The sequence below is a fragment of the Bacteroidia bacterium genome (genome assembly GCA_040880525.1).
Lineage (GTDB): Bacteria > Bacteroidota > Bacteroidia > CAILMK01 > JBBDIG01 > JBBDIG01.
The window spans coordinates 1-57,474 of record JBBDIG010000038.1; the positions used below are offsets into that span (position 1 = coordinate 1).

Annotated in this window: 46 protein-coding genes; 26 read left to right on the forward strand and 20 right to left on the reverse strand. The window is 45.4% G+C overall.

The genetic code is table 11. From position 1 onward, the window contains the following. Nucleotides 1-5,986 (reverse strand): SBBP repeat-containing protein (locus WD077_10970; protein ID MEX0967750.1); only part of this gene is annotated, 5,986 nt, incomplete at its 3' end. Nucleotides 5,987-6,306: 320 nt separating this feature from the next. Next, entirely contained in the window at nucleotides 6,307-8,439 is a 2,133-nt protein-coding gene (locus WD077_10975) for an elongation factor G (protein MEX0967751.1), read from the reverse strand. A 66-nt stretch (nucleotides 8,440-8,505) separates the two neighbouring features. Between WD077_10975 and WD077_10980 the strand changes: the two genes are divergently transcribed. The 7 genes from WD077_10980 to WD077_11010 all read left to right on the forward strand — a co-directional run bounded on the left by WD077_10980 (nucleotide 8,506) and on the right by WD077_11010 (nucleotide 16,847). Continuing rightward, the gene (locus WD077_10980) at nucleotides 8,506-9,663 is read left to right on the forward strand and encodes a chorismate-binding protein (GenBank protein ID MEX0967752.1); all 1,158 of its coding nucleotides are present in this window, start codon (nucleotides 8,506-8,508) and stop codon (nucleotides 9,661-9,663) included. Further along, nucleotides 9,653-11,365, forward strand: a complete 1,713-nt coding sequence (gene menD / locus WD077_10985; protein MEX0967753.1) for a 2-succinyl-5-enolpyruvyl-6-hydroxy-3-cyclohexene-1-carboxylic-acid synthase — start codon at nucleotides 9,653-9,655, stop codon at nucleotides 11,363-11,365. The genes WD077_10980 and menD overlap by 11 nt, the downstream gene beginning before the upstream one ends. Before the next feature lie 329 nt (nucleotides 11,366-11,694). Further along, a complete protein-coding gene (locus WD077_10990; GenBank protein ID MEX0967754.1) occupies nucleotides 11,695-12,201 on the forward strand; it encodes a gliding motility-associated C-terminal domain-containing protein in 507 nt (168 codons plus the stop codon). A 151-nt stretch (nucleotides 12,202-12,352) separates the two neighbouring features. Next, nucleotides 12,353-13,789 carry a T9SS type A sorting domain-containing protein gene (locus WD077_10995; GenBank protein MEX0967755.1) on the forward strand — a complete coding sequence of 479 codons (1,437 nt, stop codon included), beginning with the start codon at nucleotides 12,353-12,355 and terminating at the stop codon, nucleotides 13,787-13,789. Between the two features lie 162 nt (nucleotides 13,790-13,951). Then, on the forward strand, nucleotides 13,952-15,088 hold the full coding sequence (locus WD077_11000) for a hypothetical protein (protein MEX0967756.1): 1,137 nt from the start codon (nucleotides 13,952-13,954) through the stop codon (nucleotides 15,086-15,088). A 69-nt stretch (nucleotides 15,089-15,157) separates the two neighbouring features. Beyond that, nucleotides 15,158-16,351: a regulatory iron-sulfur-containing complex subunit RicT gene (gene ricT, locus WD077_11005; GenBank protein ID MEX0967757.1), complete on the forward strand. Its 1,194-nt coding sequence runs from the start codon at nucleotides 15,158-15,160 to the stop codon at nucleotides 16,349-16,351. Nucleotides 16,352-16,367: 16 nt separating this feature from the next. Beyond that, nucleotides 16,368-16,847 (forward strand): gliding motility lipoprotein GldH, encoded by a 480-nt coding sequence (locus tag WD077_11010; GenBank protein ID MEX0967758.1) that lies wholly within the window; start codon nucleotides 16,368-16,370, stop codon nucleotides 16,845-16,847. Between the two features lie 66 nt (nucleotides 16,848-16,913). Here the strand turns inward: WD077_11010 and WD077_11015 are convergent, their stop codons facing one another. The 4 genes from WD077_11015 to tatC form a co-directional block, all read right to left on the reverse strand. Beyond that, a complete protein-coding gene (locus WD077_11015; protein MEX0967759.1) occupies nucleotides 16,914-17,681 on the reverse strand; it encodes a succinate dehydrogenase/fumarate reductase iron-sulfur subunit in 768 nt (255 codons plus the stop codon). Nucleotides 17,682-17,756: 75 nt separating this feature from the next. Then, the gene (locus WD077_11020) at nucleotides 17,757-19,697 is read right to left on the reverse strand and encodes a fumarate reductase/succinate dehydrogenase flavoprotein subunit (GenBank protein MEX0967760.1); all 1,941 of its coding nucleotides are present in this window, start codon (nucleotides 19,695-19,697) and stop codon (nucleotides 17,757-17,759) included. A gap of 22 nt (nucleotides 19,698-19,719) precedes the next feature. Continuing rightward, entirely contained in the window at nucleotides 19,720-20,373 is a 654-nt protein-coding gene (locus WD077_11025; GenBank protein ID MEX0967761.1) for a succinate dehydrogenase cytochrome b subunit, read from the reverse strand. A gap of 110 nt (nucleotides 20,374-20,483) precedes the next feature. Then, nucleotides 20,484-21,314 carry a twin-arginine translocase subunit TatC gene (gene tatC / locus WD077_11030; protein MEX0967762.1) on the reverse strand — a complete coding sequence of 277 codons (831 nt, stop codon included), beginning with the start codon at nucleotides 21,312-21,314 and terminating at the stop codon, nucleotides 20,484-20,486. Between the two features lie 65 nt (nucleotides 21,315-21,379). Here tatC and WD077_11035 point away from each other — a divergent pair, with 65 nt between their 5' ends. The 7 genes from WD077_11035 (at nucleotide 21,380) to WD077_11065 (ending at nucleotide 28,120) form a co-directional block, all read left to right on the forward strand. Beyond that, a complete protein-coding gene (locus tag WD077_11035; GenBank protein ID MEX0967763.1) occupies nucleotides 21,380-22,036 on the forward strand; it encodes an outer membrane beta-barrel protein in 657 nt (218 codons plus the stop codon). A gap of 73 nt (nucleotides 22,037-22,109) precedes the next feature. Continuing rightward, a complete protein-coding gene (locus WD077_11040) occupies nucleotides 22,110-22,388 on the forward strand; it encodes a hypothetical protein (protein ID MEX0967764.1) in 279 nt (92 codons plus the stop codon). A 235-nt stretch (nucleotides 22,389-22,623) separates the two neighbouring features. Further along, nucleotides 22,624-23,706 (forward strand): Mrp/NBP35 family ATP-binding protein, encoded by a 1,083-nt coding sequence (locus WD077_11045; protein MEX0967765.1) that lies wholly within the window; start codon nucleotides 22,624-22,626, stop codon nucleotides 23,704-23,706. An 89-nt stretch (nucleotides 23,707-23,795) separates the two neighbouring features. After that, a complete protein-coding gene (locus WD077_11050) occupies nucleotides 23,796-24,044 on the forward strand; it encodes a NifU family protein (GenBank protein MEX0967766.1) in 249 nt (82 codons plus the stop codon). A 187-nt stretch (nucleotides 24,045-24,231) separates the two neighbouring features. After that, nucleotides 24,232-25,998: an aspartate--tRNA ligase gene (gene aspS / locus WD077_11055; GenBank protein ID MEX0967767.1), complete on the forward strand. Its 1,767-nt coding sequence runs from the start codon at nucleotides 24,232-24,234 to the stop codon at nucleotides 25,996-25,998. Nucleotides 25,999-26,254: 256 nt separating this feature from the next. Beyond that, entirely contained in the window at nucleotides 26,255-26,875 is a 621-nt protein-coding gene (locus WD077_11060; GenBank protein ID MEX0967768.1) for a hypothetical protein, read from the forward strand. Between the two features lie 96 nt (nucleotides 26,876-26,971). Beyond that, nucleotides 26,972-28,120, forward strand: a complete 1,149-nt coding sequence (locus WD077_11065) for a hypothetical protein (protein ID MEX0967769.1) — start codon at nucleotides 26,972-26,974, stop codon at nucleotides 28,118-28,120. A gap of 79 nt (nucleotides 28,121-28,199) precedes the next feature. On the opposite strand, the gene WD077_11070 is transcribed toward WD077_11065, so the two are convergent. Continuing rightward, on the reverse strand, nucleotides 28,200-28,778 hold the full coding sequence (locus WD077_11070; protein MEX0967770.1) for a hypothetical protein: 579 nt from the start codon (nucleotides 28,776-28,778) through the stop codon (nucleotides 28,200-28,202). An 89-nt stretch (nucleotides 28,779-28,867) separates the two neighbouring features. Continuing rightward, a complete protein-coding gene (locus WD077_11075) occupies nucleotides 28,868-30,529 on the reverse strand; it encodes a glycosyltransferase family 39 protein (protein ID MEX0967771.1) in 1,662 nt (553 codons plus the stop codon). A gap of 150 nt (nucleotides 30,530-30,679) precedes the next feature. Here WD077_11075 and WD077_11080 point away from each other — a divergent pair, with 150 nt between their 5' ends. The 5 genes from WD077_11080 (at nucleotide 30,680) to mtgA (ending at nucleotide 35,181) form a co-directional block, all read left to right on the forward strand. After that, nucleotides 30,680-31,129 (forward strand): hypothetical protein, encoded by a 450-nt coding sequence (locus WD077_11080; GenBank protein MEX0967772.1) that lies wholly within the window; start codon nucleotides 30,680-30,682, stop codon nucleotides 31,127-31,129. A gap of 103 nt (nucleotides 31,130-31,232) precedes the next feature. Then, on the forward strand, nucleotides 31,233-31,595 hold the full coding sequence (locus WD077_11085; GenBank protein MEX0967773.1) for a heavy metal-associated domain-containing protein: 363 nt from the start codon (nucleotides 31,233-31,235) through the stop codon (nucleotides 31,593-31,595). Nucleotides 31,596-31,600: 5 nt separating this feature from the next. Then, the gene (locus WD077_11090; GenBank protein ID MEX0967774.1) at nucleotides 31,601-33,898 is read left to right on the forward strand and encodes a carboxypeptidase-like regulatory domain-containing protein; all 2,298 of its coding nucleotides are present in this window, start codon (nucleotides 31,601-31,603) and stop codon (nucleotides 33,896-33,898) included. 167 nt (nucleotides 33,899-34,065) lie between these two features. After that, entirely contained in the window at nucleotides 34,066-34,299 is a 234-nt protein-coding gene (locus tag WD077_11095; protein MEX0967775.1) for a hypothetical protein, read from the forward strand. 180 nt (nucleotides 34,300-34,479) lie between these two features. Next, a complete protein-coding gene (mtgA, locus tag WD077_11100; protein MEX0967776.1) occupies nucleotides 34,480-35,181 on the forward strand; it encodes a monofunctional biosynthetic peptidoglycan transglycosylase in 702 nt (233 codons plus the stop codon). 27 nt (nucleotides 35,182-35,208) lie between these two features. Here the strand turns inward: mtgA and WD077_11105 are convergent, their stop codons facing one another. The 8 genes from WD077_11105 to WD077_11140 form a co-directional block, all read right to left on the reverse strand. Further along, nucleotides 35,209-35,613, reverse strand: coding sequence for a hypothetical protein (locus WD077_11105; protein ID MEX0967777.1), 405 nt, complete (start codon nucleotides 35,611-35,613; stop codon nucleotides 35,209-35,211). 162 nt (nucleotides 35,614-35,775) lie between these two features. Continuing rightward, entirely contained in the window at nucleotides 35,776-36,336 is a 561-nt protein-coding gene (gene msrA, locus WD077_11110; protein MEX0967778.1) for a peptide-methionine (S)-S-oxide reductase MsrA, read from the reverse strand. Between the two features lie 84 nt (nucleotides 36,337-36,420). After that, the gene (rfbA, locus tag WD077_11115) at nucleotides 36,421-37,323 is read right to left on the reverse strand and encodes a glucose-1-phosphate thymidylyltransferase RfbA (protein ID MEX0967779.1); all 903 of its coding nucleotides are present in this window, start codon (nucleotides 37,321-37,323) and stop codon (nucleotides 36,421-36,423) included. A 75-nt stretch (nucleotides 37,324-37,398) separates the two neighbouring features. Next, the gene (gene rfbB, locus WD077_11120; protein MEX0967780.1) at nucleotides 37,399-38,463 is read right to left on the reverse strand and encodes a dTDP-glucose 4,6-dehydratase; all 1,065 of its coding nucleotides are present in this window, start codon (nucleotides 38,461-38,463) and stop codon (nucleotides 37,399-37,401) included. 2 nt (nucleotides 38,464-38,465) lie between these two features. Then, the gene (gene galE, locus WD077_11125; protein MEX0967781.1) at nucleotides 38,466-39,503 is read right to left on the reverse strand and encodes a UDP-glucose 4-epimerase GalE; all 1,038 of its coding nucleotides are present in this window, start codon (nucleotides 39,501-39,503) and stop codon (nucleotides 38,466-38,468) included. A gap of 16 nt (nucleotides 39,504-39,519) precedes the next feature. Further along, nucleotides 39,520-40,503, reverse strand: coding sequence for a UDP-glucuronic acid decarboxylase family protein (locus WD077_11130; GenBank protein ID MEX0967782.1), 984 nt, complete (start codon nucleotides 40,501-40,503; stop codon nucleotides 39,520-39,522). A 6-nt stretch (nucleotides 40,504-40,509) separates the two neighbouring features. Next, on the reverse strand, nucleotides 40,510-41,838 hold the full coding sequence (locus tag WD077_11135; GenBank protein ID MEX0967783.1) for a UDP-glucose/GDP-mannose dehydrogenase family protein: 1,329 nt from the start codon (nucleotides 41,836-41,838) through the stop codon (nucleotides 40,510-40,512). A gap of 12 nt (nucleotides 41,839-41,850) precedes the next feature. Next, complete coding sequence (locus WD077_11140) at nucleotides 41,851-42,981, reverse strand: DegT/DnrJ/EryC1/StrS family aminotransferase (protein ID MEX0967784.1); 1,131 nt, start codon at nucleotides 42,979-42,981, stop codon at nucleotides 41,851-41,853. Between the two features lie 111 nt (nucleotides 42,982-43,092). Here WD077_11140 and WD077_11145 point away from each other — a divergent pair, with 111 nt between their 5' ends. Both WD077_11145 and WD077_11150 read left to right on the forward strand, forming a co-directional pair. Continuing rightward, nucleotides 43,093-43,851: a hypothetical protein gene (locus WD077_11145; GenBank protein ID MEX0967785.1), complete on the forward strand. Its 759-nt coding sequence runs from the start codon at nucleotides 43,093-43,095 to the stop codon at nucleotides 43,849-43,851. A 96-nt stretch (nucleotides 43,852-43,947) separates the two neighbouring features. Beyond that, nucleotides 43,948-45,183, forward strand: a complete 1,236-nt coding sequence (locus tag WD077_11150) for a glycosyltransferase N-terminal domain-containing protein (protein ID MEX0967786.1) — start codon at nucleotides 43,948-43,950, stop codon at nucleotides 45,181-45,183. A 17-nt stretch (nucleotides 45,184-45,200) separates the two neighbouring features. Here WD077_11150 and WD077_11155 read toward each other — a convergent pair whose 3' ends face one another. The 4 genes from WD077_11155 to WD077_11170 all read right to left on the reverse strand — a co-directional run bounded on the left by WD077_11155 (nucleotide 45,201) and on the right by WD077_11170 (nucleotide 49,381). Beyond that, nucleotides 45,201-45,701 (reverse strand): cupin domain-containing protein, encoded by a 501-nt coding sequence (locus WD077_11155; protein ID MEX0967787.1) that lies wholly within the window; start codon nucleotides 45,699-45,701, stop codon nucleotides 45,201-45,203. 14 nt (nucleotides 45,702-45,715) lie between these two features. Continuing rightward, the gene (locus tag WD077_11160; protein MEX0967788.1) at nucleotides 45,716-46,807 is read right to left on the reverse strand and encodes an Ldh family oxidoreductase; all 1,092 of its coding nucleotides are present in this window, start codon (nucleotides 46,805-46,807) and stop codon (nucleotides 45,716-45,718) included. 33 nt (nucleotides 46,808-46,840) lie between these two features. Continuing rightward, complete coding sequence (locus tag WD077_11165) at nucleotides 46,841-47,560, reverse strand: (Fe-S)-binding protein (GenBank protein ID MEX0967789.1); 720 nt, start codon at nucleotides 47,558-47,560, stop codon at nucleotides 46,841-46,843. Between the two features lie 417 nt (nucleotides 47,561-47,977). Next, complete coding sequence (locus WD077_11170; GenBank protein ID MEX0967790.1) at nucleotides 47,978-49,381, reverse strand: FAD-dependent oxidoreductase; 1,404 nt, start codon at nucleotides 49,379-49,381, stop codon at nucleotides 47,978-47,980. Nucleotides 49,382-49,645: 264 nt separating this feature from the next. Here WD077_11170 and WD077_11175 point away from each other — a divergent pair, with 264 nt between their 5' ends. The 5 genes from WD077_11175 to WD077_11195 all read left to right on the forward strand — a co-directional run bounded on the left by WD077_11175 (nucleotide 49,646) and on the right by WD077_11195 (nucleotide 57,212). Then, on the forward strand, nucleotides 49,646-51,862 hold the full coding sequence (locus WD077_11175; GenBank protein ID MEX0967791.1) for a S9 family peptidase: 2,217 nt from the start codon (nucleotides 49,646-49,648) through the stop codon (nucleotides 51,860-51,862). A gap of 15 nt (nucleotides 51,863-51,877) precedes the next feature. Next, nucleotides 51,878-52,456, forward strand: coding sequence for a PDC sensor domain-containing protein (locus tag WD077_11180; GenBank protein ID MEX0967792.1), 579 nt, complete (start codon nucleotides 51,878-51,880; stop codon nucleotides 52,454-52,456). Further along, nucleotides 52,453-52,947 (forward strand): hypothetical protein, encoded by a 495-nt coding sequence (locus WD077_11185; protein MEX0967793.1) that lies wholly within the window; start codon nucleotides 52,453-52,455, stop codon nucleotides 52,945-52,947. The genes WD077_11180 and WD077_11185 overlap by 4 nt, the downstream gene beginning before the upstream one ends. A 316-nt stretch (nucleotides 52,948-53,263) precedes the next feature. Next, entirely contained in the window at nucleotides 53,264-55,393 is a 2,130-nt protein-coding gene (locus WD077_11190) for a peptide MFS transporter (protein ID MEX0967794.1), read from the forward strand. Nucleotides 55,394-55,541: 148 nt separating this feature from the next. After that, a complete protein-coding gene (locus tag WD077_11195; GenBank protein ID MEX0967795.1) occupies nucleotides 55,542-57,212 on the forward strand; it encodes a peptide MFS transporter in 1,671 nt (556 codons plus the stop codon). The last annotated feature ends 262 nt before the right edge of the window (nucleotides 57,213-57,474 follow it).

The window sequence follows — 57,474 nt, forward strand, 5'->3', positions numbered from 1 at the left end:
GGTAAATCTCGAAGTGGCCGGTGGCGGGCCATTGCTCGTAATCCTGCCACTGGAGGAGGTTCTGGCCGTCTGCGGCAGTGACTTCGGGCATGATGATGCAGCCGGGGTTGGAAAGCGGGCTGTTGTTGCCGCAAGAGTCCTGGGCGGTGACGAGGAAGCACCAGCGCTGGTTGGTGCCTGGCAGTGGAATGATTAAGCTGAATTCATCGGCAGGAAGCGTGGCTGTCAGCGTGGGATCAGTGATTCCCATCGGTTTTTGCCAGATTTGGTATTGCGCCACATCCGTTGCGGGTGACGGTTGCCATAGAAGCTCCACCGTTTCGTTGGGCTGATCAACAGAAGCCGAAACCAGCGCGGGCGCTGCGGGAGAGCGGCTATCGAGCGCACGTTCGGTGGCGTCATTCGATGATGAAACCAGCGCTACCGTTGAATCCGCCACGGCCTCGATGCGGTAGGTGTGCAGCGAGGTGCAGGTGAGGCCGCTGTCGGTGTAGGTTTGCGCGGTGGTGGAATCGAAAAGTGCTCCATCGCGGAAGATGCGGTAAACGGCCACCGGCCAGCCCTGGTAGGCATTCCAGGCCAGTTCGATGCGCTCGTTGGCGGGTGTGGCCGTGAGCAAAATGGTGCGGTGAATTTGCGAAAATGCACTGGCATTGCCGCAACTGTCAAGCGTTTGCAGCCGGTATTCGTAGCTGGAATCTGTGGTCATTGCCGTCAAATCAGCATAATTCAAATTTGTAATTCCCGAAGCAATGATTTGCCACGAACCTGCGCCTTTTCGCCAAACAATATAAGAAGCGGCATCTGCCGAAACCGAGGCGTTAAACTCAATTAAAACTTCGCCCGTGGGTTCTACTGTAACCCTTGCCAATCCTGGCGCTTCAGGCAAATTGTCTTCATAGGCACGGACAGTATCTTCATTTGAATAACTGATTAATGCTGTGTCATTATTTAATGTTAAAATGCGATAAAAATAAAGTGTATCGCAAATTATATTGCTGTCAATAAATGTACTTTCATTTGAATTTAGTAATTGTAAAACATCCCAGTTTCCGGTGGTTTTTCTTTGCAATTCATAGTTCCAATTTTCAAAACCTGAATAATGGTTCCAGGCAATGTTATTTGCAGCATTCTGTGCGGTGGCCTGTAGTCGCACCACCGTGTGCGTGTCAGAGGGCGAGCTTTCATTTCCGCAACTGTCCATTGTTGTAATATAATAGCTGTAATTATTTTGTGAAGGAGCAAGTCCTGTTTTATTAAAATTTAAAACCGGATCAATATTATTAAACAATGAATCTGTTTTTAAAAAACCGGTTCCGTTTACGTTTTGATATAAATAATAACCCTTTCTATTGTTTTCTAAAACGGGGATAAATTGCACATCAACGGCATCCGGGCCGCTGACGGAGGCCACCTGCAACTGCGGGGCTGCGGGCGGAATGGTATCGAAGGCGGTGCCCCAAACCGAATCGGACGCGGTAATTAAATTATAGTTGTAATTGTGCCCGAAAAGCTGCCAGGCATAGTCATGGCCGCAGCGCAAAGTGGAATCAATAAACGAAGAATCGGTGGGGCCAAATACCGCCAAAGTCTGGTAAGGTTGCCCGTCAATGCTGCGCCTCAGCTCGTATTGCTGTATCGGAAAGCCTTCATAATAAGACCAATAAATCTCCGCATTTAAATTTCGGTTATTAAACTCTAAATTAATGGGGCGGTGCGTTTCGCGGTTTTCGCCCTCGGCCACGCACACGTTGTACACCACTATTTTATAATAATGGCGTGTGGAGCGCGTGTCAATTCCCTGGTGCAAATAATTAGTTTGGTTCAGGTCCGTAACATCGTCCAGCAGCGTGAAAGGCCCGGCAGCACTGAACGTTCCGTGATAAAGGAAATATCCGCGCACAAAAGTATCGGCCACATTTGCCCGCTCCCATTCCACCAAAATATCGCCCGAAATGTCATCCGTCCGCTCCACCGTGGCGCGCACCATCGTGGCCGTATCCGGCTCCGGATATACCCAGGGCGCAATGCAAACCGTATCTGAAAATGCCGAAAACCCGCTTTGCGTGTCCAGCGCTTCTATCCTAAAACAATAATTTGTATTAATTAAAACATTGCTATCAGTATAATTATTAAAATTTGAATTAATGGTTTCGATTGGAGAAAAACCGCCCGTGTCCATTTTCCAAATTCTGTATGCATCCACGCCCTGCGGCAGGTCTGCGTAGGCATTCCAGCTAACGTTTATCAGCGGCACACAGGCTCCGGTGGTGGCTTCCGCGTTCATTGTCCGGTCCGTATCCGAGGGCGCTGACTGCATCACGCTGCTGCACGTGTCCGTTTGGATTATGTAATAACTATACGTTTGAATTTTAGGATTAACATTATTATCCACATAAAAAGAATCGGTTGTGGAATTTAATAACACAAACCCGCTGCCGTCATCTTTCCATATTTCAAAACTATGTGGGTTTTTGGTTTTAGAAGCAAACCAGTTTAATTCAATTGTTTGGTTTAATAATACCGAAGCAGATTTTAAAACGGGCGCTACAGGCGGAATGGTGTCTAAGGGGGTGAGCGTAATGGTGTTAGAAAACGAGGTGTCGCTGCCCGAAATCGCGAATACACGGTAATCGCTGCTCACTTCGCAGGTAATTGGGGTGTCGGTAAAAAAGGTGTCAACGGGCGTGGCGAGGCTTGTCCAGCCGGTGCCATCTGACTTTTGGAGAACGTAACCGGAAATTGGCAGCCCGCGGTAAGGATGCCAGTTGAGATAATTGGCTGATTGCCCGCCCTCACCGGTTAAAATAATAATGCAAAAAGTATCGGACGAGGTTTCATTGAGGCAGGAATCGAGGGAAAAAACCGCGTAACAAAGCGGTCCGTTAAAGCTGCTTAAAGTATCATAAAAAACAAAGGAACCGCCAGGCGCGGTAAACGGAATTTGCCCGGCAGAAACCGTGGTATCATGCTGCATTCGCCTGATGTCATAAGCATAAATATCCAGCGAATCGGCCCCGGAAAAGTCCAGCTTTACAACATTGCTATCAATGAGCGTGGCAAACCCAAGCAGAGGCGCATCGGCCGGAATCGTATCAAGCGCCTGGTTGGTAGCGGTGTTGGAATAAGAAAAATAAACCGAATCGCTTTCTGCCTTTATTCGATAAGTGACTGCATAATTGCAGGGCGCAGGCATTTTTGTCCATGTCGTATCGGTGCCCGGAACGGTATCAATATTTATCCAATTGTTTCCCCGCAATTCCTGTATGATATAATGCGTGGTGCTGCGGCCTTGGTAGGGTGTCCAAGTTAGGTCGTGGATAAGCTGGCCTATGTTGAAGGTGAGGCTAACCGGGGAATAAACAGTGGCAGAATCTGATACTTCGCCACAGGCTAAGAGGCGCTCTAAATAATAGAAATGTTTTTTATTAGCTGTATTGATATTTTCATGAAGAAACGTGGACTGCGTAAATGGAATGCTGTCAGCCAGTACTAAAAAACTAGTGCTATCGTGGTGGCGGTAATAAAGCCGGTAGTGCGAAACAAAGTTATTTTCCAATGAATCGGGAGGCCAGGTGAGCAGAACCTTGCCCTCCGAAGAAGATGTGGAATCTACGGTTGTATGGAAACTTTGGGGGGAATTATAAAACTCATCCGGGGTAATTTTAATATTCACCGTATCAAAAGCAGCACAGCCACTTGAGTCCGTAATCCGTACCCAATAATTGCCTTCTTCATGCACCCAGGTTTGCTGTACCGTATCGAAGTTGGACCAGTAATAAACGCTGTGGCCTGTATCTGCTTTCAGTTGCACACTATCGCCCCGGCAAAAAATGGTGGTGGTATCTGCATCAATTTCTGTCGGGAAAAAACATTCTGTGAACTTTACCAGGAAAGCATCAGTAGTTCCTCCCTGCATCACCGTTTGAAAAGCACCTGATGTAACCGGGAAATCATCCCGTGTACTCCCAGTAAGATATAGGCTTTTCATAAGAGGATTGTAATCAATCCCATACCCATAAGTGCCGTAATAGGCACCAGAATAATAACTTGCATAATGCCGGTTGCCGCTATAATCCAGTTCAAGAATAAATGCTGAACTGGATGCAGATAAATTAGTTTGGAACGAATGCTTAGTGACCGGAAATGTGAGTGTGTTAACTACCCCGGTAGCCACCACCTTTCCTCCTTTGGCCTTTAGATCCCAAAATAGGCCCAACCCAAAATAACTACCCCATAAAAAGGTATGAGAAGTTGAAAATTTAATAACATATAGATTAGAATTATTATTTCCAGGGGTACGCAATAACCCATTTTGAGAAACCGGGAAAGAATCATTACGGTAACTGCCAGCATGAAAATATTCCCCATTCTCGTTGACGGAAATATGCGGTAACAAACTGGTTGAATAATTTCCTAAAAACGAGCCATAGCGTTGGGCACCCGAGCTATCCAAAATAATTACAAAAGCATTTTGTGTTCCCATTAAGGATGGTTGGTATGCATTTGTTGTAACAGGAAAACTACTCCTATTCTGAGTTGAACCTGTTATATAAATATCATCTTCCATTCCTACGTCTAAATCATTGGCAAGCCCTCCACCTAAATAAGTAGACCATAACCGACTACCATTATTACTGAACTTGAATGCAATGCCATCACCAGTCCCAGTTATGCTGTCCCTAAAAGCCCCAGTAGATATTGGAAAATTAGGACTGGTTGTTTGACCTGTAACATATACATCGCCCGAATTCCCTACGACTAAACTATAAAGGTGATCATATCCGCTACCTCCCAGGTAGGTAGCCCATAAACGGGTGCCATTGGCTGTAAATTTCAGCAATACCCCGCTCCTCAGACCTGGATTTGATCCTTGAAAAGCGTTTAAAGTAGGGAAGCCATTCCCTGCATAGCCACAGATATATAATTCAGAAGAATTATAAATATCAATATCTAAAAATTGTGTATTATCGGTTGCCCCATAATATGTAGACCATAATAAACTGCCTGAGCTGTCAAACCTGGTAATGAATCCATCCCTATCAGGACCAAATATTTTTGAGGTCTGAAATGCACCAGTTGTTGAAGGAAAATCAATACTTTGTGTGGATCCAGTAACAAATGCATTGCCCATGGAATCGGATACCACCCCTGCCCCATTCTCCGAGCTCGACCCGCCTATAAAAGTAGCCCATATCCTTACAAATGGGTCAATGGTCAATGGTGAATCGGGATCAAAATCCCCGACCTTGAATATCAGGACCTCCCCAGCCAATTTAAACAGGCATTCCACCTGATTTTTACCTTGATAGGCCACAGGAGAGTGCTCAACGATGCTTCCGAGCGTGGTCAAGGCATTCAACCTCCCAGCATCATCAATAAAAATATTTTCTGCACCGGTATATTTCATCCTGATCTTTCTGATGTCACCACCGGGATGAACGATAAAATCATATTTCAATCCCTGGGCACCGTCTTCTTCTGAAAAATAAAACACCAGGTCAACGTGTGGATATAGGCCCTTATAAATAATCTTTTTAAAGGAAGGTACCTGCTCGATGCCATCCGGGCAGTGGGGATAATAATAATTGAAATATGGCCCAGCCAAATCTTCGCCATACACAACCGATCCGGGATTTGCACCCAAAAAGTCCACATCTACCCGGTGGAGTTGCATTTTCACTTTTGGGTTGTCATCCTCGTCTTTGTAAATGTTATCCCGGTTTGCTTCCTGTGAAGCCATTTCCTCGTAATGCGAGAGCACGTAGCTGATGCCTGTTTTGCGCAGGTATATGGTTTGGTCATTCAGGTTGGCCTGGAACAGGATGTCAGGGGTGGGCCTGCCATCAGTGTCGGTAAGCTGTCCTTGGTTTTGGATAAAGCCAAGGGAGGAGGTTCCTTGAAAACCTTGTGCCGCTGCACCCAAAGAACCCGCTAAGACCAGCGAAAGCGAAAAGAAACACAGAAGTTTGAAAAAAAATGGCATGAGCAGCAATTGAGTAAAAGAAACAAGTTCGTCTAATCTAACTACATCAAATTTCTCAAAAAGATTTCATTCTGAGAAACTTTCATTTTTTCCGCACTCCCCATACCCTTTGTTGAAGCCTGGCAATGGAAGAAAATCCAATTCCGAAAGACGGGGGTAAAAGTGCGGTTTCCGAAACGGCTACTTTCCAGTTGGCGCGATTTATTTTGCCAGGCGGAAGCCTTGCGTTACAATAAACCGTTGAAACGGTTGTGGACGGGCATTTTTTTATACCCCCGGTTGAAACCGGGGGGCTATTGATCAAAATATTGTAAGCGCTATTATACGCCCACGGCTTCCTCGTCCTTATATTCCAGCGTCAGCTTTTGCTGAAGGTCAGCCGGTACCGGGCTGTATTCCGCAAATTTACGGGAATGGCTGGCGCGGCCCTGCGAGAGCGAGCGCAGAGAGGTAGAGTATTTATACAATTCAGCAAGCGGAACTTTTGCTTTAATTTTTTGATAACTTCCTTCTGAATCTATGCCCATGATGATGGCCCTGCGACCTTGCAAGTCTGTCATGATCTCACCGGTTACATCTTCCGGAGCCAATACCTCTACATCGTAAACAGGCTCCAGCAGCTTGGGGTCAGCCTGGTGAAATGCTGCCCTGAACGCCTGCATCCCGGCAATTTTAAATGCCATATCATTAGAATCCACTGCGTGCATTTTTCCGTCATATACGCCCACTACAATATCGCGCACATAAGAGCCGGTGAGCGGACCTTGCTGCATTTTTTCCATGATGCCTTTTACGATAGAAGGCAGGAAACGATTGTCAATTACCCCACCTACAATGCAGTTGTAAAATACCAGCTTTCCGCCCCAGGGTAATTCATGCTCTTCCCTGCCCCTGATGGGATGGCCTGCCGGATCTTCCATGCCTTCTTCATAAGGCATTATAAACATATTGACCTCAGCAAACTGGCCCGCACCTCCGCTTTGCTTTTTGTGGCGATAATGCGATTCCGTCCGTTTCTGGATCGTTTCGCGGTAGGGGATTCTGGGGCGTATAAATTCGATCTCAATTTTATGCTCATTTTCCAGCCGCCAGCGCGTTATGGCCAGGTGGAGTTCTCCCTGGGCATTCAGAATGGTTTGTCTCAGTTCGCTTGAATAATCCACGATAAGTGTCGGATCCTCTATCTGAATGTTGTGCAGGGCCTCAGCCATTTTTTCCTCCATGTTCTTGTCTTTCGCTTCAATTGCGGTTCGCATCCGTGGCGTAGGAAACTGTATTGGTTTCAACTGTATGTCCTTTCCTTTTTGGGTTAGCGTATCATTAGTCCGTGCTTCTTTTAACTTTACGGTAGCACCAATATCGCCCGCCATCAGCTTGTCTACCGGGTTACGGTTTTTGCCATCCATCACGAACAGTTGGTTGATCTTTTCTGAATTTGACGTACGAGGATTCACAAATTCATCTCCTGGCTTTACGTCTCCGCACACCACCTTAAAATAGCTGACGGTTCCGCTGTGGCTTTCAATAGCTGTTTTAAAAATAAAGAGCGTACCGGGGCCACTTGTGCCGCATTCAATTTCCTGGTCGTCTACGGTTTTTGGAGCGGGCATTTCTGCTGCATTGGGAGCCACATTATCAATAAATCCCATCATCCGGCCGCTGCCCATGTTGTTTTTTGCGCTCATGCAAAATACCGGGAAAACCTGCCGGTTGATGATTCCGGCTTTGAGCCCAGCCCGCATTTCGTCCTCATTCAACTCGCCTTTCTCGAAATACAGTTCCAGCAGTTTGTCATCATTCTCAGCGGCTGCTTCTACCAGGGTGTTGTGCAGTTCGTTTGCCTTTTCCCGCTCCTCTTCCGGAATGTCCAGTTTTTCAGGCTTTCCGCCATCCTGCCTGAACTTATACATGGTCATTTTCAGCAGGTCAATGATGGAATCAAAGCCATTACCACTATTATAAGGATACTGCATGGCCACTACTTTACTTCCGTAATGAGTTCTGGCCTGCTCCAGCGTAGTCTCAAAATCAGCCTTTTCATGATCCATCTGGTTTATGGCAAAAATTATGGGAAGGTTATATCGTTCAGCATGGTGCCAGAGGATGTCTGTTCCAACCTCCACACCCTGTGCTGCATTCAGTACCATTACTCCCGTATCTGCTACCCGCAGGCCGGATACTATATCTCCTATGAAATCGTCAAATCCCGGTGTATCAATGATGTTGATCTTCTGTCCGCGCCATTCCGTATGCAGCACTGAAGAAAATATGGAATTCTTCCTCTCCTTTTCAATTTCATGATAATCTGAAAGCGTGTTGCCATCTTCGATTGTGCCCCTGCGTTTGCTCACGCCACCTTCAAATAGCATGGTCTCGGCAAGCGTGCTTTTGCCTGATTTGGGCGCACCAAGCAGCACAATATTCTTGATCTCATGGGTTTGATAGACTTTCATAATTGTGTTGTTTTAATTCAAATTTTAAATGAAATTGGGGGAGACAATTTATAAAAGATTGCGACATTGACAAACTTCCGGAACCTTCTTCTGTGCATTCCCACATTTTCCATTCAGCAACTTCCGGCAGTAGTTCTAATTTTGCCGGGAGTTGAAAACCAGCTATGGTCCCAAAGTTTTTCCATGAATGACGTCAATATTCCCCACGCAGATCAGGGTTTTGCTGCATGGTCTGCACCCGGAGACGAAGGATTGCAACTTATGTCCGGGCGAGTAGAACGCATTACCATCAACACAATGGGCTTTAAAGGATTTGTTGTAGCACCTTTTGAGGCCAAAGGAAATGTCTCCCTTATTCAGCCCCATCATCATTTGTATTTAAATGCAGATGATCTTCATTCGTATTCTACCCGGTTTTCATTTTATCATAAAGAAAGTAATGGCCTTGAAGCCGGTGCAGCGCAATTTCAAGAACTCGTGGGAAAAGCCCTTTCGGATTTTCGCAATGAAGGTATAATAAAAGTAGTGCTGTCGCGAACCGAGCGGTGGCCGCTGCCTCCCGGATTTGATCCCTGGAAACTTTTTCTGCAACTAATCAAACGCCACCCTGATGCTTTTGTGGCGCTGATAAGCCTGCCGGAATACGGGACCTGGATTGGCGCCAGCCCGGAATTGTTGCTCAGGGTGGAGCAACAAGGGCTTGAAACAATGGCGATGGCCGGAACCAAACCGGTGGCTGGTGCCGATACTTTTACGGACAAGGAAAGAAAGGAACAGCAAATGGTGCTGGATTTTATACTTGAAAAAATGGAAGCGCAAAAAGTAACCGGCAAGGCCACGCTTGCCGAGATCGTGCAGGCAGGCAACATTCTTCATTTGCGCAGCCGCATTACTTCCGAAACCACAGAGAACTGGCGGCAGCTATTGGAGGCACTGCATCCTACACCGGCTATCTGTGGTACTCCTGCCTTTGAAGCAAATGAATACATCCGCCAAAATGAAGGATATGACCGGGAGCTGTATGGCGGATTCTGGGGACCCGTAACGGAGGAAAACCGGGCAATGTTTTATGTAAATCTGCGTACCATGCAGGTCTTGCAACATGAGGCATGGCTTTATGCCGGGGTAGGTATAATTGATGGTTCAGAACCGGAGAAGGAATGGGAAGAGACCGTTGCAAAAATGGAAACAATGAAAAAGGCACTTCAGCAATATGAACAATAATACGATCCGGACTTACCAATTCTGGCAGCAGGCGGTGCTGGCTTTTACTCAGCTTGGACTTAAGTATGCCGTGCTTTCGCCAGGTTCACGATGCGCACCTATTTCCCTTAGTTTTTTGCGGAACGAAAATATTCAATGCTATGTGGTGCCGGATGAGCGGTCTGCGGCCTTTATTGCGCTTGGGCTGGCGCAGCAATCGCAGTGTCCGGTAGCAATGGTTTCCACTTCCGGTACGGCAGCTTTGAATTATGCCCCTGCCATAACTGAAGCTTTTTTCCAGCGGCAACCGCTCATTTGCATTACGGCTGACCGCCCGCAGGAATGGCTGGGCCAGGCAGACAACCAGGCAATTTACCAGCAGCAGCTTTTTGCTCCGCATGTCCTGAAAAGCCTGGAAATTCCGACCGACCTCACGCATGACGATGCGGAGTGGTATGCATTACGGCTTATCTCTGAAGCATGGAACTTTGCTTCAGGAAGACCAAAAGGACCGGTACATCTGAACGTGCCAATGCGCGAACCGCTCTATCTTTCAGAGCCACTGCCGTCTCATGCCGGTTTGCCGAAAGTATTTACCGTGAATCATAATGAATCAGCGGCAACCGGGCAGGTGGAATATTTAAAGGCGGCACTGGCGGAAGCAGAAAGTGTTATGGTAGTGGCGGGGCTGTTGCCGCCTTCTAGCCAATTGACTGAGGGAGTTGAAAAACTAGCTGCGCATCACAAGGTGGTTTTTGTACCGGATGTTGCCGCCAATCTTCTGACGAAACAGGCGATGCTGCATAGCGATCTCTTTCTCAGCAGTAAGAAGCCAACGCGCGAATTTGCACCTGATCTCTTGTTGACGCTGGGCGGACCGGTGGTAAGCAAAAATCTGAAGCAATTTTTCCGGGATCACCGACCGCAACAGCACATCCATATAGATGCTGCCGGTGCAATGCCCGATACTTTTCAAAGCCTGACCAAAGTGATTTCTGCTTCGCCTGCTGCACTGTTTCGGGAATTGCAGATTCAAGATGAGAATATTTCTGCATTCAAAAACCGGTGGATTAAGGCAGAAGATGAAATAGCCGGTAGAGCCCAGGCTGCCTTAAAAGCTTCTGAATGGAATGACCTGGTGGCAGCTCATATTCTTTGTAAAAACCTGCCGGAAAATAGTTTCCTGCATCTGGGGAATAGTTTGCCGGTACGTCTGGTAAATTTAGTTGGCCTGCCTCAACTCGGACAGCGCAGGATCACTGTTTTCTCTAACAGGGGAACAAGCGGAATAGATGGATGCGTTAGTACTGCCTTAGGAAATGCCCTCAATACAGCCGCAACGGTCACGCTCCTTGTGGGTGACCTCAGTTTTTTCTATGATCGTAATGGCTTATGGCACCGCCATATTCCCGGCAACCTCCGCATCATTGTGCTGAATAATAATGGCGGAGGTATTTTTCGCAATATCTCCGGCCCGGCCATGCAGACTGAACTGGAGCCTTTTTTTGCAGCAGGGCAGGAACTGAATTGTGAACTCACGGCTAAGCAGCATAGATTGGATTATACTTCCGCAAGCGAGAGAAGTGGCTTAGTCACGGCTCTTGAGAAATTTTATTTAGAATCTGAAAAAGCAAGTTTGCTGGAAATAATGCTGCCTGACGGAGAAGGCGGAAAATTCTTACAAAAATATTTTGATAATTTAAATGTGAATAATAATAATTAAAGTAAATGAGTCAATTGTTTTTTAGAATTAAACCTGGAATTTTGAATTTTTTAATGTTTAAACATTTTCATTTTTTCAGTTCATAACATTTTATTATAACAATTAAATTAAAATATTTAAAAAATAATTTCTTACCACGGCCTGTTTTCAAATTTCCAATTGAAAATGTACCATAATAAAATGACAGGATGCGCTTCTGCTGACATATTAAAATTTATGATCATCGTTGTCAGAGGTTTACAAAGAAGGAAATTAGTCAATGCATCTGTCTATTCATTTTATATATCTTTGCGCGGCAATTTTTTCAAAACTATCAAATATTAAGAATCATGAACAAAATTTTTGTTTTCTTTATCCTTTCAGTTTGTTTAATAGCCGGATGTAAAAAAGGCAAGATTAAAAAACAAGGTTGCTCTGACGGACCGGTGCATACGACTTTTGACGGAGGCTACCTGGCCATGCCTAATATTTTTACTCCAAATGATGACGGCATCAATGACGACCTTCAGGTTTACGGCAGCGGGATCAGTTCCTTTAAGCTTACCATTTTGGATGGGAAAAAAAGTATATATGAAACCAACGACTACCATGCCTACTGGGGCGGTGCCATAGATGGCGAAAGGAACGATGGTGTATTCAATTATGAAATAGAAGTAACCACAGAGAAGGGGCAAAGCCTTTCTTTTGAAGGAAATGTCCTTAGCCTTGTGGAGGCTGGCGAGGACTACTGCATCAACAATTCCGGGAAATGTGTTTTCGGAGACCAGTATCTGGTGTTGGAAGGATTCACGTTTCCAACACAGGATCCGGTAGCTTCTAATATTAGCTGTGAATAAATTTGTATATTACTGAGAAGTTTGAAACTAAATGTATCCCTCAATCTGTTTGGCGATATGAATGAAACAGATGGCTGTTTTTCTAATAGATTCCCGACATCTGTTTGCACATGATTCTTAAACTTTTAAAGTAATTTATTCAATCCAAATTATGAAAAAACACTTACATCTGACCCTGTTTTCTGCTGCGATGTTTCTTGCCGGTTCCTTATCCGCGCAAGGCAGTTTTGTAGACCGGTTTAATGAACCGGCCTTTTATGCCTGCGATTCAATTATCTATGAGGAGTATACCGGGGGCAGCACCTGGAATCCCGCCTCTTACATCGCATTTACACCTGACGGGAGCGGCCGGTTTCAGAGCATCCGGTTCTATGATGATCATGGTGTGCTGACCACGGAATACCGGGCCAGCCGCAACAGCAATGGCCTGGTGGACGAGCTGGAATATTATGCAAGCCAGGGCGGAACTCCTTCGCTCTTCTCCAAAACAACCTATACTTACTCAAATGGAAAGCTGGAGACAGAAGTGTTGAAAACCAAGGATTTCTTCAGCGGCCAGTTCGTAAACAGTACAAGGGCCACATACTCGTATGATGGAAGTGGAAATATGACTGAAATCGTCTATGAATTCTATCTTAATAATGCCTGGGAGCTAAGCTACCGCGACAAGTTTACGTATGATGGAAATGGAGTGTTGGTTTCAAGCCTGCAGGAAAACTACTTCGGGACAAGCTGGGAGGCAGCGATGCGCTCCACCTATACGCATGACGGACAGGGCCGGATGCTCACAAAAACGGACGAATCATGGAACACGGTTTCAAGTACGTGGAGCAACTACAGGCGTACCACAAATTCTTATGGGACAGGCTACAGGACAAACATAGCAGCAGAATGGCAAAATGGAAACTGGAAAAATTCCAGGAAGGATTCTGTTTTCCTTGACAGCCAGATGAAGGAGCAATCTAGTAAAACCTATGAATGGAATGCCGGGAGCTGGCATATCCGGTTCCGGTCTTATTGCCACAACGCTGTGCCACCCATGCCTCCCGCTTCGCCCACCAACCTACAGGTTGTGGTAGCCGGGAGTGACGCTGCGGATCTTACCTGGACCGATAATGCATCAAATGAGTACGGAACAGTAATTTACCGAACCTTTGATACACTGGGTTTCTGGGACGTTGTAGATACGGTAGCTGCCAACGTTACTAATTACACTGAGACCGGCCTGGAGCAGGATACTACTTACTACTATGCTTTGGAAGCTTATAATGATGCAGGACTTAGCCTGCCAAGCAATATTGACAGCGTATTCATACCCCTCGGTACAGGCATCGCTCAGAGTTTTGGACCTTCTTTCAGGTTTTACCCGAATCCGGCCAATCAGCACCTTACCATTGAAGGCATTGGATCTGATTCCCGAACCATTGTTTCCGCTACAGATCTGACCGGACGAACCACAATTCTTTCATTACAGCCGGCAGGTGCTTCTGTTACAATAGACTTGGGAAGGTTAGCGCCCGGTGCCTATTTGCTGAAAATAGAATCTGATTCAGAGGTACGGCAGGAAAAATTGCTGATCAACCGGTAATTGCATTTTTCTCTTATAATAAAAGCTCCTGGCCGGTTTGGTACAGGAGCTTTTATTTTTACTAAGCGATAGTGGAAAATGAGCCGGGCAAAATATATCGGCTGCCTGAACCGGAAGGCAGGGCCATGATCCCTTACTTTTGCGGCTGAAAAAAAACCGCAAGTGAAGTTTTCTTCTATCACAGGCCAGCGCGCCACAAAGGAAAGACTGCTGCAAAGTGTGCAGCAGAACAAGGTGAGTCATGCTCAAATCCTCTTTGCTCCTGAAGGTGCCGGAGGTTTGCCATTGGCTATTGCTTATGCACAATATCTGAATTGCAGTGACAGAGCGGAAAATGATTCATGTGGCCAATGTTCTTCGTGCATTAAAATGCAGAAACTCATTCACCCTGACGTTCATTTCTCTTACCCCGTGATTCCCAGGAAGCCGGGAGACAAGCCGGTGGCGCTCGATTACATAAATGAATGGCGGAAGGAAATTCTGAACAATCCGTACCTCGGATATCTGGATTGGATGGCGGCAATTAATGCAGAAAATAAGCAGGGAAATATTACGATCAGCGAGTGTCACAATATCATCAGGAAATTTTCGCTGAAAGCATTTGAAGGCGGATACAAAATCCTGATCATGTGGTTGCCGGAATTTCTTGGGAAGGAAGGGAATGCACTGCTCAAGCTGCTGGAGGAACCACCGGAGAGGACTGTTTTTCTCCTGGTATCGCAGGATCAGGAGAAAATACTCAGCACCATTCTTTCGCGGACGCAGGCGCTTCAAATTCCACGCTTGAAAGATGAGGAAGTGCAGCAATTTCTTATCCGGGAAAAAGGAATTTCACAGGAAGAGGCAGGCCAACTATCTCATTTGGCAGAAGGCAACCTGAACCAGGCAATGTCACTAAGTTCTGCGGAGAAAGCTAATTTTTTGGATGACCTGCGCAACTGGATGCGGATCTGCTATACTCTTTCTAAAAGTGGTATTGGCCTACTGAAATGGGTGGATTCAATGGCAGGCATCGGGCGGGAAAATCAGAAAAACTTCCTGCGATATGCGACACATCTTTTCCGTGAATGTCTGCTTCAGCAGCATGGACTTGCACAACTCCAGCGGATGACATTAGAGGAACAAGACTTTATTGGCAATTTCAGTAAACAACTGGATGATGACAAGATCTCACAACTCACTTTGGAATTCGACCAGGCGCATTACCATGTTGAGCGAAACGCGAATCCTAAGATTACCTTTTTTAATCTATCTTTGACTGTGTACAGGCTGCTTCGCCAAAAGCCGGTGGCAGCCTGACTTTCAACTTTTTCAGTTCAAAAAAACATATTTTATGTTAAACGAACTTTCATATATAAGAATAACAAAATGGGATGTTCAGGATGTGCATCAGGCAAAGATGATTTGCCGACAGGGTGCAAGAACAATGGTTGGTGCAGCACAGGCGGCTGCGGAAAGCTCGATACCTACGACTGGCTTTCCAACATTACAACCTTTGATGACCAGAGAATTAATGCAGGATTTGTAGAAGTAAAATTTAAAGGAACCCGCAAAGGCTTTTTTAAAAATGTTAAACTTCTGAATATAGAAATCGGAGATGCCGTGGTGGTGGATTCTCCTTCAGGTTATGACGTGGGATATGTTTCATTAAGAGGTGAGTTAGTGCGTCTGCAAATGAAAAAATACAATGTAGACCCTGATTCTCCGCAGTTTCTCACCATCCAGCGGATAGCTACGGAGAAGGATATGGAGAAATACGAGGCCGCTAAAAAGGCAGAAACCCGCACCATGATGGAGAGCCGGAAGGTAGCGCAGGAACTGAAGCTGGTCATGAAGATCAGCGATGTGGAATACCAGGGCGACTTCAGCAAGGCTACCTTTTATTATACGGCAGATGGAAGAGTTGACTTCCGTGAACTCATAAAGGTGCTGGCCCGAAGTTTCCACGTGCGCATTGAAATGAAGCAGATAGGACTGAGGCAGGAAGCCGGAAGGCTTGGGGGCATTGGTTCTTGCGGACGCGAACTTTGCTGCTCTACCTGGCTTACAGACTTTGATTCGGTTTCAATAAGTGCTGCGCGCTACCAGAATTTATTCCTCAATCCCCTGAAACTCTCCGGCCAGTGCGGGCGGCTGAAATGCTGCCTGAACTACGAACTGGATACTTATCTTGAGGCTTTACAGGAATTCCCGGATGACAATACGGTTTTGCTCACTAAAAAAGGGAAGGCAAGAATTTTCAAATCTGATGTGCTGAAGAAGTTGATCTGGTTTCATTACATGGATGAAGATCAATTGCGAACGTTTCCTCTGACCCTTGAAACGGTGAAAAAAATAATGGAGGAAAACAGTAAAAAGCGTTTCCCGGAGGATCTGGAATCTCTTGTTTTCGAAGAAGAAAACCTCGAAGAAAAGGAATTGGAATTTAAGGATGTAGTAGGCGAAGACAGCATTAACCGCTTTGATTTACAGAAATCCAAAAAGAGATCTAATCCTAAGAAAAGCAGACGAAAAGGTAAAAAACCGCCACCGCCTAAAACGCAAAACAGGCGAAATAAATGAACCCGTTTATTCTGATATGAAAAAGAACTTCAGGTTTATATTTCTGATTATATGGATTCCATTCATTTTCCAAGCTTGTGAAAAGGAGCGGATTTATCAGCAGTATCGTGAGGTAGAGGGCAATGAATGGGCGCTGGAGGATAAAAAATCTTTTAAAATAGATGTTGAAGATACCACAGCCCGATACAACCTGCTCGTCCAGATCCGGCACAAAGGAACTTATCCATACAGCAATATATGGATCATGTTAGCGGAAAAAAATCCTGAAGGCAAAGTATTCCGGACGCGGTACGACTTGCCGTTGGCTGAGAAAAGCGGCAAGTGGAAAGGACAGGGACTCGGAGATATTATTGACCATGAATTTCTCGTCAGGCAGGAGATTAAACTGCCCAGGTCCGGCACTTATGTTTTTTCGATAAAACATGATATGCGCATGGATCCCGTCCCGGATATTCTGGATATAGGCTTTCGGCTGGATAAAATATCCGGGCGCTGACAAGAAAAATCAGCAGCCGCAGAAAGATGGGCTTATGATCACGAATATATTTATCGCTGGCCGGTATTAAACATCCTTTGCCGGAGCGCCAATACCTGAAAATTTGCATGCGATAAACTCCCGGTTCATACGTGCGATATGGGAGATGGATATTTCTTTAGGACATTCTGCTTCGCAAGCGCCAATATTGGTGCAATTCCCGAAGCCTTCTTCATCATGCTGATTCAGCATTTTTACCACCCGTGAATAACGCTCCGGATGGCCCTGTGGCAAAAGTGCGAGGTGGGAGACTTTGGCGGAGGTAAACAGCATAGCCGATCCATTAGGACAAGCCGCAACACAGGCACCGCAACCAATACATGCGGCAGCATTGAAAGCTTCGTCAGAATAGTCCTTTGGAACCGGAATAGCGTTGGCATCGGGAGCAGCCCCGGTATTTACAGATATATATCCGCCCCGCTGTTGTATTCTGTCAAAAGAAGCACGGTCTACTACAAGATCTTTGATGACCGGAAAAGCTGCTGAACGCCACGGTTCCAGCACCAAATGGTCGCCATCCCTGAACGTGCGCATGTGCAACTGGCAAACCGCTACAGCCTCTTGTGGGCCATGTGCTCTGCCATTTATCATAAATCCACAGCTTCCGCAAATTCCTTCACGGCAATCGTGTCCAAAAGCCACCGGATCATTATTTTCCTTAATAAGCTTTTCATTCAGCACGTCCAACATTTCCAGAAAAGACATGTCTTCTGAGACTTCATCAAGGGAATATTTTTCAAATTTTCCTTTCACCCTGGCGTTTCGCTGACGCCATATTTCCATAGAAATTTTCATATTCTGCTTAATTCAACTTCCATTATCAGGATGAGCCTCAGCCCATCCTTTTTTCATTCTTATTGCCGGTTGGGATTATTTGTAACTCCGTTGTGTCAGTTTCACAAATTCAAATTCGAGTTTCTCTTTTTTCAGCTTCCAGTGCCCTTCTGAATTCAGGCTTTCGAATTCCCAGGCGGCTGCATAGGTAAATTCGTCATCATTCCGTCTGGCCTCGCCTTCCTCAGTCTGATGCTCCAGCCGGAAGTGTCCGCCAGCAGATTCATCCCGGTGCAACGCATCCTTCGCCATGAGTTCAGCTAATTCCATAAAGTCAGCAACACGATTTGCTTTTTCAAGACTCTCATTAAGTTCATCACCGGTGCCGGCAACTTTCACATTCTCCCAGAACTCCTTACGCAGTTCACGGATCTTTACCAATGATACTCCCAGCCCTTCGGCTGTCCTCGCCATTCCTATATGATCCCATACAATCAGTCCAAGTTCCCTGTGAAATTCATCCACGGATTTATTTCCACGAATGCCTAATAATGTTTCATTTTTTGAAAGAACTCCGGTTATTGCGCTTTTAAAAGCTTCATGGCTGGTATCAATTTTAGAAGTCCCCTCGGTAGCCAGATAATCTCCAATGGTATAGGGGAGGATGAAATACCCATCCGCAAGGCCCTGCATCAATGCACTGGCTCCCAACCTGTTTGCGCCATGATCTGAAAAATTCGCTTCTCCGATGGCATACAACCCTGGAATATTTGTCATTAAATTATAATCAACCCAAAGCCCGCCCATTGTATAGTGAACGGCCGGATAGATTTTCATGGGCTTTTCATACGGATTGTCGCCAGTAATTTTCTCATACATTTCGAAGAGATTCCCATACCTGGCGCTGATCACATCTTTTCCCAGCCTTGCGATTGCATCCTTAAAATCCAGGAAACTAGCCTGGCCGGTTTTATTTACGCCTCTTCCGTCATCGCAGGCTTCTTTGATATTTCTTGCTGCAACATCGCGCGGAACCAGATTTCCAAATGAAGGATATTTTCTTTCGAGAAAGTAATCGCGGTCTTCTTCGGCAATGTCCTTAGCCGTTTTTTTCCCTTCTTGTATGGCCTTGGCATTTTCGCGTGATTTAGGGACCCAAACCCTTCCGTCATTCCGCAGGCTCTCGCTCATCAGCGTGAGTTTAGACTGGTAACTTCCGGAAACGGGAATGCAGGTAGGATGTATCTGTGTATAGCAGGGATTTGCGAAGAGCGCCCCGCGTTTATGCGCACGCCAGGCCGCAGTAGCATTTGAGCCTTTGGCATTTGTGGAGAGATAGAATACGTTGCCATATCCTCCTGTGGCAAGAACCACAGCATCTGCGCTGAAAGGTTTGATTTCTCCTGTTACCAGATCGCGGGCAATAATGCCTTTGGCTTTACCATCCACCAATACCAAATCCAGCATTTCATGGCGGGGATAGCTTTTCACCTTTCCGGCATCAATCTGCCGGTTAAGGGCCTGGTAGCAACCCAGCAGCAGTTGTTGCCCAGTTTGGCCGCGAGAATAAAAAGTCCGACTCACCTGCGCCCCGCCAAATGAGCGGTTATCCAGCAATCCTCCATATTCTCTTGCAAAGGGCACTCCCTGTGCCACAGCCTGGTCAATAATGTTGACGCTGAGTTCTGCGAGTCTGTACACATTAGCTTCGCGTGAACGGTAGTCGCCACCTTTAATAGTATCATAGAAAAGGCGCCAAACGCTGTCGCCATCATTCTGATAATTTTTTGCAGCATTTATACCGCCTTGTGCAGCGATGCTATGCGCTCTGCGCGGGCTGTCCTGAAAGCAGAAGGAAGTAACATTATATCCAAGTTCTGCAAGGGATGCCGCAGCAGAACCTCCGGCCAGGCCGGTTCCAACCATTATTATGTGAAACTTGCGCTTATTGGCAGGGTTCACAAGTTTCAGTTGATTCTTATGCAGGGTCCATTTCTCAGCAAGCGGCCCATCTGGTGTTTTTGATTCAAAATTCATGGTCCTATGAAGATTACCATTTTTAAGCTAAAACAAAATGTACATACAATGGCAGGAATGAAAAGCCAACGGTGAAGATTATGGCCAGTGCTAATCCGAAATCTTTGAGCCAACCGATATATTTATTATTGCTAAGCCCGATGGTCCTGAATGCACTGGAGAAGCCATGATAAATATGAAAACCCAAAAAAACCATTGAGACTACATAAAACAGCACCAGCCAAAGCTCAGAGAATGTTGCAACCTCGCGATCATAGAGCGTCATATCTCCTCCAATTAGTTTATGCTGCACAAAGAAGGTATTCACATGGAGGATGAAGAAAACCAATAGTACCAGCGCGGACAGTGGCATCCTGCGGGAAGCCCAGGCAACGGATGGCGGCTTTTTGAATTTTTTATATCCTTCGCTGCCACGTGCCTTACGGTTTTGAAAATACAGCACAATGCCATCAATTATATGTAAAAAGAAGGCGGCAAAAAGAATTACCTCAATTGCCTGTATAATTGGATTTGCGGATAAGGTGGCTGCGTAATCATTAAATAAATCACGTCCGCCAAGAATCATCATGTTGCCGAAAAGGTGGATCACCAAATACACCACCAGGAACAAGCCTGTTAGTGACATCAGGATCTTTTTACTAATGGAATAGAACAGTTTATTATTGGTTGGGGCCATCTCTGAATATCGTTATCGAAACCGGGCGCAAATTTAGAATAATAAACCTGAACGGCAGGGCCTGCCAGCGTGGAAATCTCTTCCGGTGTTTACCTGGCCAAAGGTGGAAATCATGTGCTCCCGGTTTCCGGTAAATTCGCCATCACCCGTGCCGATACTAAAATGCTCACCTCATATAAAAGGTAGAAAGGGATTGAGAGCAGCAATTGACTGGTGAGATCAGGCGGGGTAAGAATGGCTGAAATGAGAAGGATCACTATCAGGGAGTGTTTTCGGAATCCCCTCAACATGGCAGGCGTTACCAGTCCGATTTTAGTTAAAAAGTAAATAATGATGGGCAATTCAAATACAATTGCCGTAGCAAAGACAACCCCTGAAACGGTAGAGATGTAGCTTCCGAGGTTGATCTGATTGGCTACTTCCATGCTCACATTATAATTTCCCAGGAACTGGATAGATATTGGGGTGAGAATGAAATAGCCAAAAAGCACTCCGATGAAAAACAGCAAGCTAGTGTAGCCAACGATGCCGGTTGCATATTTCCTTTCTCTGGCATGCAAAGCGGGCTTTATGAAGCGCCACATTTCCCACATGATGTATGGAAAGGCGATAATAATTCCGATGGCAAAAGAAATGATAATATGAGCGGTGAACTGTCCGGCCATATTCAGGTTAAATACCTCAAAGTTGATTTCTGTTACGCAGAGTTGATCTCCGAGATGAAGCTGGTCAGAAAGCCGGCAAAGCATCCGGTAGCTCCAGAAGTCAGTGTTTTTGGGCGCAAGTATTACCCCATCAAAAAAGAAGGCTTTGTTGACAAAAGCTGCAATTGAGAAAACGACAACAGCAATGATGGAACGGATGAGGTGCCACCGGAGCGCTTCAAGGTGGTCAAGAAAAGACATTTCTGAATCTTCAGTATTCCTTTCTGTTTGTGCCATAAATTTTTGAGTGAAAATTGATAACGGCCGTTTCCGGTAAAGCGGTGCAAAATAATAGCTAACCCATGAGAAAACTTTTGACCTTCATTCTTTTCTGTATTCTTTTGCTCCCGGTGCATTTGGCAGCTCAGCAGGAACTCAAATTATTTCGTTTTTTCAGCATTGATCTGGAATGGCAAACCTGGCAACAAAAGCCGGGAGATGTAGAACTTGAGGATGCATTAGGCAGGGGCGTTTCCATCCATGTTATACAGCCGCTGGTAAGAGGTCAAAAGCGATTTTGGGTGGTTACCGGCCTTGGCATTTCCAGTACAAATATTTTTAACAACGTAATAATGAATTACAGGCTGGATTTAGATGGACAGTTACCGGTTCTGCCGGATGATGTATACAGGAAGAACAAGCTGAGCCTGAATTACCTGGAAGTCCCGCTTCATACGACTTACCGTTTTCGGAAAGATTCAGCGAGGAGCCTGTCAGTTACCCTGGGCGTAAAGGGCGGCTTCCTCATTGATTCACACACCAAGATGAAAGGCAACAACGGCATGATCTATAAAACAAAAAAGCTGGAGGCACCAAACGATTATCGTTACGGAGTTTTTGCCCGCATCGGGAACAGTCGCGTGCATTTATATGGTTATTATGCCCTCAGCACGGTATTTAAGGAAGATTATCCGGATGTAAATCTTTTTTCGGTTGGCCTCAGTTATTCGGGCTTTTGATCGGAATCCAAGTTCTGCTGAGTTTTTGTCCTACAAATTTCTCATCTTTGAGAAAATCTAAAAAGTTAAAATTATGATGAAATTTAAAGCGATTGCATTCGCAGCCATCTTTGCCTTTTCTTTTTCTGTGGCCGGTGCTACAACTTCTTTTTCAGCGAAGGAAGGCATTGCCCAGACAGAAATGACAGATGGTGGCGGTAAGAAAAAAGATAAGAAGAGCAAGAAGAAGAAGAATAAAAAAGCAGCCGCAGACAATGCCGAAAAAAGTGAGGTAAAGTCTAATTGTCCGGCAGCAAAAGCATCAGGCTGCTGTTCTAAAGGCAAAGCAAAGAGCGAAGTCAAGGTTCAGTAATCTTCGTTGCTTTTAAACAATAAAGCCCGTGTTTTCTTAATTGGAAGCATGGGCTTCTCTGTTTCCATTGATGGCTGATTTTCTCTAATCTACCTGAAATTAAATGTTTTCTCGTTGTAGCCAAATCTGAGTTTTCTGGATTAAAACCCAGAAGATCAATATCAATCAACCTATATTTAAAGATAAGAAGGAGATTGACAGAGAAAATCATTAGCCGCATTCAAAACAATTATAGATGGCATTAAAGGAAAAAATATTGGCGGCACTAGGGGAGGTGGAAGATCCTGACCTGAAGAAAGACCTGGTAACGCTGGGAATGATCAAGCACCTGGAGATCAACGGCCAAAAGATTAGTTTCACACTGGAACTCACAACTCCGGCTTGTCCTATGAAGGAAATGCTGGAGGCTGCCTGCCGTACGGCCATTAGCCAATTTGTTGATCCGTCTCTCAAAGTTGAAATTGATATCACCTCTCGCGTTACTACTCAACGAAACAATAATGAGCAGGTGCTGAAAGGAATAAAGAACATTATTGCGGTGGCTTCAGGCAAGGGGGGCGTAGGGAAAAGCACCATTGCTCTTAATTTGGCGCTTGGTCTGGCACAATCCGGAGCAAGCGTGGGGTTGCTGGATGCCGATATTCATGGACCTTCATTGCCTGTGATGCTTGGCAGGCGGACGATAAAGCCCGAAACCCGGCAGGTGGAAGGATCCGATAAATTCACCATTATTCCGATAGAGCAATTTGGGCTGAAGGCGATGAGCATGGGAATGCTGGTGCCGGAAAACCAGCCAATGATCTGGCGCGGACCGATGGTTTCTTCTGCTTTGCGCCAAATGTTCCTGGATGTGGAGTGGGGCGAAATTGATTATATGATCGTGGATCTTCCTCCCGGAACCGGTGACATTCATTTAACGCTGATGCAGCATTTTCCTGTGACGGGGGTGGTCATCGTTACCACACCACAACAGGTTTCGCTGGCGGATACGCGCAGAACTATTGAGATGTTCCGGAATCAACAAGTGCAGGCGCCTGTTTTGGGAATCGTTGAGAACATGAGCTGGTTCTCACCCCTGGATGCCCCTGAGAAACAATATTACCTGTTTGGCAAAGGAGGTGGGGAACAATTGAGTAAAGAATACAATTTGCCCTTGCTGGCGCAGGTACCCCTTTTTCAGGGTATGGCAGGCGATGCGGATGAGGGTCAACCGGCTTTGCTCAGTAAAGTCGCAACGGTTCAACGGCCATTTCTTGAAATGACGGCCAGGGTGGCCCAACAGGTTTCAACTGTTAATGCAAGGCTTTCCGGCCAGTAACCTTGAAATTCATTCTCCTTTTCTCTCTTCATTCGAATCCATGTTTTTGTACTTTTGAAAGCTTATATACGTCCTGATCATAAGCTGAAATGACAAATAAACCAGAACTTTTAGACCGTGTGAATCAAACACTGGATAAGTTGCGTCCATATCTGAACACGGATGGAGGCGATATTGAATTGATAGATATTAGTGAGGATTATATCGCCACCGTAAAACTGCTCGGCAGTTGCAGCACCTGCAACATGAGCCACATGACCATGAAGGCTGGCGTAGAAGACGGTATCCGAAAGGCTGTTCCTGAAATTCAGCGCGTTATCGCATTAGAAGAAAGCTAAGCGCTTTTGTCAAGTATTTCTGTATATGTAGTTCCGGTATAGTATTAACAGATATACTCTTTAATGCCTCCACTTAAACTATAGGTTTATCATCAGTTCGCGCCACTTCTCTGCGCAATGAAGCATTTTCGTCCGCTGAATATTTTCCATTTTACCTTTGCATTTTCTTTAATAATTCCTTTAAATAATGTACAGATCCCATAATTGCGGAGAACTGAGAGGTGTGAATGCAGGCCAGCCAGTAACACTTGCCGGTTGGGTGCAGCGCATCAGAAATTTTGGCGGAATGATCTTTATTGATCTCAGGGACAGGTATGGAATCACACAGCTTGTTTTCAGCGAAGAAATTGATCCTTCCCTAGCCTCACAAGCGGAGGAGTTAGGACGCGAGTTCGTGGTGCAGGCCAGTGGTAAAGTTGCCGAAAGAAGCAATAAGAATAAAGAAATACTAACGGGAGATATTGAGATCATCGTTGAGAAACTGAATGTGCTGAATAAGAGCAAAACGCCTCCCTTCACCATCGAGGATGAAACGGATGGAGGCGAAGAACTGCGCATGAAATATCGCTTTCTCGATCTCAGAAGAAAATCACCCATGCAAAACCTAATGCTCCGCCATCAGATGCTTCAGGAAACGAGAAGGTATCTGACTTCGGAGCAGTTCATCGAAGTGGAAACTCCATTCCTCATAAAATCCACCCCGGAAGGAGCGCGTGATTTTGTGGTTCCTTCCAGGATGCATCAGGGCAGCTTTTATGCGCTTCCGCAATCGCCTCAGACTTTCAAGCAGATCCTGATGGTGGCCGGCTTCGACCGTTATTTCCAGATCGTAAAATGCTTCCGGGATGAGGATTTGCGGGCAGACCGCCAGCCGGAGTTTACACAGATAGATTGTGAACTTTCGTTCGTTACCTTGAAAGATGTCATTGATGTGTTCTCCGGATTATCAACGCATTTGTTTCAGCAAATTGGCGGGGTGGAACTGGATAGCAGCCGCATAATGACCTATGATGATGCCATGCGGTTTTACGGTTCTGATAAACCTGACCTGCGCTTTGAGATGAAATTCCAGTACCTGACTGCACAGGTGGCCGGGACTGATTTTCCGCCCTTTGCGAGTGTAGTTGCTGAAGGGGGGGATGTGATCGGATTTGTCGTAAAAAATGGAGCCGGGTACAGCCGAAGGCAAATAGATCAGCTCACTGATTTTGTCAGGCAACCGCATCGCGGAATGAAAGGCCTGGTGTGGATAAAACTTGAAACAACAGGAGAAGTGAAGTCTCCGGTAGGGAAATTTTTTACTGATGATCAGCTCAAGCAATGGATGTCGGCTTGCGGAGCGGAGAAAGGCGACCTGCTGTTAATCGTGGCCGGAGAAACTGAAAAAGCCCAACATGCCCTGGGCGGCCTGAGGCTCGAAGTGGCGAAGCAAGAAGGGTTGTCAGACAAAAGAAAGTTTGTAGCAACCTGGATCACGGAATGGCCGCTTTTCGAGTGGGTAGAAGAGGACCAGAGATGGTATTCGCGCCATCATCCCTTTACGGCACCTAATGAAGAATTCCTGCATTTGTTAGAAACCGATCCGGGGAAGGTAAAAGCCAATGCCTATGACTTTGTGATTAATGGAGTGGAGATTGGCGGGGGCTCAGTCAGAATTCATGACAGACAAATACAGGAGTGGGTATTCAAAACATTGGGACTATCAACCGAAGAGAGCCGCGAAAAATTCGGATTTCTGCTGAGCGCCCTGGATTATGGCGCACCACCGCATGGAGGCATTGCCTACGGCTTTGACCGTTGGGTGGCAATGATGGCCGGAGCAGACAGTATTCGGGAGGTTATCGCATTTCCGAAGAATAATGCGGGCCGAGATATAATGATTGATGCACCTTCTCCCGTGGATTTTGCGCAGCTTAATGAACTGGGCCTCAAGCTATCAGAAGAAAAGAAGTAGAGTGAAGCAGGCGTGATGAGCCGGGGAAGATTGCTGCTGGTAGGGCACAAAAAAAATGACCCGGAAGGATCAACCATTCCGGGCCATTATTGATTGATAGGAATTAAACCCTAAGAAACCAAAAGCTTTTTATTAACCCCCCTATCAATCAAACTAAAAACCCTCTAAAACTATGAAACCATTTCTCTTAGTTGCTTCAAATATAAAGTGAGACTTTGATACAAAAAAGAATTTTAGCTAAAAAATTTTTAGAAAAATGAAATTTATTTGGAAATCTTTCAAAATGATGATGTTAGGAAATGACCGGGAAGCCTGGTCATTGGAAAATTTCAGAATTAATGTTCTGAAAGGTGTGCTCATAGGAGGTATGCTCATGGTGGTTCCTCATATTTCACTTGCCCAGGTACATGCTCCCACACAAATGCTGGATACGTTGTTTAAAGAACGGGAGAAGGTTTATAGCAAAGCCAAAGATATTTACGAGCAAAATAATGCGCTCTTTGGTGGAAAGGCAAAACGTGACCTTATAGAAGCCATAGAAGAACTGAAACGTGTAGTAGCGATCGACAACAAAATTGTACTGGAGGTAGAACGGCTGCGGTTTACGAATGAGTTTGAACGTTTCAGTGCAGAAGGAGAGATGCTGGAAAGCATGCAGCGTGTAGAGGAACTGGAACAGGCGAACTTGCAGCTTCAGGATAAACTTACGGAACAAAAGGCACAGCTTCTGGAAACGCAGAATCAACTGGCTAGCGGGAAGCAGAGTCGCGTGATGCAGGGTTTTCTGATTGTATTGCTATTCCTGTCAAATGGTGTGTTCATTTATTTGTTCTTTAGAACAAAGAAGCGCCCGGAAGGAGAAGCAGAATTGGAATAATGGCTCAATTATTTTAATAATGTCATTATCTTACAGGTATGCACAAATACAATAATTTCCTGGCGTTGCGTTAAAAAACTACAGCGATTATTCCTGATGCGGTTACTTCTCATATTATTCTTCGTTTTTATAACCTCACAGCTCTGGGCCGCAAAACCCCTGTCCAGCCAGATCAGGGCTAAGGAGGTGCTGGTACCGACTTATCAAATGGGGACGACAGAACATGAAGTGGTCCTGAGAATGAGCTATGCCCGGCCTGAGATTCACAATCCGAAGGCTTGGCAAAATGATGATAAACAGAAGGTGGTATACGAGATTGATCTGGTATTTACCAGGTATCCTCATAAAAAAATGGACTGGATCACGAATTATGATACCCTGCTGGAGGACCGCCTGAAAGCAATCCAGGCCCTTGATCCTACCTTAGTGCGAAATCGCTTTATCCGTTGGAATTTTGTGCTCCAAACCAGTTGCGAAACAGAACCGAAGGCCATGCAAATGTTTCATGGTGTAGTATTTAAATATTTTTTACGTGATGATATGAAGAGGGTTCCGGGAGAGCGAAAGGATATGACTGAAGCACGGGACATCGCCTACGGATATCGTCCGATGAGGGATTCCACCGCGTTTCATGTTTTTAGCCGGAACAGCCAATGGAAGGATATGGTGGTCGTGAGCGACTGGACGGGAAGTATGTATCAATATGGCTCGCAGATTCTGTCATGGCACAGGATTAATGAAAAGAGCAGCGGGATAAAATCCTTTATGTTTTTTAATGATGGCGATAAAATGCCGGATTATGAAAAGCGGAATATGAAGATGGTAGGCGGTATATATACAAGCCAGGGAACTACTGTGGATGCGGTATTGGAAACGATGGCTACCGTCATGAAAAACGGAGATGGTGGCGATTCGCCCGAAAATGATATGGAAGCACTGCTGAAGGCGGTAGAGAATAATAAAGATGCTGGCGAAATCGTGCTAATAGCAGATAATAACAGCAGCGTACGGGATATATACCTTGTGAAAAAGATGAACCGCCCGGTACGGATTATTTTATGCGGCACCAAAGGCCGCTTTATTCACCCTGATTACATGACATTGGCCTACTTTACGAATGGATCTATCCATACGATAGATCGCGATCTCAATGAACTTCATGTATTGGCCCAAGGTGAAAACGTACGCTATGGCGGCTATAAATACGTGCTGCAAAGTGGGAAGATACTGATGCTAAGGGATTAGATGGCTAAGGGTATTGGATCACAATGCTATTGAGCCGGTTTTAGCTCTTAACCCAATTCTGCTGAAGAACTTATTCAAATTATAAATTGATTCCACTGCCAATGCTCCAGAAATCACCTGCCATTTCGTGGTCTTCCATTATCTGGTTCTGTTTCTTCATATAGCTGATATCTATAAACAAATCTCCGTCTAAGAAACTCACACCTAAGCTTATTCGTACAAAAGGCGCAATTAACCGGAAACTACGGATGGTGTGGATTTCTACTTCCTGCCCATGCAGTTCCAGCTTGTCTGATAGCAAGATAGACAGGCCAAGATCAGCAGAGAGAAAAGGCGCGATCGCTTTTTTGCTGAACGGCAATCTGGAAGAAACATAAAATGGAATATCATTTAATTTATAACGAAATGAATCCTGTTCTATAGCCAGCGAACTAAAACCGGCACCCAATCCCGTTGGTGCCCAGCGATTTCTCTTGTAATAGCTCATGCTGAATTCAAATCCTGAGAGCAACGGAGATCCGCCTGGATTGAGAACGAGGTTCCCCCGAAAGCTTTGAAAATCCTTAATTTCATTTTTCGGATGATTTTCAGAATCCTGAGCCTGAACTCCGGAAGCTAAGAGCATTGCGAAAATGAGTAGTCCTGGGTATAATCTCATTTTTTATAGAATTAATGAATTTTGGATAAGGCAAGGTATTTATTTTTTTGGACCCGGTTAAAATTTTGGACTTCAAAATCCAGAGATCCCTATTCCTGTTTGACCTTTCTTTTATAGAAGATAAACCCATTTTTAGAGCTGATCCGCTCGATATTCGGATTTTCCTCTAATGCGCTATTCCTGTTGACCTTGGAAATTACGTACACGTCTTTGTCCACATCTCCATGCAGGAGCCATTCTTTATCATGGCGATTTGGGTTTTGTCCCGGCTGCAATTGTCCATAGAAATAGTGCGTATAAGTGCGATAGCCGTGCGGAATTATATAAGCATCTTCTGCTGCTTTGCTTTCGAGAAATTCAATTGCGGCTCTCTGGGAATAGGCTTCTATGCGGCCAATAAAGAATATCAGCGTGAGCATTACAAATACCGGCATTCCACCAAAAAGCAACATGAGGCCACGCCCAATGTAGTCACGGCTAAGGTTCCAGAGCGAGAGCGCCAGCACCAGAAAAAGCAGCACTCCGGGCAGTATCTCAAAACCGGTCCAGTTAACTGCTGCATCAAGGTTGGCCACCGCAAACGGATCCTTGATGAGCGGCTTGAGTGTTTCTACGTTCATACCCAGGAAAGGAAGTGCAATTATTATAATAATGTATAACCCTCCAATGATGCTCAACATAACTTTCATCCAGCGCGCAAACGTAAGCTGCCGCGCCACAAGCCGCTCTATTACCAGCGCAGCCAGGAAAGTCAGAGGAAAGTAGCTCAGAGAAGAATAATGAACGATCTTGCTTTTAACTATGGTAAACAGGATAAGTACGACCCAGAATAATATTTTCATCCATAGGCTGAAATCCTGCTGATAATGGTGGGAAGGAGCCGGCATTTTAAAGAAGCCACGCAACGCAAAAACCGAAGCCGGGAAGCAGCCAATCAGCAGCACCACGAAATGATAGCCTGGAAAGCCTGCGTGCCCCGCATCAGGTGTGCTAAAAAGCCGGTATTGGTAGCGCACAAATTCTGTGACATACCAGGGACCGTTCTTCAACGTCTCAATGCCGAACCAGACAAGTGTTACAGCCGCGGCTATTATACTGAATATCAGGAAGTGGTGCGGACCAACAAAAAGCCTGAAGCGTTGGAATATCCAGTAAACAATGAAAACCAGGCAAATAATGAGGAAGGCAACCGGTCCTTTGGTAAGAATTGCAAGCCCTGCAAAAATGCCCGCTGCCATCAGGTAGAGCCATTTATTTTGCAGTAACAGAATCTGCGGCTGGTTTTCCTTTTTCCAGAAGAAGAGGATGAAGAAGTAAATTCCTAAAAAGATGAAGAGGTTAAATACGGGGTCAATAATTCCGGATTTAAAATAAAGAAATGGGAGAACACTGCCCAGGTAAACTCCGGCCCATATAAATCCGAATGTTGAACTATAAAGCTTGCTTCCAATGTTGTACAGGATCACCAGCGTAAGGATGCCGCAAACCGCATTAGGAAAACGGGCGGCAAATTCATTAATCCCGAAAAGCTTCATTGACAGCACCTGGAGCCAAAAGAAGAAAGGCGGCTTTTCCCAGAACGGCTGAAAATTGATGGTAATGTGCAGGTAATCCTCGTTGATTATCATTTCACGACTTACCTCAGCAAAGTTTATTTCGTCCCAGTCAAACAGGTGGACACCCCCCAGAAACGGGATAAAAAATATAGCACCCAATGCCGCAAAGAGAAGTGAATATTTAAGCCGGTTCATTGTGTTTATAGATTCAAATTACCAACCGCGCAAACTTACAGAATGAGCAAGGATAGGAAACGCCACTTCATTTCTGCGGCAATAATTTCCAGGTAAAAGAGATCACAGATCATTTGGAGAAATTATTGCAAAGTTGAATGCGTCAAGACCATGATACAAACAGTCATTCACATATTTTTAGCACTCCTGATTTTCCTGTCAACCACAGGTGTGGCGGTTATACGCCATTTCTGCCATGACCATCTCAGGACGGTATCCGTAATGGTGGATACCGAGGCATGTGAAATGGACAAAACATCAGCGGTGCCCACGTGCCATTCCGGCAAACCGATGAGTTGCTGCGACAAAGCTCAGGATGAACCGCTTCTTAAAGATCATGATTGCTGCTCCACACAAACCGTTTTTCTTAAACTCCCTGAAGAATTTCAGCTTCAAAAAAGCAATGAAATGCAGGTGCCCGGAGCCGCACTTTTCAGCCTGCCGGTATTTGTGAGTACTGTTGGCTTCACTGCTGATTTGCATTCACATCTTGCCACATTAATTCATTCCCCACCTCTTTTTACTGATATCCCGGTTCTTACGGGATCCTTTCTTTTATAGCATTTAATGATGACCATTACTCAATCTGCACTTGGGTTGAGGATCTCCACGTTGTCCTTAACAGGGACTTCAAATTTTCGATTCATCATTAAATACTTTAGAAATGAAAAGCATATATCAATTCTTATTTGGCTGCGCAATTTTCGCGTTTAGCCTTTCAGCCTGTAGCGCCACTAAATCTGGCGGAGGCAAATTCCAACAAGCTCGCTTTGCAGTAAAAGGGATCTGCAAAATGTGTGAAGAGCGAATAGAGGAAGCCGCTCTGGTTCGCGGAGTGCAAACTGCCGAGTGGAATATCAATACAGATACATTGACCATTCGCTACAATCCCGCGATTATAACGGAAATGGAAATACAGCAAAAGGTAGCTGATGCCGGTCATGACACGCAGGACATAAAAGCTTCCAGCGAAAAGTACGAGGAACTTCCTCTTTGCTGCCGTTATCATGAATTAGAAAAACATTGATAGCGATGACAATATTTAAATATTTCAGAAAGGGCTGTTTGCTCCTCGTGCTGCTTCTCTGGGGAGTCAATGCCCACTCCCAGGAAAAGGTAACCGGCATTGTTCTCGGCCTCGCGGTAGATGGGACCGAAGAACCATTGCCCGGTGCAAACGTGCATTGGCTAAACACCACGACAGGTACCATTACCGGGACAGATGGAAGCTTTGGGTTGGAACTGGTTGAGACCACTGATCAATTGGTGATAAGTTACACAGGATATTCTCCCGATACCGTGAAGGCCGTTCCAGGCAAGGAGATGAAAATATTGCTGCATCAGGGTCAGCATTTAAAAGCGGCAGAGATTGAGGAAAGCGTAAATGCTACGCGCCTCAGCTATTTCGATGTGCGACAAACGCAGGTAATGTCAGAACAGGAATTGTTCAAGGCCGCCTGTTGTAATCTCTCAGAAAGTTTTGAGACGAATCCTTCGGTTGACGTTTCATACTCTGATGCTGTGACGGGAACCCGGCAGATCCAAATGTTGGGGCTGGCTGGGCCTTATTCACAAGTGATGCAGGAACAAATGCCCGGAGTGCGGGGCCTGCAGCAATACCAGGGAATGTCATTCGTACCGGGCTCTTGGATCAGTTCCATCCATGTGGGAAAGGGAACGGGTTCTGTAGTTCACGGATTTGAAAGCATAGCCGGTCAGATCAATGTGGAGTTGCGGCAACCCTCTGATCCGGACAGGCTCTTCCTCAATGGATATGGAAATCAGGATGGACGGGGTGAATTTAATTTGATTACCACACAAAGGATTTCTCCTAAAACCGCAACGACAACACTATTGCATGCCAGCGCACGACCTTTTACTATAGATGGCAATAGCGATGGTTTTGCAGATAATCCTACAGGGGAGCAGTTTAATGCCATCAACCGATGGAAATTTCATGGCAATAAAGGTTGGGAAGGACAATTTGGCGTGCGAGGTTTCTATGACAATAAGATCGCAGGCCAGGTAACCTTTGATCCTGAGCGGGATGAAGGAACTCTGAATGCCTATGGCGTGGGAATTACTTCCCGGCAGGGCGGCCTTTGGGCCAAAACAGGAAAAGTATTTTCTGCGAATCCCTTTAAAAGTGTTGGATTTCAGTTTTCCCTAAATCACTTTGACCAGGACGCATATTATGGCCTACGAGAATATACTGCACAGCAGCAAAGTATTTACGCTAATGTCATTTATCAGAATATTATTTCTTCTTCTGATCACCTCATTCGGGGTGGAGTCAGTTTTATGGGAGATCGTTATGAAGAACAACTGATTTCTCCCACGCAGGATTCTGTTCAATTTGACCGGAATGAACTCATTCCCGGGGCATTTGCTGAATACACGTGGTCGCGTGATGTACAGACTTCGGTAGTTGCCGGACTGCGGGCAGATTATCACAACTTGTTCGGCTTGTTCCTGACGCCTCGTTTGCATGCCCGTTATGCTATTACGGAACAGACGGTACTTCGCCTTTCTGGAGGCAAGGGTTGGCGCGTATCTAATCCGGTTGCAGAGAATCAATCCGTGCTGGCTACCTCCCGTGAACTATATTTTTTGCCATCTAATGAAATGGAAGCCTGGAATCTGGAGCCGGAAGAAGCCTGGAATGCCGGTATCAGCCTGAGTCGTGATTTCCGGTTCAACTATCAGAATGGTACTGTGGTGCTGGATTATTACTACACCTACTTTACCAACCAGGTGATCATGGATTTGGATGCGGATGTACGGAAGGCGATATTTTACAATCTGGATGGGAAAAGTTTCAGCCACAGCCTTCAGGCGCAGATTGACTATGAACTGGTGAAGAACCTGGACCTGCGGCTTGCCTATCGCTGGCTTGATGTGAAGACAGCATACCGTTGGAACGGCTTGCTGGATAAACCATTAATTTCAAACCACCGAGCTTTTGCAAACCTTGCCTATGAAACGAAGAACAGATGGAAGTTTGACTACACGGTAAAATGGGACGGGTCAAAGCGAATTCCTTCCACAGAAGACAATCCGGCAGCCTATCAGAGAAGCTCTGAGTCGCCTGATTTTTTTACGATGAATGCACAGGTGACTAAGACTTTCAGCAAAAAATTCGATGCCTATCTTGGTATGGAAAATATCACGAACTTCAGGCAGGAATCACCCATTATTGCGGCTGATCAGCCCTTTAGTCCCTATTTCGACAGCTCCCTGATTTGGGGACCCGTATTCGGGAGAATGACCTATGTAGGCTTCAGGCTTAGACTTCCCCATCCTGAAATGGCTGATGGCAATAAGCCGTAGCGGTGTATATGAGGTGTCTTTTAATGATGGAAAGAGCTTGTCAATAGCCCTTTTCCTTTGGTTCATTTGGTCCTTGAAGTGAAAAAAAATCTGGGAAATTCTTTTCTAAACCAATTCTGCCCTTATATTTGGCCGAATAAATCATTTAAAACAAATAAAATTTACCCATGAAAAATTTTGCTAAAGTGCTTATGTGTGCAGCCGTTTTAAGTTTCGGCCTTTCCTTTACATCTTGTAAAAAGTGTACTAATTGTACTATTCAGGATAGTGATGGCAATATTGTGACTGGTTGGGATGATGCGGAAGCCTGTGGAAGTAAGGATGAAATTGAAGATTTCGAGGCTAATTGTGAATCCATCAGCACGACTACTGGAGGCGGTTATACCTGCAGCTGCGATTAAAGCATTTTTCTTATTTTTAGAAGCCAGTTCCAGATCAGTTTGGACTGGCTTTTTTTGGTTAAAATCCAGAATGCGTTTCGCTAAATTGGCCGTTTCTGGACTGATATGACAGGTATATCAACTGAATGATCTGGTTTAAAACCGGGTTGGGTAATTCTGTAAAAGCTTTAATGCCTTTGTATGTTCATAAAACTTGGACGGCTTATTAAGCGGATCGTGGTAGGTTTTTTCGTCATTTCCATAGGCTTGGTTGTCATCTATCGTTTTGTACCACCCCCGGTTACACCCTTAATGATCACAAGGTTATTTGACCAGGCCGCAAATGACCAGCCTCTTCGCCTTTCCAAGGATTGGAAGCCTCTCGAAAAAATGTCGACTGCTTTACCACAGGCGGTTATAGCCGCAGAAGACCAGCGGTTTCTGGAACATTGGGGGTTTGATATCCAGGCCATTCAAAAGGCTATTGAGGAAAGGGAAAAACGAAAAAGAGTGCGTGGTGCAAGTACCATCAGCCAGCAGGTCGCCAAAAATGTATTCCTGTGGCAGGGCCGTTCCTGGATCAGGAAGGGATTCGAGGTATACTTCACCGTTTTGATAGAGTTGATATGGCCCAAACGAAGGATCATTGAAATATATCTGAACGTGGCTGAAATGGGCAATGGGATTTACGGAGCAGAAATGGCCGCCAATACTTATTTCAACCGAGCGGCAAAGGATGTCAGCACTGCCCAGGCAGCACTGCTTGCAGCTATTCTTCCCAGCCCCCTGAGATATTCTGCTACGAATCCATCACCCTACATTCGCGATCGCCAGGCCTGGATCATGGGCCAGATGCGGAACCTCGGTCCGCTGGATCTTGCCGGTGCTTCTGAAAAGAATTAGTAGAAAGGTGGAAGTATTGCTAAACGATTATTTCTGAAGGGCCAGATGGGATAAACTGACATCTGTATACAGCTTTGATGGGTGAAACATCAGAATAATTTCGATCCCGGAATATCGCCACGTTACCGTCTCTTTCATAGAAAAAGACTTTTTGCTTTTAACGGGCCGGGCGTAGAGATTGGTAATTCTGTTTCGCAAGTGCTCAAAATCTTCATACGTGCTGCCAAATCTCATCTTTACCGCACAGAGTTTATCGTTGCAAAACCCCATTGCAGCAATTTCAGCCCGGTAGCCCATAAATAGCATCCGCCTGGGCTTTGTATACAGGTACCTGACAAATTTTTCTTCATCTTTCGGCTTTTCAAGTTGCTCCTGAAAAAGGCTGATGTCTTCACCAAACTTTATCATACCGGAGTTCACCAGTTCTACCATGTCAAACTCCTGACTTTTTACCTGGCCTGAACTCAGGATCATGAAAAGGAGCAGACTCCCTGAGACAATGCACCTTTTCAGCGTTTTAGCAAAATGTTTAAACCCCGAAAAAGAAAAATTGACTTCTAATATTCTCCTTTGAAAAAAGTTACCGATCACGTATTATTTCTGTTCTTTCAGATTATGACTGTAATTCTTTTTTAGTTTTTGGAGTTTGGGGGAAATTACAATATGACAGTATGGCTGCATACTGTTCTGAGCGTAATAATTCTGGTGATAATTTTCAGCGCGGTAGTAGGAGGTCAGAGGTTCAATTGCCGTAACAATGGGTTTATCGAAGATTATGCGCTCCGTCAGTTCCTGCATTTTTGCTTCGGCTTGCTGCTTTTGCTGCTCGTTATGGTAAAAAATAACTGAGCGGTATTGCGGTCCGGCATCGGCTCCCTGCCGATTCAGGGTAGTGGGATCGTGCGTGTGCCAAAATATATCAAGCAATTCCTCAAAGGTTATCTCTGAAGGATCAAATGCTACCCGCGCAACTTCTGCATGGCCTGTGGCACCGCTGCTTACCTGCTCATAGGTTGGATTTTCTTCCTTGCCGCCTGCATAGCCTGCTTCCACGTGCTTCACGCCCCGTAATTGCCGAAGCAATGCATCAATACACCAAAAGCATCCTGCACCTAATGTGGCCAGCTCTGTTGGGTTTTCTTCCTGTCCGGACATTAATATTAAGTTTAAGCGAAACCTTTAAAATTAAAAAGTAAATAAAAAAGTGGCTGGTGCAGGTATGACCTGGATCGGAGAAAATTAACCGATAATATGATCCCGTACCTTGGGACCTGCTTGTCTTTCCTGATCCAGGAGTTTTAGCAGATAGTCGCCATAGCCGCTGTTTAATAACGGAGTAGCTACTTTGCCCAGTTGTTCGCTGTCAATAAACCCTTTCCTGAAGGCAATTTCCTCAATGCATCCAATCTTAAGTCCCTGCCGTTCTTCAATTACCTGTACGAACTGGGCGGCCTGCATCAGTGAATCGAAGGTGCCGGTATCGAGCCAGGCGGTTCCGCGGCTGAGTACCTGAACCTTCAGCTTTTCCTGCTTCAGATATTCCTTATTTACATCCGTGATCTCATATTCTCCACGAGCCGAAGGTTCCAGATTTCTTGCAATATCTATGACGGAATTATCATAAAAATATAAGCCTGGAACGGCAAAATTAGATTTAGGCTGCTTCGGTTTTTCTTCAATACTGAGTGCTTTGAATTTCTCATCAAATTCCACAACTCCATAGCGCTCTGGGTCCGAAACATGGTAGGCGAAAATAATCCCCCCCTTTGGATCAATATCGCTCAGTACATCAGCCATTCTGAAGCCATAAAAGATATTGTCGCCTAGTATCAGTGCAGCCTGATCATTTCCGATAAAATCCGCACCGATGGTAAATGCCTGCGCCAGCCCCTTTGGTTCAGGCTGCTCTGCATATTGAAAGTTCATTCCCAGATGGCTGCCATCCTTCAAAAGTTTTTCAAAATTTGGCAGGTCGTGAGGCGTGGAAATAATCAAAATGTCCCGAATTCCCGCCAGCATAAGCGTGGATAGCGGGTAATAGATCATCGGCTTGTCATAAAGCGGCATCAGTTGTTTGCTAATGCTGATCGTCAAAGGATACAGCCTTGTTCCTGAGCCTCCTGCTAAAATAATCCCCTTCATTTTAGTTTTGATTTTATTATTTTATGTGGTGTTTTAAAATTTTAGATTAAAAAGATCGAATGGGGAAGATGCATTTTATTTGGACGCGTATTGTTTTTCATAATATTCCTGGTATTTCCCTGATGTTACATGGTTTAACCATTCTTCATTTTTCAAGTACCATTTTACGGTTTTTTCCAGACCTTCTTCAAAATCCAGGCTTTGGGTCCAGCCCAGTTCACCCTTTAGCTTTCCGCAATCTATGGCGTAGCGCTTATCGTGGCCAGGGCGGTCCGTTACGAAAGTGATCAGCTCTGCGGATTCGCCAGGCTTGCGGCCCAGCTTTTCATCCATCACCTCACACAGCATTCTTACGAGCTTAATATTTTTCCATTCATTTTCACCTCCAATATTGTAGGTTTCACCGTTTCTGCCTTTGTGAAAAATTACATCAATGGCGCTTACATGGTCTTCCACGTATAGCCAGTCGCGTATATTTTCACCTTTGCCATAAACCGGTAGTGGCTTTTTATCCCTTATGTTATGTATCATTAATGGAATAAGCTTTTCCGGAAATTGAAAAGGGCCGTAGTTATTAGAGCAGTTGGAAATAACCACCGGCATGTGAAAAGTATGGTGGTAAGCCCTCACCAAATGATCGCTGCTTGCTTTTGAAGCAGAATAAGGAGAGCGTGGATCATAAGCCGTTGTTTCATAAAAATAGCCTTCATCCCCTAGCGATCCGTATACTTCATCTGTAGAAATATGGTAAAAGAGATTTTTTCCGTTAGCTGCGGTTTTCATGTCCCAGATTTCCCGTGCAGCATTCAGCAGGTTTAATGTTCCTATGATATTGGTATAAATAAATGCATTAGGATCTGAAATACTGCGGTCCACGTGACTCTCAGCAGCGAGATGAATCACTGAATCAAATTGATGCTCATGGAAAAGCCGCGTAATAAATTCGGCATCCGCAATGTCACCTTTTATAAACTGGTAATTTTCTTTGTTCTCAATATCCTTCAGATTTTCAAGGTTTCCGGCATAGGTCAGCAGGTCAAGATTAATGATTTGATAGTGAGGAAATTTCTTCACAAAATGCCGTACCACATGCGACCCGATAAACCCAGCTCCCCCGGTGATCAATATTTTTCTTTCCAAATTCATTTTTCTTCTTTTTCAGTTAATGCAAGATGTTTTTCCCAGTTCCAGGCTGTGGAAACCATGTCGGCCAGATCGAGTTCTGCTTTCCAGCCAAGTTCCTTATTGGCAAACTCTGTATCTGCATATACAGCTATCACATCTCCTTTTCTGCGAGTGCCAATTTCGTAGTTCAGTTTTTGGCCGGTCACTTTTTCAAAAGTTTTTATCGTTTCCAATACAGAATATCCTTTTCCAGTACCAAGATTAAATATTTCATAATTGCTTTTTTGCCGCGCATTGAGCATTCGTTCCAGTGCCACGACATGAGCATTGGCCAGGTCTGCCACGTGAATATAATCGCGGATGCAGGTGCCGTCCGGAGTGGGATAATCATCGCCATAAACCGTGATCTTGTTCCGCTTGCCAATCGCAGTCTGCGTAATCAGCGGCATCAGGTTGTTGGGCGTGCCGATGGGCAATTCGCCAATCAACGCTGAAGGATGGGCCCCGGTGGGGTTAAAGTAGCGGAGCGAAACGCAATTAAGAGCGCTGGCGCGACAGGTATCGGCCAGAATATCTTCTGCCATTTTCTTCGTATTTCCATAAGGAGATTCCGCTTTTTTTACCGGAGCATTTTCTGAAACCGGCAATGAATCCGGTTCTCCATATACGGTGCAGGAGGAGGAGAAGACAATATGCTGAATCTGATTGTCTGCCATTAATTCCAGAAGATTCAACAAGGAAACCAGGTTGTTGCGATAATACAGCAATGGATTTTCCACTGATTCGCCCACCGCCTTTAACGCAGCAAAGTGGATGACAGCCTTTATATCAGGATGTTCTGCAAATAAAAGGGCAAGTTCTTCCTTATTCTGCAGATCAGTTTTGGAAAAAAAAGGATTCTTGTGAGTAATGGCTGCAATGCCAGCCAGCACATTCTCATGGCTGTTGCTCAGGTTATCAGCAATTACCACTTCATAACCGTTATTCAATAATTCCACGGCTGTGTGGGAACCGATAAAACCTGTACCTCCTGTTACTAAAACCTTTATTGTCAAAGCCCCTGATCGTTTTTCAGTGCTCTTGCTGCACCTGTGTCAATTTTTCCTTTTTCAACTGCTTCCTGAAATATTCCAGCGTTATGTCAAGCCCTTCTTTCCTGGATACTGTTGGTTGCCAACCGAAGAGCTTTTGAGCCAGTGTGATGTCAGGCTTGCGTTGTTGGGGATCATTTATCGGCAAGGGTTCATAAATTAATTTTGAGCCCGCACGGGTCAGTTTCAGAATTTCCTCGGCAAATTCTTTAATTGTAATTTCATCAGGATTTCCAATGTTTACCGGATAAAAGTATTCTGAATGCAGCAACCGGTAAATGCCTTCAATCATGTCATCCACATAGCAGAAAGAGCGGGTTTGGCTGCCATCGCCATATACGGTAATGGGTTCCTCCCGCAAAGCCTGGCTGATGAAAGTCGGCAAAGCCCGCCCATCGTCCAGTCGCATTCGGGGTCCATAAACGTTGAATATCCGGATAATGCGCACATCCAGCCCATGAAAATTATGGTATGCCATGGTCATAGCCTCCTGGAATCTTTTGGCCTCATCATACACTCCGCGCGGCCCGACCGGATTCACGTTGCCCCAATATTCCTCCGTTTGCGGATGCACTTCCGGATCTCCATACACCTCTGAAGTGGAGGCCACAAGGATCCTGGCTTTCTTTGCTTTGGCAAGGCCCAACAGGTTGTGGGTTCCCAGGGAGCCGACCTTGAGAGTTTGTATCGGCATCTTCAAATAATCTATGGGGCTGGCCGGAGATGCGAAATGCAGAATGTAATCAAGATCACCCGGCACGTGTACAAACTTTGAAACATCGTGATGGTAGAACTCGAAGTTTTCCAGTTTGAACAGGTGAGAAATATTTTCGAGGTTTCCGGTGATCAGGTTGTCCATCCCGATAACTTTATAACCTTCTTTAATGAACCGGTCACTAAGATGCGATCCCAGAAAGCCTGCCGCTCCGGTAATTAATATCCTGGGTTGTGTTGAGTCCTTCATAATTTTTTATCTGGATATTTTTTCAGACACATCCATTTTGCGTCCTATGCTCTGATACGTAAAACCATTTTCTTTCATTATTCCAGGTTCGAATAAATTGCGACCATCAAAAATCACTTTACCGGCCATCAGGCTGCCCATTTTATCGAAGTCAGGAGTGCGGAAAACCGCCCATTCTGTAGCAATGATGAGAGCATCGGCTCCTTCAAGGGCTTCATACTGATTCTCAGCATAAGTGATATCATCGCCCAGCACTCTTTTCACGTTCTCCATCGCTTCAGGGTCAAAGGCCTGGACTTTAGCGCCTTCCTTCAATAATTCCTTTATCAGGTACAGAGCCGGGGCTTCCCGGATGTCATCAGTGTTGGGTTTAAAGGCAAGGCCCCAGAGTGCAAACGTTTTCCCGCTGAGATGCCCGTCAAAATGCTCACTGATCCTGGGCATCAGGATGGTTTTCTGGCGTTCGTTCACCTCCATCACCGAATTCAGGATCTTAAAATCGTATTGGTTATCTCTGGCCGTTTTCTCCAGCGCCTGCACGTCTTTTGGAAAGCAGCTTCCGCCATAGCCAATGCCTGAGAAAAGGAAACGGTTTCCAATGCGATTGTCCGAACCGATCCCGATGCGAATAGCGTCTACATTTGCGCCTACTCGTTCGCAGAGATTGGCTATCTCATTCATAAAAGTAATCTTGGTAGCGAGAAAAGCATTTGCAGCATATTTTGTCATTTCTGCACTACGTTCATCCATAAAAAGAATGGGGTTTCCCTGCCGCACGAAAGGCTTATAGATCTGCTCCATAATTTTACGCGCTCGTTCTGAGGTAGTTCCGATCACCACGCGGTCAGGTTTCATAAAGTCATCCACAGCAACGCCTTCGCGCAGGAATTCAGGATTGGCCACCACGTCAAATTCCACTGTTGCGTTGGCTGCAATGGCATCTCTCACCTTGTCAGCAGTCCCCACAGGAACGGTGCTTTTGTCAACAATCACGGTGTAGCTCGTCAGCAGATGTCCCAGCTTATTCGCAACATCCAATACATATTGAAGATCGGCAGAGCCATCTTCGCCAGGCGGGGTGGGGAGTGCAAGAAAAATGATACTGGCATCTTTAATTCCTTCCTGCAAAGCAGTGGTGAAATTTATACGTCCCTGTTTCAGGTTTCTTTCAAAAAGGAATTCAAGACCCGGTTCATAGATCGTAAGCTTGCCATTGGTCAGCTTATCAACTTTCTCCTTGTCTATATCTATACAAGTGACATCGTTTCCCATTTCAGAAAAACAGATACCGCTTACCAGTCCAACATAACCGGTACCGATAATAGTAATCTTCATTTTTTGTAAATCTTATTGGTTGAAAAATTTATTAACTGTTTTGGCAATATATTCCAGTTGTTGCTCACTAAGTTCCGTGTGCATCGGCAGGGAGATCACACTCTGGCAGAGGCTTTTAGATACCTCCAGCTTTTGCGTATCAAACCGGGCATCCTGATAAGGCTGCTGCTTGTGCAGCGGAAAAGGATAATACACCTTATTTGGAATATTATTTTGATCAAGAAATTTCATCAGCGCGCCCCTGTCCGTATTTTTTAACTTTAAAGTATACTGATGAAAAATATGAGTTGAATCCTGATTCCTGGCAGGTGTAATCAGTTCAGGAATATTCTTAAATGCTGAATCATAAAAGTCTGCCGCTTTTCGCCTGGCGGCATTGTAGCGATCCAGGTGTGGCAACTTCACATTCAGGATGGCTGCTTGTATCGTATCCAGGCGGGAGTTCACACCAATCGTATCATAATGATAAGCGCTTCCCTGGCCATGATTCGCCATTTGGCTGATTTTCGCTGCAAGTTCCTCATCATCTGTAAAAAGGGCGCCTCCATCTCCGAAGCATCCTAAATTCTTGGATGGAAAAAAGGAAGTGCAACCAATCTGGCCAATTGTACCTGCTTTTTTCACGGAGCCATCCGCAAGGGTATATTCCGCACCGGTAGCCTGTGCCGTATCTTCAATTACATAAAGATCATGGCGTTTTGCAATTTCCATGATCGCGTTCATGTCCGCACATTGCCCAAACAGATGGACGGGGATAATGGCTTTGGTTTTATCTGAAATTGCCTCCTCAATTCGCGCGGGATCAATCGTAAAGGTATCAGGATCCACATCCACAATGACGGGTCTGAAACCCAAAAGCTTCACTACTTCTACAGTTGCGATAAAGGTAAAATCCGGAGTGATCACTTCAGCACCCGGAGGCAGTTCAAGCGCCATCAGGGCCAGTTGAAGAGCATCGGTTCCGTTTGCACACCCGATGGCGTGTTTTGTATTGAGGTATTTTGCGAGTGATCTTTCAAATTCCTTAACATCAGGACCTTTGATAAATGCGGTAGTGTCAAGAACGTGAGAAATGGCAGTATCTATTTCTCCTTTTATATTGAGGTATTGCCCGTGAAGATCCACCATTGTGAGTGGCTGCATATTATGTCCTGAATAATGATTTAAAGTGTAGTAAGCTTCTCAAAAAGAAGTTGCAAATATAAAGTAATTTTGCCTTCAATACAGGCAAAAATAGTTTTCAAAAGTATCATTATGTTAAGAAATTATATTTTTTTCTCCTGGCTGTTTATGGCTGTTTTCTCCCTTCCTGTATTGGCTCAGCGTACAGGTCAGGAATCCCCAATGTCGCTTTCTCTTATTGGTATTCAGTACACTTATAATTTTCCGTATGAGGATTTGGATGACCGGTTCGGACCCATTTCCGCGATAGGAGGTTCCTATACTTTTAAGCACAACTCTAACTTTTATATTTCCGGGGAATATAATTTTTTGTTTAATGGAAACGTCAGGGAAAACCCGGTAAGCAACATCGCTTCACCCTCAACGGGTTTGCTTATTGATGGCGATGGGCGTTTCGATTTAATGGAGCTGCAGTTGCGGGGCACAATGGTTCAGGCTAAAATCGGCAAAATATTTCCCGTAGCCGGACCAAATGCGAATTCAGGCATTGCAGTAGCAGCCGGTGCCGGATTCATGGAGCATAGGATCCATTTTAATACCCGCAGTGATAAACTGCCGCAACTGGAGGGAGAATACAAAAAGGGATATGATCGCCTCACCAACGGATGGCTGCTCAGCCAGTCCATCGGCTATTTTCATCTCAGCAATAGTGGCTTCGTGAATTTCCAGGCAAGCATTGAAATTACGGAAGGTTTTACACAGAACAGACGCGACTGGGACAATCAATTAATGCGCAGGCTGGACGAACCCCGGCTGGACCTGATGGCCGGGCTGAGGCTTACGTGGTATATTCCGCTTTATAAACGCTCCGGATCTACTCAGTTCTATTGATGCTACGTGCAATAGCAATATTTTTTTCCCTGATCCTCAATCAGGCATCAAACTGAAGTTTTCCCTGCTCAACCTGACATGTGATCAAAGATTCTGATGACTGTTCTCTATCGAATATTTCTGCAACTATATTTATTTGCTATCCGGATGGCAGCGCTTCGAAATGAAAAAGCGCGAAAGTGGCTGCGGGGCAAAAAATCATCGTGGCAGGAATTAGTTGATTTCGATGCGTTTGGCGGCAGCTTATGGGTGCATTGCAGTTCTCTTGGCGAATTTGAGCAGGGCCGTCCGCTTATTGAAAAGCTCAAAATAGCCTATCCTCATCTTCCGCTGGTGCTTACTTTTTTTTCTCCATCAGGATATGATGTGCGGAAAAATTATCCTTTGGCCGATAGGGTCATCCATCTTCCCCTGGACGCTCCGGGAAATGCCGAAAAGCTGGTTTCACTTATAAAGCCCAGGTTAGCTCTGTTTATCAAATATGATTTCTGGTATTACTACTTCAGGGAGCTGAGTTCCCGGGGCGTGCCGTTGCTGCTCGTCTCGGCAGTTTTTCGTCCTTCGCAGCCATTCTTCCGGGTTTATGGCGGGTTGCACAGAAAGATGCTCCGGTATGTACGCCACTTCTTTGTGCAAGATCAAAATTCAGGTCAATTGCTGCAATCGCTCGGCTACTCCAATTTTACCGTGATTCCTGACACACGAATTGACCGTGTATTTGAAATAGCGCAAACGGTGAAGGAATTTCCGGAAATTGAAAAATGGACAGGAGGCGAGGCCGTGCTTATTGGCGGCAGTACCTATCAAATGGAAGAAGAGATGATCTTGCGATTGCTGGAAGAAAAAGTCTGGACAGGAAAAGTGATCATCGCTCCCCACCACACCGGGCAGAAAAACCTGGGAAAGGTGGAAAGTCTCTTTAAAGGTGTGGTAGTTCGTTACAGTCGTTTGAATCAGGAGCCTGACACCGGTCAGCGAATATTGCTCATTGATAATGTGGGGATGCTTTCTTCTCTGTATAAAATCGCTGCTGTTGCTTTTATCGGTGGCGGGTTTGGATACAGCATCCACAATATCCTGGAGCCGGCAGCTTTCGGACTGCCCATACTTTTTGGCCCGAATCATCACAGGTTTCATGAAGCCACTACGCTTATAAAAACCGGTGGCGCATTTGAAGTTAAAACCTATCAGGGTGTTCGGGAAAAAATCCTTTTCCTGAAAACCGAAGAAAACCGCAAAGCAGCAGGAGAAGCCGCTTTGAATTTTATTATTAAAAACAGGGGAGGAACGGAGCAGGTGATGAGCTTTATCAGGCAACAAATTGAATTGTAGCCTTCTAATTCAAAAGATCAGATTCGTGTCAGTTGCTCAATAATTTGCGCATGTTGAGGAAATGTTGCGGTCAGCTCTCCTCTGTCAGCCAGTTCAAAATCAGCAAAGTCGAAACCGGGCGATACGGTGCAGCCAGTGAGCGAAAAGGAATCTGCATCTTTTACCGAAGAGGCAAACCAGCAACCGGCAGGCACCACGAATTGAGGAAGCTCGCCAACCTCAAAATCCAGCCCTACATCCTGTGGCCGGTACTCACCATTGGGGTAAATAACATGAATGCGAATCGCTGAGCCCTGATAGAAATGCCAAATTTCATCCTGCTTTATCCGGTGGAAAGCAGAAAAATTTTCGGAAGTGAGCAGAAAGTAAATGCTTGTAGAATAATTCCTGCTGCCGCTGAATTGCGGACCTAAGGCCTGCTGAGGGATATTTCCCAGGCTGCGATAGACTTCTCGATAAAAACCGCCTTCGGGGTGCGGCAAAAGCTGAAGCCACTCAATAATCGTCCGGATTTCCATCAGATATTCAAATTTTAAATCGCCAATTCTACTTTGTATTCTTTTGAAAGTTCAGATAAACCTTCCACAACTTTTGGGTGCAGGGGAATTCCCTTTGCCATACGTGTTGCTTCATGTGCTGCTTCCGGTTCTCCGGGAATCAGGACCCGTTCCACCCCCGGTGCGGGCTTTGATTTTTTGATATGCTCAATCCATATATCCATCGAAGTTTTGAAATCCTCAACCGGCCGGAAAGCATCAATGCGCCAGGCACCCACAAAATGGCCTAATCCCTGGCCCACCTCTTCGCGATGTACATCAAGAAAAGATACGAAGGGCGGAACCCACTGGCCAAAGTTTGCTCCGGACAATACCCCGCTGAATATATCAACCCAGCCACCCAGTGCATATCCTTTATAGCTGCTATGCAACAGATCTCCACCCAGCGGCAGCAATGTCCCTCCATCCTTGAGTTCATCAGGATTATTTGATGGCAGGCCCTCCCGCGTCTGAACCCATCCCTCCGGAATATTTCCGCCCTTGCGCTGCGCAATTTCCAGTTTGCCATTGGCTGCCACAGTGGTGGACATATCTATTATAACAGGTGGAAATTTTCCTGCGGGAATCGTAACACATACCGGGTTCGTTCCGAACAGGGGTGTGATCCCTCCGGCTGGCGAAACCAACGGACTTGCATTGGTCAGCACAAAGCCAATCATATTATGCTTCAGCGCCTTTTCGGCATGGGCTACGGCAACGCCAAAATGCGAGGAATTTTTTACCGCTACCCATCCGGAGCCCACCGCTCTGGCTTTTTCAATGGCTATATCCATCGCTTCTCCGGCTATCACGAGGCCAATTCCCTTGTTACCATCGGCCAGAGCGGTGCCAGGCGTTTCGTGCACAATGGCCGTTTCAGCGTCTGGCAGAATCCGGCCCTGCTTTATCAGCCTTACATATCCCGGCAGCCGTGCTACTCCATGCGAATCAATGCCGCGCAGATCTGCACGCTGAAGCACCGTGGCTGCGATCGTGGCCTTGTTGTCATTAAATCCGGCAGACAGGAAAATATGACGTGTAAAATCCAGGAGTTTATCAGGATCAGCAAAATATATTTCTGAGTTCATTTGAGAAAAATCTAATGGTAGATTGAAAATGCGTCACCAACCGGAAGCAAGTACATCCGCAATATGAAGTGATCGCAACTTCAGGTTCTTATTACGAATGTAGCCGTCCAGATGCAGCAGGCAGCTATGGTCGGTTGATATCAGATATTCGGCACCGGTTTCAAGGGCGTGGGTTACTTTCTGCTCGGCCATCGCCACAGAAATGGATTCAAATTTTACGGCAAAGGTGCCTCCGAATCCGCAGCATGTTTCCACCTCATTCATCTCCACAAGTTCCAGTCCTTGCACATTTGCCAGCAACTTCCGCGGGGCTGCTTTAATTCCGCATTCGCGAAGGGCGCTGCAGGAATCGTGGTAGGTAGCTTTGCCGGGAAGCGAAGCACCGAGATCCTCCACCTTCAGCACCTTTACCAGGAATTCGGAAAGCTCATAGATGTTGCTCTGCAATTGTTTGCACTGGTTGTGTCTTGATGAATTCTTGAACAGATCAGTATAATAGCTCCGTACCATGCCCACGCACGAAGCAGAAGGAGCCACCACAAAATGATTGCTGCTGAATTCTTCGAGAAATTTTAGTGCAACCTCACGTGCTGCTTTTTTGTGGCCTGCATTGAAAGCGGGTTGTCCACAGCAGGTTTGCTCCGGGTTGTAGTGCGTTTTACAGCCGGCTTTCCGCAAAACCCTGATCATGTTAAAGGCGGTTTCCGGAAATAATTGATCTACGAAGCACGGGATAAAGATGTTAGCGGTCACAAGTACTTTTTATAATGATTCCATATACCGGATACCGTTTTGAGGCAGCCGGTAAAAACGCTCGCAAAGATGCAAGAATCAATGAAGGATTGAATACACCTGAACAAAGCCCGGGAAATTTTAGCGCTCTTGTGTTTTCCACAGTGTTTAGAATAAGACTATTTTTTATCTTTCTAATTTATGGTTCTACTATGAATATTATGGAATGTATATAACCGCCAACTAAATCTCCCAATGGGCGCTTGTTCAATGCCCTGCTCCGTAGCTAAAAAGCAAAATACCAGAACATTTGAGCGCCTTTCTAATATTATACAGAAGAATCAAATTTAGAATTGAATACTAATATTTTAAAATTTAATAAATAAATGCTAATAATTAAAAGAATTAAAAAATCATCCGTTTTGAACAGTTTTAGTTTTAATCATCAATTCCGCTTTCTTCCTGGTAGGAATCATAATCTGTATTTACTTTCCAAAGGTTATGATTTTTATTATAAATAATATTATCAGCAGCCAGCAATCCCATTAATATACTATGATCCTGGTTGTTGTATTTAAATGCACCGTACCTGCCAATTACCTGCAAAGGTTTTACATTGTTAATATGATCAATTACGGGCTGGAGAATGGTTTTGTACCCGGTTAAATAAATTGGATAGCAATTGGGAACGCGCTCAATATGCCAGTCAACCACTTTATTTCCTTTGTTTAGCCCGGTCATGTTCAATTCCTTAATGGCCATTTCTGCAATTTTACTGTCATCGCGGCTCCATATCTCATCTTCAAAATTGCACCAATATTCCAGAGAAAGCACGGTTCCTTCCAGGTCTCCGTACAGGCCGGGCGACCAATTTCTGAAGTTGGTTATGCGTCCTGTATTCAGTTCGGGAGCATGGATATACAGCCAGTTATCGGGAAAAAGAGATTTTCCTTCCACAAGCAGGTAAACCAGAATCGTGTTGCGGAATTTCAATTTATCAGCAGCCTCCAATGCAGCCTGAGGCGCTCCTGGCAAGGATTTTATAAGCCGCGTCAGAGGCATACTGGAAATCACATGATCATATTCTTTCTCCTGATGATCCGCAAATCCTAACTTCATTTTGTCATCATCTACGCTCAATACTTTAGTGAGCGGTTGTCCTAAATGTATTTTCCCGCCCTGCTCCACAATTTTTGCCGCAATGTTTTTATAGATCATGCCCGTGCCGTGCTGTGGATAGGCAAAATTATCAACGAGGGTTTTATGCTTGCGTGCATTTACTAGCCCTAATCCATTCTTGATGGCCTCTGCCAGAGAAAATTGTTTAATTCGCTGTGCAGCAAAATCTACATCAATTTCAGTACACTTCACGCCCCAAAGTTTCTCTGAGTAGGTTTTGAAAAACATCTCAAAAAGTTGCTCTCCAAATTTGTGGCTCACCCATTCTTCAAAATTTTCCGGGTTTTTATTTGGCTTTATCTGGCCTAATAAAAAACTATTTAAAATAGCAGCCGATTTTATAAAACCCGTTTTTCTGAGCACTTCTAAAATTTTAACAGGATAATTATAAAATTGCTTATTATAATATATTCTCGTTAAACGATTGACCAAATGGTAATCATTTCCGGCCATTGAAAACCAGAAGTCATTTACCATTTTGTTGTTACTGAAAAAACGGTGGGGACCCAGGTCCACTTCATAATCCCAAAGCTTTAGAGTTCTGCACATGCCTCCAACATGTTCGCTGGCTTCATACACATCCACCGGGTAGCCGGCTTTGGTAAGCCGGCAGGCTGCAGTAAGCCCTGCCGGGCCGGCTCCGATAACGGCAATTTTCTTCATCTTTTATAATCGCTATTTGATCAGATAAAATTTTAAATAAATATTTGAAACTTAAAAAAAACGGCAAAATTACAACTTTCCGTCCTTCTATTGATATTTGGCAGACGGTGCATCGGGAAATTCAGTGAAAAAATATTTAATGGAAAAGAGCCCTACACACCCCAGGTATCGTTCATTAACCATTTACATCAAATGGATGAGAGGCCGGGGAGACAAATTGAATGCAAAGCGTGTAATTTTGGCGCACAACTCAAAAATAAAAGAATGAACCGGTCCTGGATAATTTTACTTGTGCTGTTGATTGCAGTGAACCCTGCCCGCGCGCAGAAGAAGAAAAAGGATAATGCAAATGAGAATGGTGAAAAAAAGGAACTGACGCTACAGGATATCTGGGCATCAGGGAAGTTTTATCCCAAAGGAATGACGGGCATAAGGCCTTTGAACGATGGGAAGCATTTTGCCAGGCTGCATAATGACTTCAGTTCTGGCAGCTCATCTCTGCTGCGATACCAATATGATGGCGATAAAGTAGATACGCTATTTACGACCGGATGGCTGACCGGAACTGTAGCCGACATTATTTTCGATGACCTTGCCCTTTCTGAATCGGAAAAGACGGTGATATTGGAAACGGGTACTGTGCCGCTTTACCGGCATTCTTCTAAGGCAATGTATTATCTCTGGAACAAGGACAACCGCCTGGCAAAACCCATTATGGAGGAGGAACTGGTAATGTATCCGAACCTCTCGGCCCCGGAAGATAAAGTGGCTTTTGTGAAGGACAACAACCTCTACGTCCAGAACCTGGCTGACGACAAAGTGACGCAGATCACAAAGGATGGCGAAATAAACAAGATCATCAACGGGGCGAGCGACTGGGTTTATGAGGAGGAATTCAAGCTGGTGCAGGCTTATGAATGGAACCCTGAAGGAACCCGCATTGCCTACTACAAATTTGACGAGCGTGAGGTGCAGGAATACATGCTGAAAAAGTACACGAACAGTGCTTATCCTGAATCTTACCGCTACAAATACCCTAAGGTAGGAGCCGTCAACAGCAAGGTGAGCATTTGGATTTACGACTTAAAAACCGGCAAAAACACGCAGGTGGCTCTGGGGGATGAATACGAATACATTCCCAGGATAAAATGGACCCGCGAGCCGGATGTGCTTTCAATACAACTGATGAACCGTCATCAGAATAAGCAGGAACTGGTTTTTGCCAATGCCGTCACCGGCACTTCTGAGGTGGTCCTGACCGAGCAAAGCGATACCTATATTGACATTACAGACGATCTTACTTTCCTTCCGGAAAACGATTTTTTGTGGACATCTGACCTTAGCGGATACAACCATATTTATTTATATGACAATGAGGGAAACCTGGAACGCCAGATCACGAGCGGTGAATGGGACGTGACCGAATTCCTGGGATATGCTGAAAATGATAAAACCCTCTACTATGCAAGTGCTGAGGAATCACCTTTGGAGCGATACATCTACTCCGTGAAGCTGAACGGAAAAGGCCCGAAAAAGATGACACATAAAAAGGGCTGGAACGATGTGTCCTTCAGCAAAACGTTTGACTATATGATCCACAACTGGAGCGAAGCCACCGAGCCGCCCGTTGTCGCTATCAGGAAGTCGGGCGGAGCTATGGTAAAAGAGGTGGAGGCGAATAATGAACTCCGCGAAGTGCTTTCAGAATATGACCTGCCGGAAAAGGAGTTTTTCAGCTTTAAAGGCCCTGACGGGACACTGCTAAACGGCTGGATGATAAAACCTGCTGATTTCAAAGAAAAAAACAAATACCCGGTGTTGATGACCGTATATGGCGGCCCCGGTTCACAAACAGTGGAAAACCAGTGGAGCAGCTATAATGAAATGTGGTTTCAATACATGGTTTCCAAAGGGTATATCGTAGTATCTGTGGATAACCGCGGGACTGGCGCGCGCGGCAGCAATTTCAAGAAGATGACCTACCTGAACCTGGGCAAGTATGAGGTGGAAGATCAAATGGCGGCAGCCGAATACCTGGGCAACCTTGAATATGTAGACGCCTCGCGGATCGGGATATTTGGCTGGAGCTATGGTGGCTACATGGCTTCCCTTTGCATAATGAAAGGAAATGAGCTCTTCAAAACTGCTGTGGCTGTGGCCCCGGTTTCTGACTGGCGTTTTTACGATAATATTTATACTGAGCGGTTTATGCGCACACCGGAAGAAAATCCTGAAGGGTATAAAGAAAGTTCAGTGCTTACCTATGTAGATCAGTTAAAAGGAAACTACCTGATAGTGCATGGAACTTTTGATGACAACGTGCATCCGCAGAACAGCCTGGAACTCATAAAACAATTAATAGCGCGGAACAAAAAGTTCGATTCTGAATTTTACCCTGATAAAAACCACGGGATATATGGCGGCTATACGAGGCTCCATCTTTTTACGAAAATCACAGATTACCTTCTCTCAAATCTTTAAGGAAAACCTGGCATAATGGAAGAAAAAACAGAAAGCAAAAGCAGAAAGTGGATTTGGATTCTGATCTTAATATTGATCATAATCCTGGTGCCCGCAGGTATTTGGGTATTTAAAAATAATGAGATAAAAAATCTTACAGAAGATTTTGGTCAGGAGCGCCTGGAAATGGAGCGGCAGTTTGAGAGTAAATTCAGGGAAGAGCAAAAGGAACATGCCCGCCTGATGGTGAAGCCACTCACCTGGGCCGTTCGGGCTGAGATGATGCGCGATAACCTGGAGCAGGTGAATCAATACCTGTCGCAGTTCGTGAAAGAAAAGAACATACAGCAGGTTATGCTCGTGGATAATGACGGGCAGATTCTGATCTCTACCGATAAAAAGACTGAGAACGCGGCATTTTCTGAGTGGTATGATGCGGCCTTGCTGCAGGACGGTGAGATTACGCTTTCTGAACGTGAAGGAGGAGATGTTGCCATTGTGGCTCCGGTAATGGGTCTCGATACGCGACTGGGAACGCTGGTGGTATTTTACAAGCCTTCTCAATACGAATCATCATACGAACATTCTGCGGAACCGGAAATTCCAGCAGAATGACGAAAAGCAGTTTTCTTAATGTAGCTAGGATATGGGCTATCCGCAGGCTTTTGTGGGTGTTGCCTTGCTTCCTTCTCTGCTTTGTCCCGTCCTGCAAAAAAGATCCATTGCTTGGAAACGACATTGAGATTCGCCATGTCTATTTCCTGAACACCTGTGCAGGTTATTGCACCAGAGAAATCATCCTCAGCCCGGGAACCGTAACCTACATTAAATCAGGACCGAATGACTCGGTTTTTCCTGAAATACGAATCACGGAGGAGGTGACCGAAGAACAGTGGCAGAGGCTGAGAGCCGCTATTCCCTACAACCACCTAAGCCGGATGCAGGATACTATTGGCTGCCCCACCTGCGATGACCGGGTAGGTGAGACCCTGCAGGTTACCCGTGGCGATTTCCAAAAATCCGTTTCAATGGAGTTGACTGTCCAACCATCTCCCATCCAGCCTTTATTGGAAATATTGAGGGAAATTAATTTTTCTTTTCCCTGAGTTGCAGTTCTGGGTTCCGGGTTCCGGGTTCCGTGTTCTAGTGATTTGATCAGGGTATTTGGCTGATGTTTTATCCTTTAACCTTGAGAAAGCCCGCGACCGCTATATTTTATTACCTGTTCAAAATGAATTTTAAAAATTTAAAGAATCATAGGTTTTAAAAGTTCTGTCTGTATTTTTTCTATTTTTAGCCCCTCAATTTACAATTCACTCAATTGATCGCGATCATCAGCCGATTCATACGTTTGCGCTTGCAGCAAGATCTCCTGATCCTCATTGGGTGCTATCCTAACCAATTTTAAATCTATACTTCTTAATGAGCACAGTAAATCAGAATGCCCTGCCAATTGACCGTTCAGAATTATGGGGCCATCCAAAAGGATTATACATCCTCTTCTTCACAGAGCTATGGGAGCGGTTCAGTTATTATGGAATGCGCGCCATCCTTGTGCTGTATATCATCAGTTCGGCCGCTGACCAAAATGCCGGGCTCGGCTGGGCCGAAGGCAGAGCTTTGGCGCTATACGGCTGGTATACGATGCTCGTATACGTAATGTCCATTCCGGGGGGTATCATAGCAGACAAATGGCTCGGACAGAAAAAGACGGTGCTATTGGGCGGCCTTACTTTATGTGCGGGCCACGGAATACTGGCGGTAGATGCACCGTGGGCATTCTTCACAGGCCTGGCGCTGATCATCATTGGGGTGGGAGGTTTGAAACCCAATATTTCCACGATGGTGGGCGGCTTATACAAGCCCGGAGATGAACGCAGAGACAGCGGCTTTACCATCTTTTATATCGGGATAAACGTGGGTGCATTCCTTTCATCCCTCATCGTAGGATATGTGGGAGAGAAAATTGGCTGGCACTACGGTTTTGGCCTTGCAGGAATAGGAATGTTGCTGGGGCAGGTGGTTTACATGATGGGCCAGAAATACCTCAGAGGGGTGGGAGAGGCCCCCGGCAGTGATCCGCATCCAGATGAATCCATCATTCATGCTGACAGGGCCGAAGACACTTCGCTGGGAGAGCTCTTCAGAAGGTTATTCAGAAGTCCGGTGCAACTGGCCATTACAGCGGTGTTGCTGATAGGGGGAATTCTGATGGGACTCTTTCTTTTTGAAGGATTTGACAGATGGGCTTATGCCGCCTTGTTCGCATTTCTTGCCATTACGGCTGGTATGCTGATGATGATCTACAAGGATGTAGACTCCAAGGATAAAGACCGGCTGGTTGTGCTGCTGCTTTCATTTATCATCGTCATCGTTTTCTGGGGAGCATTCGAACAGGCCGGTGGGCTGATGAATATTTACACAAAGCAGAAAATTGACAGGTTCGTTTCGATCTCTGTTCTGGACATTCTGTTCTATGCAGGTACAGCGCTGCTGCTGATTCGGGGTGTTATCGGCACCTTGCGCAAGGAAGATACGCAGGTGCTGTATTACGTGATCGGAGCGTTATTGGGCATTGGCTACACCGTTTTAAGATATTTGGAACTCACAGATCCTTACCTCATTCCTGCATCCGTATTTCAGTCCGTCAACGCGCTGTTTATCATCATCTTCGGAACCATTGTAGCCGGTTTCTGGCTGTGGTGGAAGCACCGGGGCAAAGAATCCTCATCGCTCTTTAAGATGGCGACAGGAACAATCATCATGGGTGCAGGATTCATTTTTATGGCTATGGCCACCAAGCAGGCTGATGATTTTGTGGGCGCTAAGGGAATGTTAATCCTCCTGATCCTCGCTTATTTTTTCCACACTATTGGCGAACTCTGCGCCTCTCCGGTAGCCCTTTCATTCATCACAAAGCTGGCACCGGTAAAATATGTTTCCATCATGATGGGACTTTATTTTGCCGCGACCGGTTTGGGAAATAAAGTAGCCGGAGCCATAGGCGAAGCAGCCCAGGCCGAACCCGTAAAAGTTGAACTCACCGCCTCCCGCGATCAGATGCTGGCCTATGTGCCGGATTCCATCATCAATAAATCACAAAATTTTCAAATCGTGGCTGATGTGAAAATTGAAAATGGCCAGGTGATTCTGATGAAGGACGGCACCGACTTCAACCGGTTTATTGAATGGAAAGATGGCGGCCGTGAGGAACTGACCGGCCGCGCGGTGAAGGCAGAAGAGCCGGAACTTACAGCCATCCTGGATTTTGAGCGGGAAAAGGAGATGAAGGAAAAAGCGCCCGGCACAACTGCCGGATACACAGCCCAGGTACAAATATTTGAATTACAGAACCAGCGCGAATACTGGACTTTCCTTTCCATTTTTCTGCTTACCGCAGTGTTTGGTTTGCTCTTGCTGGCATTCCTGCGCAAGCTGAAAAAACTTACGCATGGCGCTGAAGAGAAAGAAGGCACCAGCCACGAAGAGCATGAACCTTATGAGATCTCTGACATCCAGGATAAAGACAAGAAGAATCCGGGAGAGATTTAATAATTCTTAAAAAAATGGCGCTACCATTTAACCCAATAAAATCAATTAATTAAATTCCTTCATTTATCATTGATTTAATCAAAATAGATAAGGAAGGATTTGCATTATAAAATTGCAAATTACTGATTGAATTTTAATAATAAGTTCGATGGATTTAGGATTAGGATTGCTCATTTTCGGTTGGATCTTCGTCATTATCTGGGTTCCGGTGGTTATTTTATCGCAGCGGAAAATTCATCCCAAAGCGTTGTTCGTACTGTTTTTTGCCGAACTGTGGGAGCGCTTTTCATTTTATGGAATGCGCTCGCTCCTCATGCTTTATATGGTGATGGAATTGTTCTCGGAAATGGACAAGGGCGAGGCCGACACGAAGGCTTACGGAATTTACGGTTCCTATATGGCGCTGGTTTATGCCACTCCCGTATTGGGAGGAATAATTGCCGACAAAATACTTGGCTTCAGGCGCTCCATAATATTGGGTGGGGTATTTATGGCGCTCGGCCATTTTGTACTGGGATTTGAAGGCCAGCATTTACTTTTCTACCTGGCGCTGGGTCTCATTATCGTGGGCAATGGTTTTTTCAAACCCAATATTTCCAGCTTCCTCGGTACATTTTATAAGCAGAACGACCCACGGAAAGACGGAGCCTTTACGATCTTTTATATGGGCGTGAATATCGGGGCATTCCTGGCGCCCCTCACTTGCGGGTACATCGGGATGGAAGTAAGCTGGTTCTGGGGTTTCAGCCTGGCAGGCTTTGGAATGCTGGTAGGCCTGGTGATGTTCTGGTTCAACATGAAAGGATTGACCATAGATGAGGACATGAGCGATGAGGACTCGTCCGGCTACGAATCGCAGCCTTCGATGGGTGAAATTCTTGATCAGGATCTGGCCCGTAAACAACAACCATCCATAAGCCGGGAAAAGGGCTTGCCTCCAAATCCCGAGGAATTGCACAAGCCTGTGTTCCTGGGAATGAGCCGGAATATTCTGATTATTCTTGGCGCGGTGGTAAGCGTATTTATAGCAGCCGCTGTGCTCAATGAGAATGACATTATGAAATGGGTGATGATCGGCATCGCAGTTTTGATAATTGGCTATCTGCTCTTTTACAGCATTAACACTGACAACAAGGTGGAAGGCCAGCGGCTTCAGGTGGTGATCGTGCTCTTCTTTTTCCACATGATGTTCTGGGCATTGTTTGAACAGGCAGGTGGATCGCTTACGCTGTTTGCAGAGCGCAATGTAGACCGGAGCATATTCGGTTCGGAACCCATTCCCACACCCATTTTTCAGAGCCTGAATCCGCTCTTCATTATGCTGCTGGCTCCGGTTTTTTCCTGGATATGGATACAATTGAGCCGGAGAAAGAAAGAACCCACCACGCCCATGAAGTTTGTGCTTGGGCTGGTACAACTTTGCCTCGGCTTTGTGGTGCTCGTGGCCGGAGCCAAACTTTTTGCGGGAAATGGATTTGTGCCCCTCATTTTTCTGGTATTAATGTACATGCTGCATACGATGGGCGAGTTGAGTCTTTCTCCCGTGGGCCTTTCCATGGTGTCCAAGCTTTCTCCTCCCCGAATTGTGGGTTTTGTAATGGGCGCATGGTTTCTTTCCATGGCGCTGGCCCATGAAGTAGCAGCCGAACTGGGAAAACTCACATCGGTGCCCGATGCAGAAACTGCCAATGTTTTTGAGACCCTGAATGCATTCAGTGATATGTATGCTGTGTGGGGGATTTTCGGAATCGGGGGTGCTTCATTGCTCCTCTTTTTGCTGACGAAACCACTAAGCAGAATGATGCACGGGATCCATTAGGATAAACGATTTTTAACCACAAGGACACAAAGAATATAAAACTTCGTGAACCTTGTGCATCCCTTGTGTCCCTGGTGGTTAATATTTTTTACCACAATGCACACCAAGGGTTTTCACAATGGACACAAAGAATATAAAACTTCGTGAACCTTGTGCGTTCCTTGTGTCCCTGGTGGTTAATATTTTTTAACACAATGTACACCAAGGGTTTTCACAATGGACACAAAGAATATAAAACTTCGTGAACCTTGTGCGTTCCTTG

Coding starts and splice junctions, on each gene's coding strand:
- WD077_11065 (MEX0967769.1), top strand. CDS start 26,972: ATGCGGTTACTTCTCATATTATTCTTCGTTTTTATAACCTCACAGCTC.
- WD077_11105 (MEX0967777.1), bottom strand. CDS start 35,613: ATGGTAGAACTGGTGAACTCCGGTATGATAAAGTTTGGTGAAGACATC.
- WD077_11070 (MEX0967770.1), bottom strand. CDS start 28,778: ATGAGATTATACCCAGGACTACTCATTTTCGCAATGCTCTTAGCTTCC.
- menD (MEX0967753.1), top strand. CDS start 9,653: ATGAACAATAATACGATCCGGACTTACCAATTCTGGCAGCAGGCGGTG.
- ricT (MEX0967757.1), top strand. CDS start 15,158: ATGGGATGTTCAGGATGTGCATCAGGCAAAGATGATTTGCCGACAGGG.
- rfbA (MEX0967779.1), bottom strand. CDS start 37,323: ATGAAGGGGATTATTTTAGCAGGAGGCTCAGGAACAAGGCTGTATCCT.
- aspS (MEX0967767.1), top strand. CDS start 24,232: ATGTACAGATCCCATAATTGCGGAGAACTGAGAGGTGTGAATGCAGGC.
- WD077_11145 (MEX0967785.1), top strand. CDS start 43,093: ATGTTAAGAAATTATATTTTTTTCTCCTGGCTGTTTATGGCTGTTTTC.
- WD077_11035 (MEX0967763.1), top strand. CDS start 21,380: ATGAGAAAACTTTTGACCTTCATTCTTTTCTGTATTCTTTTGCTCCCG.
- WD077_11075 (MEX0967771.1), bottom strand. CDS start 30,529: ATGAACCGGCTTAAATATTCACTTCTCTTTGCGGCATTGGGTGCTATA.
- msrA (MEX0967778.1), bottom strand. CDS start 36,336: ATGTCCGGACAGGAAGAAAACCCAACAGAGCTGGCCACATTAGGTGCA.
- WD077_11170 (MEX0967790.1), bottom strand. CDS start 49,381: ATGAAGAAAATTGCCGTTATCGGAGCCGGCCCGGCAGGGCTTACTGCA.
- WD077_11185 (MEX0967793.1), top strand. CDS start 52,453: ATGACGAAAAGCAGTTTTCTTAATGTAGCTAGGATATGGGCTATCCGC.
- WD077_11040 (MEX0967764.1), top strand. CDS start 22,110: ATGATGAAATTTAAAGCGATTGCATTCGCAGCCATCTTTGCCTTTTCT.
- WD077_11020 (MEX0967760.1), bottom strand. CDS start 19,697: ATGAATTTTGAATCAAAAACACCAGATGGGCCGCTTGCTGAGAAATGG.
- WD077_11060 (MEX0967768.1), top strand. CDS start 26,255: ATGAAATTTATTTGGAAATCTTTCAAAATGATGATGTTAGGAAATGAC.
- WD077_10995 (MEX0967755.1), top strand. CDS start 12,353: ATGAAAAAACACTTACATCTGACCCTGTTTTCTGCTGCGATGTTTCTT.
- WD077_11155 (MEX0967787.1), bottom strand. CDS start 45,701: ATGGAAATCCGGACGATTATTGAGTGGCTTCAGCTTTTGCCGCACCCC.
- WD077_11050 (MEX0967766.1), top strand. CDS start 23,796: ATGACAAATAAACCAGAACTTTTAGACCGTGTGAATCAAACACTGGAT.
- WD077_11135 (MEX0967783.1), bottom strand. CDS start 41,838: ATGAAGATTACTATTATCGGTACCGGTTATGTTGGACTGGTAAGCGGT.
- WD077_11085 (MEX0967773.1), top strand. CDS start 31,233: ATGAAAAGCATATATCAATTCTTATTTGGCTGCGCAATTTTCGCGTTT.
- WD077_11015 (MEX0967759.1), bottom strand. CDS start 17,681: ATGAAAATTTCTATGGAAATATGGCGTCAGCGAAACGCCAGGGTGAAA.
- WD077_11095 (MEX0967775.1), top strand. CDS start 34,066: ATGAAAAATTTTGCTAAAGTGCTTATGTGTGCAGCCGTTTTAAGTTTC.
- tatC (MEX0967762.1), bottom strand. CDS start 21,314: ATGGCACAAACAGAAAGGAATACTGAAGATTCAGAAATGTCTTTTCTT.
- WD077_11130 (MEX0967782.1), bottom strand. CDS start 40,503: ATGAAGGACTCAACACAACCCAGGATATTAATTACCGGAGCGGCAGGC.
- WD077_11010 (MEX0967758.1), top strand. CDS start 16,368: ATGAAAAAGAACTTCAGGTTTATATTTCTGATTATATGGATTCCATTC.
- WD077_11025 (MEX0967761.1), bottom strand. CDS start 20,373: ATGGCCCCAACCAATAATAAACTGTTCTATTCCATTAGTAAAAAGATC.
- WD077_11045 (MEX0967765.1), top strand. CDS start 22,624: ATGGCATTAAAGGAAAAAATATTGGCGGCACTAGGGGAGGTGGAAGAT.
- WD077_11175 (MEX0967791.1), top strand. CDS start 49,646: ATGAACCGGTCCTGGATAATTTTACTTGTGCTGTTGATTGCAGTGAAC.
- WD077_11090 (MEX0967774.1), top strand. CDS start 31,601: ATGACAATATTTAAATATTTCAGAAAGGGCTGTTTGCTCCTCGTGCTG.
- WD077_10975 (MEX0967751.1), bottom strand. CDS start 8,439: ATGAAAGTCTATCAAACCCATGAGATCAAGAATATTGTGCTGCTTGGT.
- WD077_10990 (MEX0967754.1), top strand. CDS start 11,695: ATGAACAAAATTTTTGTTTTCTTTATCCTTTCAGTTTGTTTAATAGCC.
- WD077_11190 (MEX0967794.1), top strand. CDS start 53,264: ATGAGCACAGTAAATCAGAATGCCCTGCCAATTGACCGTTCAGAATTA.
- mtgA (MEX0967776.1), top strand. CDS start 34,480: ATGTTCATAAAACTTGGACGGCTTATTAAGCGGATCGTGGTAGGTTTT.
- WD077_11140 (MEX0967784.1), bottom strand. CDS start 42,981: ATGCAGCCACTCACAATGGTGGATCTTCACGGGCAATACCTCAATATA.
- WD077_11080 (MEX0967772.1), top strand. CDS start 30,680: ATGATACAAACAGTCATTCACATATTTTTAGCACTCCTGATTTTCCTG.
- WD077_11150 (MEX0967786.1), top strand. CDS start 43,948: ATGACTGTTCTCTATCGAATATTTCTGCAACTATATTTATTTGCTATC.
- WD077_11195 (MEX0967795.1), top strand. CDS start 55,542: ATGGATTTAGGATTAGGATTGCTCATTTTCGGTTGGATCTTCGTCATT.
- WD077_11160 (MEX0967788.1), bottom strand. CDS start 46,807: ATGAACTCAGAAATATATTTTGCTGATCCTGATAAACTCCTGGATTTT.
- WD077_11180 (MEX0967792.1), top strand. CDS start 51,878: ATGGAAGAAAAAACAGAAAGCAAAAGCAGAAAGTGGATTTGGATTCTG.